Genomic DNA, 57,671 nt, shown 5'->3' with positions numbered 1-57,671 from the left:
CAGACTCTTGCCCGTGCCGCTGAGATCCTCGCTGCGCTCGATGACCCGGACCTGCCCGATGAGACGTTCCACGAACTCGATGCACAGTTCCACCTGGCGATCACCTCACTGGGCGGCAATGAGGTGACGACGACGATTCTCGGCTCACTGCGCCAGGCGACCGTCGGCTATGTGCAGGAAGGGGTGCGGCTGCTGGCCGACTGGCCGCAGGTCAGGCTGCGCCTGCAGGAGCAGCACAGGCAGATCCTCGCTGCTGTGGCTGGCAGCGACCCGCAGGCTGCCGCGGACGCGGTCACCGCGCACGTCGAGTGGTTCTACCAGAGGGCCTTCGAACACCTGGAGGGGTGATGCGCCCGGGCGCTGAAGACCGGCAATCTACTCCCGCCGTCAGCACGATTGACATCGCTTTACGATGGATGCCATGAGCGTGCTGGCAGAGGCGCAGGCGAACCGCCGCCTGATAGCAGAGGACCCCACCTGGTCTTTCCTACGCAGCGACAATGTCTGGTTCGCCGCTCCGATTCTGCGCACGCACCTGACCGGCAGCACGATACGGATGGCTGCCAGTGACCTGTTCGACCTCATCGATGCCGACCTCGATGCCCTGAGATATCAGGGTCATACCGTGATGGGCACGGCCCGCAGCTACTGCGAGCAGTGGCGGCGCGACGGAATCCTCATCCGCCGCAGCGTCGAGACCAGTCGCGAGGAGACCTTCGAGCTGTCTCCAGCTGGGCACATCGCCCTGCAGTTCGTCGACCGGCTCGATTCGGACCGCACCTCGGTAACGCAGTCCCGGCTGGCGACGATCCAGAATCGGCTCCGCCAACTCGTGCGCGACACCGACCCCGATGTCGAACGGCGCGTCGCTGCACTCGAAGCTGAGCGTGAGCGCATCGACGCTGAGATTGACGCCGTCCGATCAGGAGAGGCGCTGCCGGCTGGCGCGGCGGCTGCTTCCGAATCGGCACGCGACATCTCCCAGCTGGCTTCCGAGCTGCCGACTGACTTCGCTCGCGTGCGCTCCGAACTGGAAAGCATCAATCGTTCGCTGCGCACCCAGCTCGTGGAGGAAGCCGGCCACCGAGGAACGGTGCTGTCCGACGTGTGGCGCGGTGTCGACCATCTCGCTGAATCCGAGGCTGGTCGGTCGTTCGACGGTTTCGCTTCGATGCTTCTCGACACTGAAGCGGGCTTGGAGTTCGAAACGAACATCACTGAATTGCTGGACCGGGACTTTGTCGATCGCCTCGACCCTCCGACCGTGACGTTCCTGCGCCGGCTCGTCCCGATGCTTCAGGACCGTGCGGCAGAAGTCGATGATGTCATGACGAACCTGACGCGGTCGCTGCGCCGTTTCGTGCAATCGAGCGAATTCGCCGAAGACCGCAGCGTTGCAGCGGCCATCCGATCCGCACGGTCCTTGGCGGTGCAGGTCGCCGCCGAGGTGCCGGTGTACGAACGACTGAGCGTCGCGATTGCCCGGCCGTCTGTCGAGCTGCGCTCCGTCGGCTCCTTGCGCCTGCATGATCCGGCTCTGGCTCGCGTCGAGGATGAAGTCGAGTCACACAACACGGGAACCCTCGATGCAGCCGCACTGCGCTCCCTCGCGAGGGAAGCCGATATCGATATGAAGGAGCTTGCTGAGAACGTCAACGCCGCACTATTCGCTCACCGGGCGGGTCAGCTGCCTTCTGCCCAGGAGGATCTGCCGGGAATCGGAATCGGCGATGTGCTCGGGTTCCGTCCGGCCACGCAGGGGCTCGGCAGTGTCATCGGACTCATGGATCTTGCGCTGCGCTACGGCAGCACCGAACCCGATGAGCGTGAGACGCTACGCTGGGTGTCGGTCTCTGGTGCCGAACGCAGCGCTGAAGCGCTCTGCTACCGCTTCACTGAGCCGATCCCCGCCGTCAGACGTATCCATCGCAAACCTGAAGGAACGCATGCCCAGCCCTGATGCCAGTCGTGACGCACCTGCCGTTCCCGAGGCGCCGGTCCGGGAGCCGGAAGCGAACCCGGACCAGCTCTGGGAGTACGACTCTGGAACTCTGAGCGCCGATGCCCGGCGCGCACTCGTGAAGCTCGTGCAGGGGCCCTACGTGTCCAGCCAGTCCCACCCGGCGCTGTGGCGGGCGACCCTCAATGGTGAGAGGGTGCTGCGCTCGCGACTGGCCGATATGTTCTTGGAGCTCATCGTCGATGAGGAGAGCGGGATCGCGTTCGTACGCAATGTCAGCGCTCCGGAAGCAGAAGCACCCGCGGTGGTGCGCACTCACCAGCTGACGTTGCTGGACTCCGCTCTGGTGTTGCAGCTGCGCCATGAGCTCCTGCGCGTCGACCGCGGGATGCGGGCGATTATTGGCGAAGACGAGATGCGCGAGGCGCTCAGCGTTTTCGCCGCCAAACAGGACCTCGACGACGTCATTTTCGCCAAGCGCTTCAACGCGTCGTTCAAGAAGCTCATCCAGTACGGCATTCTGCAGGGCACGAAGACCGAAGGACGCTATGAGATCTCACCGGTGCTGCGCCTGATCTTCGGTTCCGAGCAGATCCATGCCCTGGCTGCGGAGTACCAGCGGATCCTCGACGAAAGCCCGTCAAAGCCTGACGGCACCGCGGATGAGGACGGTGATGAGGGCGGTGATGAGTCATGAGCAGTGATGCGCTCTTCGATCTGCCGGAGCAGCCACCGGTCCCGGTGCCGGCGCTGGCAGCGCCGGCACGCCGCCAATGGCGTCTCAGCCGACTGGAGGTGATCAACTGGGGCACCTTCTCCGGCCACCATTCCGTCGACGTTCCGCCCTCGGGCCTCGTCTTCACCGGCGATTCGGGCTCCGGCAAGTCCTCGCTTCTCGATGCGATCTCCACTGTGCTCACGCCTCGGGCGAAGCTCCGCTACAACGCCGCCGCGCAGGATCAGTCCGTGCGCTCCTCCGACCGCACGATTGTCAGCTATATGCGGGGCGCCTACGGCGCAGCCGAAGCTGATGAGGTCGATGAGATCCGCACAACCTACTTGCGCACCGCCGCGACCTTCTCCGGTGTCCTCCTGCGCTTCGACCGGCCGGGAGCGGAACCGGTCCTGCTCATCAAGCTCTTCAAACTCAACGCCGGTCAGATGACGGCCAGTGACGTCAAGGAGATCTGCGTCCTCACCCGCTCCGATGCTGTGCTGCCGGACTTCAGCAGCTATCTGACCGGTGCGGTGGCGGTGCGGAAGCTGAAGAAGGATTTCACGTCCGCGTTCGTCACCGACAAGCACTCCGTATTCCAGTCGCGGTACCGCACTGCGCTCGGCATCGCCTCGGACGCGGCGATGAATCTGCTCCACCGCACGGTCGCAGCGAAGAACCTCGGCAGCCTTGACGACCTGTTCCGGATGTACATGCTTGGCGAGCCCTCGACCTTCGCGACCGCCGATCGCGCCGTCGAACAGTTCACGCAGCTGTCCGACGCGCACGAAAGCGTCGTCACCGCACGCCTGCAGCTGCAGGCGCTGGTGGAGATCTGCGCTGACGCAGATGCCTACGACGAGGCGACGGCCCGCAACACTGAAATCAGCTCGCTGCTCGCCGGGCTCGACCAGGTGGCCGGCGCTCTGACGCGTGAACTCGCCACACAGGAGCGCAGGAGGGTGCGTCGGCGTCTGTCAGGCGCCGAGGCCGCCCTCGCGAAGGCACGCGCGGATGTCGAGGAGGCGACCCGCGATGCGGATCTGGCTCATGCTGCGCTGCGAGAGGCCGGCGGCGGTGAACTCGCCCGGCTCGCGGACCTGCTGACAGCGGCCAGGCACCGCCAGGACGATGTCGACCGGCGCCGCACCTCACTGACCCAGCGACTCCAGCGCGCCGGAGTCACCACCCTGCCGCAGACGGCCGAAGAGTTCGACGAACTGCTCGAACAGCGGACCGACCCAGCTGAGGAAGCTGATCGCAGCCGCATCCAGACCGCCGAGCACGAAGCCGCCGAACGGCACCGGCAGGCAACGGAGCGGTTGGCGGCGCTCACAAGCGACCTCGAGGCCGCCAGAGCAGAGAAGTCCAACCTCGACAGGCCGCTGCTGAACGCCCGGAAGCTGCTGGCTCAGCAGCTGGACCTCAGCTATCAGGCACTGCCGTTCTGCGGTGAGCTGATGGAGGTGCGCGGTGAGGATGCCGACTGGCGGGGTGCGATCGAAAGGCTGCTCGGTTCACTCTCACGCACGATGCTCGTCGACTTCCGCTACGCCGAGCAGGTTGCCCAGACGCTCGACTCCATGCACTTCGGAGTGCGGATCGTTGTGCAGGCTGTCCACAGCTCCAGTCCTGCTCCCCCAGCGATCAGCGACTCCCGGTCCCTCGTGCACAAGGTCGACGTCCTACATGATTCGCCGTTCGCTGCGTGGATGAATCACACGCTGTCCACCCGATTCGACTTCACCTGTGTCGATGAGCCTGCCGAATTGGCGCAGGTGGAGCGAGGACTCACTCGTGCCGGACAGGTCAGACGGCCGGGAGACCGGTTCGAAAAGGACGACCGCACACGGGTCGGCGACCGCAGCCGTTGGGTGATGGGCTTCAGCACCGTCGAGAAGGTCACGGAGCTGCTCGAAGCCATCAGCGCCGAGCAGAAGACAGTCGCGGAGACCAAGGACCGGCTCATCTGGGCCATCGACCAGCGCAATGCCGATGCCACCAGGCGCAGCATCCTCGATGAGCTTGCTGATACGCCGTGGTCGGAGCTCGACGCTCAGGCAGCACAGGCTGCGGTCGCTGCCGCCGAACGGCGCCTTGAGCACATGACCCGCAGCAACACCGATCTGCAGGCAGCGCGGGAGCTCGTCAGCACCGCGACCGCCGCACGTGAGACTGCCCGGGAAGCCGAAAACGCTGCGCAGACCGACGTGATCGAGCTCAGAAGCGTGCTCACGCGCCTCGATGAGGCCGTTGCCCGGGCAGAGGAGGCCGATGACGGACCCGAGCCGGATGCAGCTGTGGAGGATACCCTGCGCTCCCGGTTTCACGAGCACCGGCGCCGGCTGAGCGTCGATGACATCGCCACAGTGAAGAACACGATCGAACGGCAGCTACGCGAAGACCGTGATGAGGTCCAGAAGCAGCAGCACCGCGCAGAGGCCGACTTCGAACGCCGCACCCACTCCTTTCTCAGCCAGTGGCCGGCATTCAGCGCTGACGTCGAGCGCTCGGTCCGCGACCGGGACGAATACCGTCGGCTGCGCACGACTCTGCACAGCGACGGGCTGCCTGCACATGAGAAGCGCTTCCTGGAGATGCTGCGCACCCAGTCGACCCGCAATATCGGCACGCTGAACGCGCAGATCAGCCGCGCCTTCAACGAAGTCAAGGAGCGCACCCACCAGGTGAACCTGTCGCTGAGAGGCAGCCAGTTCGACCGCGGCAGGTACCTGAGGATCAAACCGAAGGAGCGCCGCAGCGCGGAGGTCCAGACATTCCTCGCAGAGCTGCGCGAGATCACCGCCGATGCGATGACATCCCTGACACCGGAGGCCGCAGAAGAGAAGTTCGCGCTCATCAGGAAGGTCATCGGCCGCCTCGGCTCAGCTGAACCAGCTGACCGGAGGTGGCGCACCGCCTGCCTCGACACCCGTCGGCACGTCAGCTTCATCGGCCTGGAGACTGATGCGGACGGCGAGCCGATCCGGGCCTACGAATCCTCCACCGGACTTTCCGGCGGACAGCGCCAGAAGCTCGTCGTGTTCTGCCTGGCCGCTGCCCTGCGCTATCAGCTGACCGATTCCGCGGAAGAGCTGCCGGAATTCAGCACCGTCATGCTCGACGAAGCATTCGACAAGGCCGATGAGACCTTCGCCCGGATGGCCCTAGAGACTTTCGTGGCCTTCGGTTTCCAGCTCATCCTCGCCACACCCAAAAAGCTGCTGCCGATCCTCGAAGACTATGTGGGGGCGGCCGTCAAGATCGACATCAGCGACAACCGTGACTCGCGTCTGGCTGCTCTGCAATGGGAGCAAAGCGGGGAGCCGGCGTGAGTGTGCGCCGCCGGTCCAGCGAGGCGCGCAGCATGGTCTCACCCGGCCAGGCGCGCGAGGCAGTGGCTGCGAAGTTCCGGCTGCACAAGCGCGCGTGGGCGCTCGGTATGGCGGAAGCCGACGTCTCCCTGCCGCTCAAGCCCCCGGCGGAGCCGCAGACCACCGCGAAACTCGATGCCGTGATGTCGTGGATCCGTGCGTGGGAGACAGCTGGCGCGCAGCTGCCGGAGCGTGCGCACCTCGAGTGGGCAAGCCGGCGATGGCGCACCTGGGGGCGGCAGCGGCTGCCGGTTCGCCTGCGGCTCACCTCGCCTCAGGCGGTCGCCGCCTGGACAGGTCAGCTGCGGGAATGGCGCCGGCTCACCAGTGCCGCCGGCATGCTTGTGCAGTGGGCGCAGGACACGGTGCCTCTTCCTGTGCTGCGCCGCGTCCTCGGAGCCGCTGCCGAACTCAACGCCGACGACCATGAACGCCTGCTGGCTGTGCTCACCTGGCTGCGGGAGAATCCCCGCTCGGGACTGTTCATCCGCGAGCTGCCGATCATCGGCATCGACTCGAAATGGCTGGAGACACATCGGGGCATCGTTTCCCCGATCATCACCTCGCTCACCGGTGAAAGCAGTTTGGGCTTTCGCACGGCCGAACCGCGCATACGCGTGCGGCTCCTCGGCGGTTACGACAGCCGATCGCACCTATTGGCGGGTCTGCGCGATGTCGAAGCTCCTGCGTCTGAGATCGCACAGCTGCCGGTGCGCCCGAAACTCGTCATTGTGACGGAGAACCTCGCATCGTTCCTCGCGCTGCCAGCAGACGGCCGGTGGGGAGATGCGGTGGTCGTGTTCAACCCCGGCTACTCCGCTTCAGTGGCTGCCCGGCTGCCGTGGCTGGCCGGTGCGCGTGTCCTCTACTGGGGTGACATCGACACGCACGGATTCGGGATCCTCAATCGATTCCGCACCCACTGCCAGCACACCAAATCGGTGCTCATGGACAGCCGCACGCTTAACGATTTCCGGCATCTGGCCGGAACAGAGCCGGCTCCGCTGCGGGTTGCCCCAGAACATCTGGAGACCCTCACTGCCGGCGAGCGCGAGATGGCAGCGCAGCTGCATGCCAGCGACTTCCCGCGTTTGGAGCAGGAGCGGATCGAGTGGTCCTACGTCCTCACTGCCATCGATGCGGCAGCATCACTCCCTCCCAGCTGAGCACTCACGACTCACTGGCGGGTTCCTCGCGGCCGGCCATGCGTCGGGGCGCGGCGGGTACGAACAGTCCGAACAGCGACAGCCCGGCGGTGAGCACTGCGGCGATCTGCACGAGCAACTCCCACCCGGCCGCCGGCTCCTCGGTCCACGGGCGGATGACGAACAGCGCGTAGACAGCGACTGCGCAGCCGAGCACCACCCAGGTTCGCCACCTGAGCCTGAGTGCGCGCTGGATGTCCATGTGCCGACCATAGCGAAAGGCGGTGGCCGGCACAGGTGCCAGCCACCGCCTCGGGCGCGGTGTCAGAGGGGTCAGCCGGTGTATCCGCGGCCGCCCGCCATGAGCGCGACCTGGTCGGCCGGCAACCAGTACTCGCCGACGCCGCCGAAGTTCGCCGGGTCGGCGATCTTCACTTCGCGGGTGTCGGCGTTGTAGCCGACGACGGTGAAGAAGTGGTAGATGAGGCCCTGGTCTTTGGGGTACCAGTCCGGGGAGGCGCCGGGGCCGGTCATGATGTCGACGATGATCGGGTGGCCGCGGTCAATGTCGTACTGCACGTCGTGCCAGAACAGGTCCTTCTGCTCCTGGGTGGGTTCCTCGCTGATCCCCTTGGTCTCGTAGAACGTCGTGTTCAGGCGGGCGTTCATCACCTGTTCGATGGCGCCGAAGTTCGTGCCGGCAGTCGTCGTGCCGGCCTGGGCGGCCAGGTCGTTGGCCGGGACATCGTGGCCGAAGGCCGAGAGCGCGATCCGCATGGCAAACGGCCCGCAATTGTAGTAGTTGTCCTGCGGCTCCCAGCGGTAGTCGAGGACCTTCTCACCGGCCTGGGTCTCGGCGTGGGTGGCGACCGCCGCCGAGGCGGGGGCTTCGCCAGCGGTTGGGAGGACGGCGGCTGCGGTGCCGAGCAGGCTGCCGACAGCCAGGGTGCCGGCGACGACGAGGGTGGGGATGGTGCGTGGGTGACGCATGAGGATCTCTCCTTGGATGGGGTGTTCGAGGGATGATCGGGGCGGTGGCGTTCAGCTGAGGTGGAGGGGATGGCCGAACAGCTCACATATTCATGGAAGCAAGACGGGATGTCTGCGTCAATAGATTCGGCACTGCACCTTTGGGGTAGACCTGCACGAAGGTTGCAGTGAGCCTCAGCGGCTCCATGACGGTGCTGTGCTGCTCGTGCGGCAGGTGGCCTTGGACGAAAGTCACAGCCGATGATGCGATTTTGGTGATCGACAGGCTGGTCAGGACGGTTAAGGTGGTACCAGGCGAGACATCAATGGAGAGCTCGCCGGCGAGAGGAGCTGTGCCATGCGCACCGCACGTGAAGTGCTCGCCTGGCTGAAGTTCCTGCAGCCGGGTGTGACGAAGACTCAAGCCGATCTGCTGCTCGTGTTCGCGCAGGCCTGGTGGCTGGCGTGGCACGAGGAGCCGCTGTTCGAAGACGAGACGGCGATCGGCGAATACGGACCCTATGCGGCCGCTGCCCATGACGGATTTCCGCAGGCGATGCCGAGGCGTCCCGAGCTCGACCTGCGCGAGCAGCTGGAGTTCGAGGCGATCATCGATCATTACATGCGTCTGCCGACGACCAGGCTCGTCGACCTCGGCCGGCTGGCCGTCGGCGGGCGCACGACCGGGACGCTGACGCGTGGTGAGCTGCGTGAGATCGCCATGCGTGAGGCAGATGCCTGGGCTGCGGCCGGCGCCGAGGCGGCGGCCCGGGTGCCGCAGCGGCCCACCTCGGATGATGTCGAGTCGGCCGAGCAGCGCCTCAAGGCCAAGGAGCTGCGCCGTCAGATGGCGCTGCGCGAGCCGACCTTCGGCGGCGGTGGCGCGTCTCCTGCCGCGACGGCGGCGCTCCAGCAGCCGGTGCTGCGCGACCCGCTCGTCGGCGAGCACTGAGGCGGCCGAGCGCACAGGGTCAGTGCTCGAGCAGCCGCTGAGTGCGCTGCCCGATCGACTCCTGCAGGTCAGGTGAGGCTGAGGGGTCGGGTGTCTCCGCCCCGACGGCTGTGCGGATCTCTTCGAGGGCCTCGGTGACGATCTGTTCGGCATCGCTGAGCTTCCATGATGCGACTTCGCTGACGAGGCTGCTGTGGCTGACGTCGGCCAGCCGGTAGTGCCGGTCAACGGTCAGCGCCAGCCGGCCATCGGCATCGCGATGCTGAGCCATGGGCACCATGTCGTAGGCGGGAGCCAGCAGCGTCTTCTGGTCTGGCAGATGCATGAGGCCGAGGTTCTTCGCGTGCATGTCGAGGTTGCCGATCGCGCAGCACAGCACGACCTGGCGGGCCAGCTGGATGAGCTCTGGCCTCGGGCAGCGGCGGCGGACGGTCTCAGCGATCCGTCTGAGCGTCACTGCTCCGCCGACCTCCTGGTATTTCTCATCACCGGCGGCTCCCAGTGCCTGATTGAAGTCCTCCTGGTGGAGTCGCTCACCCTGAGCGCCTCGATCGAAGCGCTCGATGACGAGCGCTGGCAGCTCTGCGAACGCGGTCAGCTCGACTCGATAGTCCGCCAGACCGAGGGCGCGGGCGAGACGCCAGCCGTATTCCTCATCACCGATGACCGTCGGGTGCGCCGAGAGGCTCGGCTTGATGATGTGCGTTGAAGGATAGCCTCCTGCGACGCGATGCCAGCGGCCGTCTCGCTGAGCCAGGACGATCTTCGGCTGCACACCGGCCAGCGAGGTCCTCCCCGACCGTCGTCGGTTCGCGAGCGGGTCGGCCATCGGGCTTTCGAGCAGTGACCGGATCTCGCGGTCGCTCACGGGACTGGCTTCGGGCGTCGGCGGTTCACTGGGATCGTCAGCATCCCAGATCTGCACGGCCCCTGCGATGTCCCGACCGTAACGGGCGAGGAACGCCGGCGTATCGCCTCTGCGGAGGCCGCTGCGCTCAAGCATCCAGGTCAGGATGTCACCTTCGGGCAGCAGCTCATTGAAGAAGTTCCGCCGCCTGCCGGCGTGGTGACGCGGCGGTCGATCGGTCAGCGGAACGGCGACTGAGAGCACATCGCTGTTGATGCCGAAGCGGCTGATGGCTTCTGTGCTCGCCGTGAAATCGAAGTCCTGCGGCCCCTGCGCATCGATATGACCGACGATCACGCCGTAGAGCTCAACTGCCAGGCGCATCGTCGGTCGTCCATTCTGCACGCAGGGTGACGCCGCACTCCTCAAGCAGGGCGAACAGCCGTTCGGCGTAGAGAGTGTGCTTGCCGGATTCCATGTCGGAGATGGCGCTCTGCGCGATCCCTGAGATCCGTGCGAGGTCCCGCTGGGACCAACCTCTGTCCATCCGCGCAGCTTGGATCGTCTCCCCCAGGTCCTCTGGGGCGATGATCTTCGACCAGCGGTCCATGGGCACCTCCGACTGTCGCACCGAATTGATCGGATAAATCAGATCATACCAGCATGATCAAGAAATCCAGATCAGATGGTGTTGATCTGGATTCTAAGATCAACCGGCATTCTCCATTTCAGTGGCGGGCGCTGAGCAGAGTGCCGTTTCGCCGACCGAGGTAAGCGCCGTTCTTCACCACCTGTTCGCCTCCGACCCACACAGCGTGAATTCCCGACGGTGAGCGCATCGGGTCATCGAAGGTCGCATGGTCGTTGAGGCCCTCGGCGTCGAAGATGACGAGGTCGGCACTGCTGCCTGCCGCGATGCGGCCGCGCTCAGGCAGGGAGAAGATGTCTGCGGCCAGCGAGGTCATCCGCCGGATCGCCTCCTCGATGCGCATCAGCTTCTCGCGGCGCACGTAGACATCGAGCATGCGTGCAAAGGTTCCGTAGCCTCGCGGATGCGGTTTGCCGCCTGTTCCCACCGGCAGGCCGTCGGAGCCGATCGCGGTGTACGGGCTGCGCAGCGCAGTCTGCACGTCTTCCTCGCCGATCCCGTGGATGATCATCGTCGCTTTGAGCTGTTCGTCGATGAGCAGCTCGGCGACGGCGTCGAGTGGATGTCTGTCCTGCTGGGCGCCGAGCGCGGCTAAGGACAGCCCTTCGTATCGGTGGCTGGCGGTGCTGGCGATGACGATGTTCTCCCAGCCCGTCGAGCGCACGTGGCTTTCGAAGCTCCCGGACGGTTCGGCGATGTCCTGCGCCATCCGGGCGCGCTCACTCGGTGAGGCGAGTCGCTGCAGCAGCGCCGGAGCTCCGCCGTCGTGGGCCCATGGTGGAAGCACAGCTGTCAGCATCGTCGAGGAGGCGGTGTAGGGGTAGACATCGTGGGTGACGCTGAGGCCTGTGGTGCGATGGCTGTCGAGGGTCTCGATGATCTCGCCCATCTGCCCCCACAGGCGCCGGCCCGCAACCTTGAGGTGGGAGACGTGACAGCGCACACCCGCGTGTGAGGCGACGTTCACCGTTTCCTCGATGCTCTCGCGGACGCGTGACGATTCGTTGCGCATATGGCTGGCATACACGGCTGTCGCCGGCATGATGGAGGCGAGCTCGGTGATCTCCTCGGTTGTGCTGAAGATTCCCGGTGGATAGATGAGCCCTGTGGTGAGCCCGGCGGCGCCGCTTTCGAGCGCGCGATAGAGCTGGTCTTTCATCACCGTCATCTCAGCTGGGGTCGGTGCGCGCTCGTCGGATCCCATGGCGGCGACACGCAGCGTGTTGTGCCCAGCGAGGAAGGCGAAGTTGGTGATGAATCCCGTTGCCGCAGCGCGCTCGTGCAGTTCGTCGAGACTCCGCCAGTCGAACTCGAGCGGCGGGAAGATGCGGAGGGCCAGGGTGGTGAAGTCGTCGACGAACGCCGGGTTGATCGGGGCGAGCCCGAAACCGCAGTTGCCGTTGACCTCGGTGGTGACCCCCTGGAGGATCTTCGAGGTGTCGTCCAGGTCGATGAGCGGAGAGCTGTCGGAATGGCTGTGCACATCGATGAATCCCGGCGCAATGCTCAGCCCTGTGACGTCGATCGTGCGAGCAGAATGCGTCATTCCCCGGAAGCGCCCGGGAGGTGAGATCGCAGCGATCCTGTCACCGGCGATGAGCAGGTCCAACGGCTGACCAGCAGATCCTGTGCCGTCGTAGACGGTGGCTCCGCTGAGCACGGTCGACTGCGCCATTCCCTGTCCATTCCTCCTCTGTCTGACGCGCCGGCGTCCACCGGCGCGTCAGATCATTTCGTCATATGGGCGTTCCAGAGCACGATGCCGGCACCGGGGACGAACTGCACTCCTTCGGCGTCGACCGAGGCGCCGACGATCGTGCGCTTGTTGCCGTATTTGATGATCGGCCGGTATTCGTAGACTCGGGTCTGGAGCCGATCATTGGCTTCAGCCGCCGCCTCGTCGTCAGCGGCGAAGGCCAGGTCATTCATGGCTTGGCTCAGCTCATCATCGTCTGTCCAGCCGGGCCACGACCCGAGCAGGAACACCTGCGTGACCGGCACGGCGTTGACCGACCACGCGGTGGTGAACAGCTCGAAGGCGTTCTCATCAGCGCGCATGCTCAGCAGGGTCGCCCAGTCGACGACCACCATCTGCGTGTTGAAGCCCGCCTTTTTGAGATTCTCCTCGACGACGACCGCGGAATTGTAGTGGTCTTCGTACTCGCGCGATGTGAGGATGCGAACCGGTTCGCCGTTGTAACCGGCCTCCTCCATCAGCCGCTTCGCCAGGTCTGGGTCCTGCTGGTTGAAGAGCTCGAGACCCGCTTCGGTGTAGAACTGCTGTCCGGGCAGGCTGATAGCTCCGTTGACGTCGTAGAACTCGTCGGCGGCGAATGCCGCGAGCTGGATGTCCTCGTGGTCGAGCGCAGCTGCCACGGCATTGCGCATGGTGTTGTCGGCCATGATGCCGGCCTTCTTGTTGAAGGCGACACCGTTGAAGCCGTTCTCTCCGACGATGGACTGCAGGGTCGTGTCCTTCTCGAGCAGTCCGGAGTTGTCGAATGGGATGCCGGCTGCCGCGTCATATTCGCCGGTCTGCAGACCGGCCAGCCGGGTGGAGGAGTCAGTCACGAGATCGATGATGAGCGTGTCGGATTTCGCCTCTCGATGCCCCGCAAGTCCGCTCGGCTCGCCTTCTGGGGACTGATAGTCCTCGAATCTGTGCAGCTGGATGTACTGGTCCGTCCGCCACGTGTCGAACACGAATGGCCCAGTTCCGACGAACTCGGTCAGACCCTCGGCCGGCGTTTCGTCGATGACCTTCTTCGGCATGATCGCGGTCATCTGGCCTGGGTCGGACAGGAAGTACAGCAGGGTGTACATCTTCTCGGGAGTGTGCACGGCGACTTCGCGGTCTCCGACGACTTCGACGTCGGCTCCTGCGAAGAACTGCTGACCGACCCCTGAGATCTCCATCCACCGGTCGAGGCTGGCTTCGACGTCCTCGGCTGTCACCGGATCGCCGTTGTGGAAGGTGAGTCCCTCACGGATGGTGAAGGTGGTCGTCCTGCCGTCGCCGGATTCCTCCCAGGATTCGGCGATGTGCGGCTGCACCTGGAAGTCGGCATCCTGCGTCAGCAGCGGCTCGAACATCAGGCGGGCCACCTCTGCGGTTGCCGTTGCAGTGCTCAGAAGCGGGTCGAGCAGCGGCGGCTGGGCATTGAGCGCGTAGTGGAACTCCGAGGTCGGGTCGCTCGGCTTGGCTCCGCAGCCGCTGACAGCCAGCACAGCCGCAGTGGCCACGACGGCCAGCACGCGCAGCAGGCGTGGTCGGTGCGTGCTCACAGCACTCCTCCTTCCCCTGCAGTGGCGCCCGAGGCGGCTGATCCCGCCGCTGTCGCACGTGGGTGGACGTGTGGAATCGAGTCGAGCAGCTTCTTCGTATATTCGTCCTTCGGGTGTGCGAAGAGCTCATCGACCGGGGCTTCTTCGACGAGCTTGCCTTTGCACATCACTCCGATCCGATCAGCGACATAGCGGACGACAGACAGGTCGTGTGAGATGAACAGATAGCTCAGACCGTGCTCGTCTTGGATGCGATTGAGCAGATTGAGGATCTGTGCCTGGATCGAGACGTCGAGAGCCGAGACGGCTTCATCGCACAAGATCACCTCCGGGTGCGTCACAAGCGCACGCGCGATGCCGATGCGCTGACGCTGACCGCCGGAGAACTCGTGGGGATAGCGCACCAGATGCTCTTCACCGAATCCGACTTCCTCAATCGCCGCGACGATGCGTTTGTTCCGCTCCCCTCGATCGCGGATCCCCTGGATGACGAGAGTCTCGTTGAGGATCGAGCCGATGCGCTTGCGCGGGTTGAGCGACGAGTTCGGATCCTGGAAGATCATCTGGACCTTCGAGCGGTACGTCTGCTGTTCGGCGCGGTTGAATTCGCTGATCGGCTGACCGTGGAACAGGATGTTCCCCGAGGTCGGTTCGATGAGGGCCTGCAGCATCCGGCCCGTCGTGGACTTGCCGCAACCTGATTCGCCGACGAGACCGTACGTCTCTCCAGGCTGAATGGAGAAGCTGACACCGTCGACGGCATGGACCTCTGACGTTCTCAAGCCGATCGCATTGCGCAGCGTGAAGGTCTTGGTCAGCTGCTGAGCCTCGAGCACAGCCGCGTTCTCGGTCATCGTTCGCCTCCTTGAGCCCCGCGGCCCCCTGACGGTTCAGCAGCATCGTGCGGCACGTCCGCCTCGGCGTCGATGAGACCATCGACTGCCTTCCAGCAGCGCACCGACCGGCCCGGGGCGATCTCCGTCAGCTGCTGGCGGTTCTGGCGGCAGGCGTCCTCCGCGAAGGGGCACCGCGCGGCGAACCGGCACCCGGCTGGCACATCATAGAGAGTCGGCACACGTCCGGGAATGGTCGGCAGCGGCTGCGTGCGGTCGGTGTCCACTCCCGGGGTGGAGGCCAGCAGCCCGCGCGTATAGGGGTGCCGGGGGTTGTCGAGGATGTCGCGCACCGGCCCGGCCTCGACAGCCTCACCGAGATACATCACCATCACCCGGTCGCAGACCTCTGCCACGACTCCGAGGTCGTGGGTGATGAGGATGGTGGCCATGTCGCGTGCCCGGCGCAGATCGTCGATGAGCCGCAGGATCTGGGCCTGGGTGGTGACGTCGAGGGCCGTTGTCGGTTCGTCGGCGATGAGCAGAGCCGGTTCGCAGATGAGAGCCATGGCGATCATGACGCGCTGGCGCATGCCACCGGAGAGCTGATGCGGGTAGTCGTCGATGCGCGCATGCGGGTCGGCGATGCCGGTCTGCTCCAGCGCATCGATGGCATGCTGCTTCGCCGCCTCCTTCGACATCGGCTGGTGGATGAGGATCGTCTCGATGAGCTGCTGACCGACGGTGAAGACCGGGTTGAGCGAGCTCATCGGATCCTGGAAGATCATCGCGATGCGGCCGCCGCGAAACTGCCGCATCCGGGCATCGCTGACTGACAGGAGATCCGTTCCGTCGAATTCGACGGTGCCGGAGTAGTCAGCGGTCTTCTCATCGAGCAACCGCATGACGGACTCCGCGGTCACGGACTTCCCGCAGCCGGACTCGCCGACGATGCCGAGCACTTCCCCGGCATCGACGTGGAAGTCGATGTCTTCGACAGCGGTGACATCGCCCTGCTCGGTCGCCAGCCGTGTCGTCAGCCCGCTGACCGTGATCACCCGGGCCGGCGCCTCGGGACCGGTGGCACCGTGGGCGCCGCTCGGCTCGGCTGTCGTCGTCATTTCCGTCCACCGCCTTTCCGCACGGCTTTGCCGGTGTGCGGATCGAAGAGGTCGCGCAGGCCGTCGCCGAAGAGGTTGATGCCGAGCACGGTGAGGATGATGACCGCACCGGGCACGATCGTCATCCACGGGTTGTTGAAGATCAGGGTCTTGCCGTCGAGCAGGATGTTGCCCCAGGACGGTGCGGGCGGCGGCACACCGGCGCCGAGGAAGGACAGTGCGGCCTCGGTGATGATCGAGTCGGCGAAGATGAAGGTCGCCTGGATGATCGCCGGGGAGACGACGTTGGGCGCCATGTTGAGCCAGATGATGCGGTTCGATGAGGCGCCCTGTGCACGCAGCGCTTCGACGAAGGTCTGCTCCTTGACCACCAGCGTCGACGAACGGACGACGCGCGCGACATAGGGCGTGAACACGACCGTCAGCGCGATGACGACGTTGGAGGTCTTGGCTCCCAGCACAGCCATGAGAGCGATGGCCAGCAGGATGGCGGGGAAGGCCATGAAGCCGTCGCAGATCCGCATGAGGATCGCGTCGGCCCACCGGAAGTAGGCCGAGTACATGCCGATGATGTAGCCGATGACGGTGGACAGGATCGCGACTGCGAAGCCGACGAACAGCGATACCCGCGCTCCGTTCAGCACTCGCGAGAGCAGGTCGCGGCCGTAGTTGTCGGTGCCGAGCAGGTAGTCGCCGCTGGGGCCCTGCAGCCGGTCCTGGATGTTGAGCTCAAGGGGCCCGCGGGAGATGACCATGGGGCCGAATGTCGTCAGAAGCACGATGATGACGACGATGATGCCGCCGGTCATGATGAGGCCGTTGCTCGTCACCCTCCGGAAGATCAGCTGCCGCATGCTCAGGCGTTCGAGACCGACGGTCGATCCGGGCTGGGCGGCGGAGGGTGCTCCCGCCGGTCCCGAGGTGCCGGTGGTCTCGCTGGTGAGGCCCGCCTCGGGTTCGGGGCGCTGTGGTGTGGCGTGGGCTGGTTTCGTCATGACAGTCGCACCCGTGGGTCGAGGAAGCCGTAGAGGATGTCTACGAGCAGGTTGATGAGCATGTAGGACACGGTGATCATGAGCACGACACCCTGGATGACCATGAAGTCGCGGCGTTCGACCGAATTGACGATGAGCTGCCCGATGCCTGGGATGTTGAAGACGGTTTCGATGACGGCCGCACCGGCGATGAGGGTGCCGATCGACTGGCCGACGACGGTGAGGATGGGGAACGAGGCGTTCTTCAGCCCGTGCTTGTACACGCGGCTGCGTTCGGACACGCCTTTTGCCAGAGCGGTCTTCATATATCCGGCACGGAACACGTCCAGCATCGACGAGCGGGTCATGCGGGCGGTCAGTGCGGCCTGCATTGCGCCGAGCGCCAGCGCCGGGAGGATGAGATAGCGCAGATGCGTGCCGAGGCCCTCCTCCAGGCCGCGGTAGCCAGCGACCGGCAGCCAGCCGAGCCAGCCGGCGAAGATCAGCATGAGGAACAGACCGAGCAGGAAGCTGGGCACGGAGATGCCGAGCAGTGAGAAGGCCATGAAGCCCTGGTCGACAGCCGAGCCGCGTCGGCGGGCGGCGATGATGCCGGCGGGAATCGCGATGATGAGCGCAACGACCTCGGCGAGGATCGCCAGTGACAGCGTCGGCCCCAGATGATCCATCAGGACCGATGCGACAGCCGCTCCCATGAAGTGGGAGTACCCGAGGTCACCGGTCAGCGCGCCGCCGAGCCACGCGAAGAACTGGACGACGAGCGGTCGGTCGAGCCCCATCTCGGAGCGCAGCGCTTCGACCTGGTCGGAGGTGGCGTTGGGTCCGAGCATCACCGAGGCCGGGTCACCGGGGGTGAGGTGGACGAGGGAGAAGACGACGATCGCAACGACGGCGAGCACGGGGATGAGCGCGAGGATGCGCTTGACGATATAGCTCAGCATGTCGCGACTCCGAGGGGATCAATCGAGTGACGTAGCTCACATACTGGCATCGGCGGATCAGGCGGGGCAACCGACACGCAGATTCGTTGTCTTCTCGTGATCACAGGACGCGTCCGCCGTGACCGCGCACGCGTCGACCATTCCGGGCGGCGAATGCGCCTCCGACGATGACGTCATCGACGCCAGTGGAGAGCTGCCATGGGTCGTCGTAGGTTGAGCGATCGGCGACGGTGTCGAGGTCGATGACCGCGATGTCGGCAGCCATTCCCTGTGCGAGGACTCCGCGGTCGTCGAGCTTCATCCGGGAGGCGGGCAGGGACGTCATCTTGCGCACCGCCTCTTCGATGCTGAGCAGACCGACGTCGCGCACATAGTGGCCGAGCACCCGCGTGAATGTGCCGAAGCTGCGCGGATGGGGTCGGCCGGGCCCCGCTGCGGCAAGCTGATGACCGTCGGAGGCGACGGCGACCAGCGGGGGGGCGAGGGCAGCCCGGACGTCGTCTTCGGACATCGAATGGTGGATGATTCCGGCAGCGCCGGCATGAGCGGCGAGCAGGCGCAGTGCGGCTTCGGCTGGATCGCAGCCGTCCCGCTCGCCGATCTCGGCCAGACTCAGCCCGACGGCCCATTCGTACCCACCGGGCCCGTCCGGGCCGACGGCGGCGATGACGACGGCCTCAGCCCCAGACCGTCCGGTGATGGTGTCTGCCAGGGCTGCGCGAATGCGGTCTCGCTGGTCCGCGTCGGCAAGCCGGTGCGGCAGGCCGTTGCGTCCATCTTCGAGTGACCAGCCCGGCAGCAGCGAGGTCAGCGTTGTGCTTGAGGCAGTGTACGGGTAGACGTCAGCGGTCACGTCGACGCCGCGGGCGTGCGCCTGCTCGATGAGGTTCAGCGCGTCGGACACGAGGCCGTAGTTGTGGCGGTCGGTCGCTTTGAGGTGGGAGATCTGCAGGCGCCCGGCGGTGCTTGCCACGGCGTCGATCGATTCGCGGACTGACGTAACCACATGGTCGGCTTCATCTCGCATATGGGTGGAGTACAGCAAGTCGCATTCGGCGGCAGCTGCGACGACCTCGGCCACTTCATCAGGCCGGGCATAGGCTCCCGGTGCGTAGATGAGGCCGGTGGAGAATCCGCGGACTCCAGCCTCGGCGGCAGCGCGGACGCCGCGGATCATGTGCTGCCTCTCCTCAGCGGTGGCGGGTCGGGAGGCATTGCCCATCGCCATGCGGCGCAGAGCTGAGAACCCGACTTGGAATGCGGCATTGATCTCGAGGGGAAGCGCAGCCGTGGCCGCAAGAAAGCCCGCCGCATCCGTGGCCTCGGTCATGAAGACCGGGCTGAGATGACCCCATGTGCGCCGCACCTCATCAAGACTGGGCGCTGGGAATGGAGACGATCCGCAGTTGCCCAGCAGCAGCGTCGTCACACCTTGGCTGATCTGCGAAGGCGCTTCGGGGCAACCGTGGATCGTGAAGTCCGCGTGATTGTGCAGGTCGATGAAGCCAGGAGTCACGATCCGACCGGAGGCATCCACCGTCTCGGCCGCACTTTCCGCGGGGATGGCGCCAGGCGCAGCCACGGCGGTGATCTTTCCATCTGTGATGCCCAGATCACCGGGTGCGGCCGGCGCTCCGGTTCCGTCGACCACCATGCCGCCTACGATCCTGATGTCGAACATCCCGCTGCTTTCCCACGACCGCATTGTCGTGCTCATCCGATTCGCGCGCCTGTCTCGCCGCTCACTGTGATGCGTATCACTGTTTGATCACCGTACGGCAGTTCCGGTAAACCCCACGAGTGTTCTCACCTGAAGAGACGGCAGCTTCTTCCGCCGCCCGTGACCGCACGTGCTCAATCGCGCCGGACCCGGTAACGGGCGAGCAATTCAAGAAATCTCGAATCCAGGTGTGCAAACTCAGAGATCCGTGTTACTGTTGTCGCAGAATCTTCTTCTGCTCTTTGACATCATTCTGATGCGACCGGCAGACAGATTCCACATCATTCGCTGTCGCTTATGACATCGCCTGAATGAATTGAAAGGAGGCGGGCACGATGATGATCTTCACCACGTTCACGGCCACGGGAGCTGCCGATCTCGGCAACCCGGCGGGCAGCCGCCGCGTCCCGCCTCGCTTCTCCGCGTAGAACTCGGCGCCAGGCACACAGCGAGCACCCCCTTCCTGACGACCTCCGGACCCGTTCCGCACGCATCGTCGAAGATCTGTCATTCATCGACTTCGTCACCATTGAGAACACAGATCAATGGATGATCGAATGCCATGAATTGCCATTCACTGCTGTCTTCCTGAAACGCGCCGACTCACTTTCTTTTCATCACTTCCGTTTCGACGGCAGGCTATTCGTCCTGCCTGAAATGGTCATCCAAGGACTTTCTCATGTCATTTGCTCATGCTTATCCGATACACCGCCGGTGGGCCATCTTCGCTGCCGTCTCGGTGCTGCGGTGGGCTCGTCGCAAGCCGAAATCCCGTCGCGCCCCCAGCCACGCCGAGCTGCACCGCGCAGCGATCCTGCGACGCAGCGCCAGCGAGCAGGTGGAACGCGAACGCCTTGCCGCACAGCTGCGGGCACTGTCGATCCTCCGCTCGATCATCTAATCCGTTCGACGCCGGATCGCGTCGATGCCCGCCCCGCTACTGCTATTGCAGGCGGGGCGGGCTGCAGTCTCGCGCAGATCAACCCCCGAACGCTGGTGGCGATTCGGTGATGCCCTCGTCGGGTTCGCGTTCGGCATCGCTAGTCGGCTCCGGTGACGGTGAGTCTTCCCGACTGGGCCCGCGGCTCGGCGAGGGGCGGCTTGAGCCCCTCGATTCGCTGCTGGGCATGTACGTCGCACTCGGCCGTGGGAATGGCTTCGGTTCTCCTTCGGCGGCAGCTGTACGCATGAAGGCTTGCCATGTTGGGCCAGAAACTGTCGCACCGAAGACCGTGCGCGGCATCCTTCCACGTCGATTATCTCGCCAGTCTCGAACTCCATTCGGGTCACCCGTCCATACGGCCGTGACAACATCACTGGTGAATCCGACCGTCCACGAAGCCCCGACTTCGAAATTCGTCGTACCGGTCTTGGCAGCCGCAGGAGCACCGATTCCCAAGCCTTGAGTGGTGCCGCCGTTGAACGTCTGTGACAGGGTGTAGGCAACCGCCTCTGCCACCTCGGGTTCGAGAGCCTGCTTACAGGTGTCGGGCAGGTCGAGCTCTTTGCCGTCGCTGTCCGTCGCTCTTGAGATGGCGGTGGCTCCGCACCGGCGCCCTTGGTTGGCAAATGCCGTGTACGAGGCTGCCATGGTCACCGGAGCTACCGACACGGTCCCGAGAATGGATGATGGATAGAGCACCTGTTGCGTGCCGTCTGCCAGGGTGACGTCAGCGAGGGCGCTTCCGTCTCCAGCGCGGACGCCGAGCGCCGACGCAGTGTCCCGGACCGCGCACATGTCGAGTTCCGACGCCATGTCGGCGTATGCCTTATTGACCGACTTCCGCGTAGCGTCGAAAACCGACATCCTGCCGCTAGCCCCGCCTGAGTCACCAGCGTTTCGCGGGTTGTAACCCGCGCTGGCATACGAACGGTCATCGCAGCTGGCGGTTGAGAAGCCTCGGTACATACTTCCCGAGCCATTCACGGTCTCCGTCAGCGTGTGCCCGCTCTGCAGCCATTCTGTGAGAACGAACGGCTTCCAGGTAGAGCCTGGTTGATAGCCAGTACCACCGCCGAACTTCTTCTCGGCGTTGTAGTTGACTGCTGTTGAGGAACCGTCTTCGGCTTCGACCGGTGAGTACTCGGTGTTCTGCGCCATCGCACGAATTCCGCCGGTTTTCACGTCAAGCGACACCAAAGCCTGCTTTGCCCCCGACGGGTCCCCGACGGGTAGCCGTTTGCGGACTTCCTTCTCTGCCTTCTTCTGCAGCACCGGGTCGAGAGTCGTCGTGATCGTCAGACCTCCCTGTTTCAACTGTCGAGACCGATCTTCGATGCTTGATCCGAATGCCGGTGACTGAAGCACCTGGTGCTGAACGTAGTCGCAGAAATATGCACGGCCGTCAGTTCCTGCACAACCATTTGGTCTGACAGTCTCGTCCAGCGCGAGATCCTGGCCGAGCGCATGGTCGTACTCCTCCCGAGAGATATAGCCGTACTTGAGCATCTGCCCCAATACGGTGTTGCGTCGCTCGAGGACGGCGGCTTCGTCTCGCTGCGGGTTGTACTTGGACGGGTTGCGCACAATACCCGCCAAAGTTGCGGCTTGGGCAATCGAGAGGTCGGCAGCCGACGTGTTCCAGTACTGGCGGGCGGCCGCTTCTACTCCGTAGACGTTCGGGCTGCCAGAGTAGCTGTTGATGTTGAGATAGCGTTCGAGAATCTCATCCTTGCTGAAGGCGTTCTCCACGGCCGCGGCTAGCTTCATCTCGCGCAGCTTTCGTGCATACCCTGCTGCTCCATCACGTGAACGGGCCTCTTCAACTCCGGCTTCGTCTCCGCGCGCGTGGCTTTCCTGAATCAGCGCGTTCTTCACATACTGCTGTGTCAGCGTCGAACCGCCTTCGCGTGAACCGCTCAGCACGTTCTTTGCAACGGCTCGTGCGATGCCCTGGAGGTCGATGGATCCATGTTCATAGAAGCGATGATCCTCGACGGCCAGCGTGGCGGCCTTCATTGGCTCAGAGATGTCTGCCAACCTGACTTCGCGGCGGTTCTGCCAGTAGAACTCGGTGATGAGGTCACCGTTTCGGTCAAGTATTTGCGACGGCTGAGCCAGCGGGCGATCATGGAACTCGCTCGGCAGGGCTTTGAAGATGTCGATCCCAGCTTGCGCTGCGGATACAGATGCGCCCAGCACCGGAAGTCCGAGCCCCGCGATGAGAACTCCCATACATACACTTGCCGCGGCAAACGCATTTAGGCTGCGGATGATCTGCGTCAATCGTTCGCTCATGACTCCAGCTCCATCAGAAAGTCATGAGCTAGTGGGACTGCGGCTTCTGCGCCGAATCCGCCGTCTTCAACGAGCACAGCGAAAGCCATATCCGGCTCTTCAGAGTTGAGTGTGGGTTGATGCGTCCAGGCCGCCAGCGATGAGCAGCATGCGGAGTCGGTAGTTCTCGAGGTTGCGGAATCCGCGAGCGATCCGACGGCCCAGCTCGATGAGCCCGTTGACCGCCTCGGTGCCACCGTTGCTGGCACCGTCGGTGTCGAAGTACGCCAGGATTGTCGTCTTCCATTTCCGCAGCGTCCTGCCCAGTCTGGCGATCTCTGGGATCGGGCACGTCGGCAAGGCCTCGATCACGCGGGTGGCCAGCCTGCGCCCTTGAGCGTGAGTGTCTTGGTGGAACATGTCACGGACGTCCTGGGCGCACTGGTAGGCGACTTCGACACTGATGTGGTCCTCGTGCGCAGCGAACGCCGCTTCGAGTCTCGTACGCTGCCGTTCGGTGAGGCGTTCTCGTCCGGCCCGCAGAAGGTTGCGGATGCCGTAGAGCGGGTCTCCTTTGCGTCCCCGGTGCCCGAGTGTCTGCTGCTGGATACGACGGCGGACGTCATCGACAGCGCTGGTGGCGAGCTTGACGATGTGAAAAGCATCGAGCACACAGGTGGTGTCGTCGAGTTGGTCATCGATCGCGTTTTTGTATCCCTGGAACGGGTCCAGCGTCGCGACCCGCACACCTTGGCGGAAGGAAGGCCCGCGTGCGGTGAGCCAGTCTTTGTACACGGTGCCTGAGCGTCCCGGGACGAGATCCAGCAGACGTGCCGTCGGGTGCCGGTGGCGGGTGAGGTCGACCATGCCGGTCAGCTCCTTGGGTCCGCGCCGGCGCGGATCGGTGTGGTGCCAGACGTGCTCATCGACGCCGAGAACTTCGACGCCGTCGAACCGTGCCGGATCGTCAGCGGCGGTGTTGAGCACTGGCCGGATCTGGGACCACAGGGTGTTCCAGGTCGTGCCCAGATGGCGGGCCAGTCCCTGGATAGAGGCGTTCTCATACCGCAGCTGACGGATCGCCCAGGACACCGCGCGGGTTGTCAGCAGGGCGCGTGGTGCGGCGACCTGCGGGTTCTGCTCGGTGAAGGTCACGACCGGGCAGGCAGACTCGCGGCAGATCCAGCGGTGCTTGCGCCATCGCAGGCGGGCAGGCCGTCCAGCGGATGGGGCGTCGACCAGGGTCACAGTGACGCGTCCGTGGCCGGTCGGGATGACGCCGCATCCGGGGCAGCCGGTCAGCGGGTCGCAGGCCTCGATGTCGAGGACGACGGCGGTGTCGGTGACCTCGGCGTGGATGAGGTGGAAGTCAGGCAATCCGAGCAGGACGTCACACCTGGCACAGCGATCCACAGCAACAGCGCAGGGACACGTAGGATGGGGCATTGTCGAGGTCCTTGAGATCAGCGGGGGTAGAAGTCCACTCATCATCAGGGACCTCGACGTCTATCTCCAACACCCTTGCCCGATCGGCGTGCCCACACTCAACTCTGAAGAGCCCCATATCCCCCTGATATCCGGAGAACCACGAGTGCGTGCGAGGTGGCACATCGGTGCCGTATTCCGCAGTTCCCGTCTTGCCATAGACCGGATCACCTGGGACATTGCTGAGTTCATGGGCCGTGCCGTGCGTGACAGTGCGTCTCATCATCTCCCGCAGTGCTGCGGTGGAGTCTGGGGCAAGTGAGGCGCGGGCAGAGGGGGTCTCGGCCGCCGCCGGCACGAGAACTGGAGTCACTGTTTCACCTGCAGCGACAGACGCTGTCATCGTTGCGACCCCGAGAGGGCTCGCGAGTATCCTGCCCTGGCCAATTGACGCTGCCGCGTGTTCGACGGCATCGTCGGTTTCTGGTGCGTCACCTATGTAGCTGTCGATTCCGATTGTCGTCTCGCGAATTCCAAGGGTGCGCGCCGCGGCACTCAGTTCTGCCGAGGTGTACTCCCCAGCCGCGTCCACGAAAGCGGTGTTGCACGACTGCGCGAAGTCCTCGAGAAGGGTGACGTCTCCATGCGCTGCGTCCTCGGCGTTTTTGAACCGCTTACCGTTGACAACCGTCGTCTTCGGGCACGGGTGCGAGGTGGTTTGGGCATCACCCTGTTCGAGCATGGCGTAGGCAGACGCGATCTTGAAGACTGAACCCGGCGGGTACTGACCCGTCAGGGCCCGATCATAGGATGGGCCTTCAGGGTCGGCGTTGGCTGCCGCGAGGATATGCCCGTCACTCGGCCGCACGACGGCGATTGCCGCCGGCTTCTCCGCGCGGCCCACGGCCCGGTCTGCGGCTGACTGAATACGTGGGTCGAGGCTCGTTTCGACATCGGTTCCCGGCGATCCTTGCACCTCTCGGAGTTCGCTTCTGCCTCCATCTGCGCCGCTCTTCTTCACAACGCGGATTCCGGGAGTTCCACGCAGCTGGCTGTCGAATGCGCGTTGTAGACCGCTGCGGCCCACCTCGTCCGCCGGGTTGATCTGCTGATCTGCTTCGATATCCTCGGCGGTGGCTTGGCCAACCCTGCCCAGCACCGCTGAAGCGAACCCTGGAGACCGACTCAGTGACTGTGTGCGCTCCATGAAGACAACACCAGGCAATGGGCGGAGAGAGCTCTCGAGATTCTTGTACTCGTCCCACCTCAGAGTGACGACTTTGACGAAGGCGTCGTCGGCTGCCGAGTTGAGGCTGGAATCGAGGTCTTCGAGCTTCAAGTCGAGAATGCCACGCAGTTTCGTCACCAGCTCCTGTCGATCGTCCACGCGATCCGGTCTGATGCCGATGTCCACGACTGCACCGTCTTCGGTGAGCACCGCTGCGTCCTGTCCGAGAATGCGACCGCGGGCGGAAGCGATCCGTTCGGCAGCCAACGCATCGCCTTCTTCCAATTCGGGATGAACAGTGGCTGGAGAATACTCGGCGCGCCATCGCATCCCGCTGCGCACGAGCTTGATCGTCGTCTCGTATGTCCAATCCTGCCCGCCCCGACCGGCAGATGACGATAAATCCGAATGGCGGTTCAGGTCCCACGTCCAGGTGAGCTTCGCCGAGCCCAGGACATGCTGGGCGCTGAGCTGGCTGTATGTGATCTCAGGCTGGTGGCCGAGAACGTGAGCAAGTGACGCGGTCGGAGCCCTGCGATCGTCAGGCAGCCCGGATGGCATCCAGACCTCGTGGTCGAGTGTGCCATCGACCAGATCCTCGACGACAGCCCCGATTGCCATGCGCTGACTCAGCATCGACGGGACGTTGAATACCAATGCGCCGCCGATGGTGACAGCAACTGCGAGAGCTCCAGCAGTGAGGACTCGATTTCTCAAACTCATGCAATCCATCGAACCGTCGTAGGAGATACAATGTCCAATACCGTCTGCACCCGTACACATAACAGTTGTGGTATTATCGTTGACGTGAATATAGTCCGGGCCCTTGAAAGCTTCATCGCCGTAGCAGACTGCGAGAGCTTCACTCGTGCTGCAGAGACTCTCGGCCTGGCGCAGCCGCATCTCTCGCGCACGATTCGTGAACTCGAACGTCACCTCGGAGCCCAGCTCTTCGACCGACATAAACGTCAGATCAGGCTGACGGCCGCTGGCACGAGGTTGCTGCCGGAGGCACGCGACCTCACTAAGCGTCTTTCAGCTCTGCCGAGCCTGGCGACTGCAGCGTTAGGGCCCTTCCGGCTCGGCGTTCCTCCCTTTACAGACGCCACTGCTGTCCCCGCGGTTGCTGCTGATCTGCACATCGGCACGCGGGCAGTCGCGCTCACCCCCAATGAATCTGCCGCTTGTGCCTCTGAAATCGAGAGGGGCGGTCTCGACGCAGCCCTCGTCCTCGACGGCTGGGGCTCTTCCGATGTGTTCGGTGGCGAAGCCACCGAGTGGATTGTTCCGCTCGTCGCTGCCAACTCGCGGTTCACCGCCACCACAGGCCTTCCGCTGCCGGTCGGCTCACTCCGGGGAATGCCGCCCTTGCTCAGCGGCCATTCCTCTGGCCCACCGGAGCGTGAGCGCATCATTCTTCTCCCTGCCGATGCCGGACTACGCGAAGATTCGGCCGCTTTGTCTCATCTGATCGCATTTGGGATCACGCTTCATCAGCTCACGCCAGTCGAGCACGAATTCGATGCGATCACGCATGTGAGCACACACGGCTCAACTCTGTTGTGCCCTGCAGCTGTCGCACGCCGCCACGGTCTGCCCTTTCGCCCTCTTCGTCCGGCATCTCTCGGCAGGAAGGTCCGGCTGATCTCGTCACCACGACTCGACCTCCGGGAGATCTTTGCTGATGAAACACCGCTGCGCACAGCGCTCCTGACCGTCATCGATGCCACCCGCGAGCCCGACAACGTCACCTGGCGCACACCTCGGGACCGGCAGTTCCCACCGACCGACGAAAGGCTCTACCCGCTATGACCGCTACTCCCGCTGCCTCTCTCATCGACACCGTCACAGCGCTGTGGGACGACCTTGGAGCAGAGGGATGCCTCTGCGTCGAGGATCTCGAATCCGGGCAGTCAGTCTCGATCAACGAAGACAAGCGCATGCCGTTGGTCTCCGTCGCCAAACTCTCAATCGCCGCAGCTCTCTTCGCAGAAGACTCGGCCGGACGAATCGATGCTCGCGACACTGTCCTCATCGATCCGGCAACTACGACCAGCGGATCCACGGGTATCTCACTGTTCTCCGACCCTGTGACCATCAGCTTGCGGGATCTGACTGTGCAGATGTTCTCGGTCAGCGACAACGCCGCCGCCGATGCCGTTTACGACCGTGTAGGACCAGCTGCGATCGCTGCACTGCACAACGAGCTGGGCATTCGTTCGCTTCGGGTGCACTCTCCGATGCGTGCGCTGTTCGGAACGCTCTCTGAGATGCGCGCAGCCGATCCATCTTCAGTCGACAGTGCACTCCTGCATTCGGCTCACGATCAGCTGTTCGCCAAGGGAAGCGTGTTGTCACTGAACGACATCAATTCAGGAACAGTGCGTGGCATCGCTTCGATGCTCAGACACATTCACCACGGCGAAGTCGTCAGTCCCGACGTCAGCGCTCATCTTCGTCAGCTGATGCGCACCCAGGTGTTCCGTCACCGCATCGCATCAGGTTTTCCCATGGATACGGCTGAGTACTATGGCAAGACCGGCACCCTGCTGACCTATCGTCATGATGCGGGCGTTGTCACCGACATCGACGGCAGAGCGTACGCAGTCGTCGTATTCACCCGGTCGAGAATACCCGCGTATTCGCAACCGGAACTCGACGCCTCGATCGGGTACAGCGCACGTCTGTGCATTGAATGGCTTCGAGACCAGCGAGACCAGTAGAAGAGGGCGATGTCCGCGCCTCGTGGCACGATGGTTACATGAACTCGAAGCTGCCCCGCATCCTCGCCCCGGATGTCGATGAGTACCTCACCGACGTCATGGCCGAGCGCGGCCGGGACTATGCCGAGGACCAGCGCGTGCGCCGCGTGAGCTGGGATGCCGAGGGGTTGACTCTCAGCGGCGAGGTCGTCGGCAGCGGTTCGAACATCTACCGGGCCCGCATCTGGCTGACCGAAGCTGCGTTAAGCGGGCCGGACTGCTTCGAACCGACCAGCAGCGACTGCAGCTGCCCGGTCGGCTACGACTGCAAGCACGTCGGCGCCATCCTGTACTCCATCGCCGACTACGGCGACAGCGACGACACCGCAAGCCCGCGCACAGGCCTTGAGAATGTGATGCCGCACCGCGCCGTCACCCCACAGCGCCCCGACGACTGGCGTACCGTGCTGACAGAGCTGCAGGTCCGCCGCCGCGCACACACAGCGCGCCCCGAGGACACACCGCTGGCAATCGGCTTCGACATCGAGCGCACCACCACCAGCCGCTGGTTCCACGGCCGCCACCGCAGCCCACTCGCCAGCGCCGATGTCGTCAACCTCTCCGATATCGACCTCGGCAGCCTCAGCGTCACCCTGCGACCGCTGCGCCGGGGTGCTCGGAACAACTGGATCAAAGGCGGGCTCGGCTGGCGCAACTTCACCCGCGGTTTGGCCGGCCCACCCGGAATCCGCCGCGACCACGCCGCAGCGCTGAGCCAGCTGCACGCTCAGAACACCACCCGCAGCTACACCTACGGCAGCGAACCCGACACCGCCGTATTCTCTGCTTTCGACTCCTCCCTCGTCTGGCTGCTGCTCGCCCGCGCTCAGGACACCGGCGTCGAGCTGACCGGCTACGGCCGCGTCTCCGAAGTGCGGATCGTCAGTTCCCATTCCCCACTCACCCTCACCACCGCCTCGGGAACGGAGAAGACGCTCGAGACCGCCGACGTCATCGTCGACGTCGTGCGCCAGCCCGGCGGCTACGCCTTCACCGCCCTCATCGACTTCGCCGGCACCGTACCGGAGAACGTGTTCCGCATCGGGGACAACGCCATTGCCTTCATCGACCGGCTGCCGGGCAACACCCTCCGCCTGACCGTGGCCGAAACATCCACCCCGGTCTCCGAACCGCTCGGCGAGATGCTCGCCTCCCGCACGACGCTCAGCGTCCCCGATCACGACGCCGAGGTGTTCTTCACCGAGTTCCTCCCCGAGCTGCGCGGCCTGGCCACACTCACCAGTCACGATGCCTCGGCAGAGCTGCCGGAGTTCCGGGACCCGCGCCTGCACGTGGAGGTCGAGTTCGAACCCGAGCAATCCCTGCTGCTGACCTGGTCGTGGGAGTACTACGGCCCCAAGCGCCGCCTTCCCGTCACCCACAGCAGCTGGCACCACCGGGAGCCGGATCTCGAACGCGCCGTACTCGAAGAAATCCGGCGGATCTGGCCGACGGCCGCCACCGTCGATGAGGAACATCTGATCGGAATCGACGCCGCGAAGTTCGCGGTCCGAGTGCTGCCGCGACTCGAGGACCATCCAGAAATCGTCGTCGAAATCAGCGGTGAGCGCATCGACTACACCGAGCTCACCGCGCCCCCGCAGGTGCGGGTCACAACCGAGCCGACCGACGACCGCGACTGGTTCGACCTCGCCTTCGAGGTCACGATCGAGGGCAAAAGGATCCCGTTCGCTCCCCTGTTCGCCGCCCTGGCCCAGCACAAGTCGCATCTGCAGCTTGTCGACAACACGTTCTTCTCCCTCGACCATCCGGCCTTCGACAGGCTGCGCGAACTGCTGCAGGAGGCCGAAGCGCTCGGTGAGTGGGAGCCGGAGCGCTCGAAGATCAGCCGCCACCAGGTGTCGATCTGGGATGATCTCGTCGAGCTGGCCGATGAGGCGGTCCCTGCGCGTGAGTGGCGGGAGTCGATCGGCCGGCTCGGTGCCCTTGAGGAGCTGCCCGCGCCCGAGGTGCCAGCAGGGGTGCGCGCCGAGCTGCGCGGCTACCAGCTCGATGGGTTCCGGTGGCTGGCGTTTCTGTGGGAGCACAGCCTTGGTGGGATCCTTGCCGACGATATGGGCCTGGGCAAGACTCTCCAGACCCTGACGCTTATCGCCCACGCTCACGCGCAGGCAGGCCGCACCGCTGCGCAGGGAACCGCGGCCGAGGCGGCGGCGCCGTTCCTCGTCGTCGCACCGTCCTCGGTGGTCCCGGTGTGGCAGGCCGAGGCGGCCCGATTCACGCCGGACCTCAAGGTCGTGGTGCTCGATACGACGACGCACAAGCGCAAGCAGCCGGTCGCCGAGGCGATCGCCGGCGCCGATGTCGTGCTGACCTCATACACGATCTTCCGCATCAACGGCGAGGAGTTCACCGCACTGCCGTGGGGTGGTTTCGTCCTCGATGAGGCGCAGTTCGTCAAGAACCAGGCCGCTAAGACCTACCGCGTCGCCCGGGACGTCCGCTCCCCGTTCACTCTCGCGATCACCGGCACGCCGATGGAGAATTCGCTCACGGATCTGTGGTCGCTGCTCTCCCTGACGGCACCGGGGCTGTTCGCCTCCCCGGTGAAGTTCAAGGAGGAGTACGTCAAGCCGATCGAGAAGGGTGCCGCGCTGTCACCGGAGTCCGGTGTCCTCACCTCTGCAGACGGTGATGCGGCGGTGCAGGAGCGTCTCAATGTCGGACGGCAGGCTCGGCTGGAGCGGTTGCGCCGGCGGGTGCGGCCGTTCATGCTCAGGCGCACGAAGGACCTCGTCGCCGCTGAGCTGCCGGCCAAGCAGGAGCACGAACTGCACGTTCCGCTCGAACCCAAACACAAGAAGCTCTATGACCTCGTTCTGCAGCGTGAGCGCAAGAAGGTCCTCGGTATGGTCGGTGATCTCGACAAGCACCGCATGACGGTGTTCCGGTCGCTCACCCTCCTGCGGATGCTCGCGCTGTCACCGCCGATCGTCAGCGACGACTATGCCGATGTGCCCTCCAGCAAGCTCGAGGCGCTCTTCTCCGGTCTCGATGAGGTGCTGAGCGAAGGTCACCGGATCATCGTCTTCTCCCAGTTCACCTCCTGCCTGCGGCTCGTCGCCGAGCGGTTCGATACCGCCGGCGTCGATTACGCCTATCTCGACGGCAGCACCAGCAACCGCGGAGAGGTCATCGACGGATTCCGCTCCGGCACCGCACCGGTGTTCCTCATCAGCCTCAAGGCCGGCGGGTTCGGGCTCACGCTGACGGAGGCCGACTACGTCTTCCTCCTCGATCCCTGGTGGAACCCGGCTGCCGAGGCGCAGGCGATCGACCGCACACACCGGATCGGGCAGACGAAGAACGTCATGGTCTACCGGCTCGTCGCCGCCGGCACCATCGAAGAGAAGGTGCTCGCCCTGCAGCAGAAGAAGGCCCGGCTCTTCGACGCTCTCATGGACGACGGACGCGCCTTCAGCACCGCACTGACTGCCGACGATGTCCGCGAACTGTTCGCCCCGGCAGACTAGACACAGCCTCTCGATAGACTGCGTGTGAGCCGGTCCACAACCCCCGATCGACTCCAGTCGATCGACTGCATCGCCGCACCTGCGCGAGACGGCTCATGGCTACGACTGCCTCCAGGGAGGATGCCCAATGACCGACGCCCCAGAAACCCAGCAGACCCAGGCCACCGACGCACCGCAGGTGCAGCAGTGGGACGAGAAGATCACCCCCGGCCGTTTCGAGAACAAGACCGTCATCGTCACCGGGGCAGGAGCCGGCATCGGCCGTGCCACAGCCCTGCGCATCGCCCGCGAAGGCGGAAACGTCATTGCCTGCGACATCTCCGCCGACCGACTCGCAGACTTGGAGAAGGAGGCGACCGAGCTGGCGATCACGACTGTCGCCGGGGATGTCAGCGATGACGGCGACGTTGCGAAGATCGTCGACGCTGCCGGCGAGCGCATCGATGGTCTGGCCAATGTCGCCGGCATCATGGACGACTTCTCCCCCGTCCATGACGTCAAGGACGACATCTGGGACGCGGTCCTGCGGGTCAACCTCACCGGCGTCATGAAGCTCACCCGTGCGGTCGTGACGGTGATGCTGCCGCAGAAGGCCGGCAACGTCGTCAATGCCGGATCCGAGGCTGGTCTTCGCGGTTCGGCCGCCGGTGCCGCCTACACCGCGTCGAAGCATGCGCTCAATGGGCTGACGAAGAACAGTGCGTTCATGTATGCCGAGGAAGGTCTGCGCTTCAATGCAGTCTGTCCCGGCGGTGTGGCCACCAGCATCGAGGTGAACTTCGGATCCGAGTTCGCTGCCGCGCGCCTGCCGAAGTACTTCAGCCTCGTTCCGGGCCTGCCCTCGACCGCACAGCAGCAGGCAGCGCTCATCGCCTACCTGCTCAGCGACGACTCCACCAACATCTCCGGAGCGATCATCGCCAGCGACGGCGGCTGGGCCGGCGTCTGATCGACCTGCCCCACACCTCGGCAGACGTCTGCATCAACGGCACGCAATCGCATCGACACAGATGAGCCATATGACATCATCGGAGGTGAGACCGCCACAAACCTCGGAGTGATGACATGGCCTCGATCTTCAAGACCTCCCCTTGGAACGTCGAACAGCTCGTTTCGGCAGTAGAGAAGGGCACGATCCAGCTGCCGGATCTGCAGCGCCCGTTCGTTTGGCCGGCGACGCGTGTTCGTGACCTGCTCGACTCCATGTACCGGGGCTACCCGGTGGGCACTCTGCTCTTCTGGGACGTAGCGCTATCCGGAGACTCACGCACTATCGGCACCGACGACGTCGGAGCAGCCCATCAGATCGTGGACGGGCAGCAACGCCTCACGAGTCTGTTCGCAGTGATGCGGGGGGCTGCCGTCCGGGACGCCAAGTACCGTCAACAGCGGATCGTCATCTCCTTCGACCCCTTCGCAGAACGGTTTGAGGTGCGGTCAGCTCCCATTGCCCGGTCAAGCCGGTGGATCAGCGACATCTCGGAGTACTTTGCCGCGCCCCGTCAGTACATGCGCAGATTCCTCCGCAACTTCCTCGAAACCAATCCAGATGCAGACGAAGAGAAGGTTCAAGACAAGCTCGATGAGATCGACCTGCGTTTGAACGATCTCAATCGTTACACGTTCAGCGTCGTACACATTCAAAGTGACGTGTCGAAGGAGCTTGTCGCCGACATCTTCGTACGGATCAACTCCGAAGGCGTTCGCCTCAAATCAGCCGATTACATCCTCACTTGGCTCAGCGTCTTCTGGCCTGAAGGACGTGAGCAGATTGAGGACTTTGCCCGCTTGTCGCGCATGACGCCCGAACGGGCATCGGAGCTTGCAGGCTCCCGGGTCACGTGGACTCCGCAGAATCCATTCATTGAGATCACGACCGGATATCTCGTCAGAGTGCTTGTCGGGATCGGGCAGCAGCGAGGCCGGTTGGAGAATGCCTATAAAGCACTCCAGGCACGGGAGAAGTCGACAGGCCGCGTTTCCAGTTCACGTCAGGAGGCAGAGCTGAACAAACTTCGGGTCGCACTTCCTGTCATTCTCAACCCTCTCAATTGGGACGAGTTCGTCGAGTGCATGGCGGCAGCAGGCTATCGCAGCCGCAGCAACATCACCTCCGACATGAACATCACGGCGACATACATCGTGTGGCTCATCGGTCGTACGCACGCGAAGGTCCCTCTCGAACAGCTGCGAAGCCTAACGGCCAGCTGGCTCGTGTTCTCGCAGCTGACCTATCGCTACACCGGCTCCAGTGAGACACAGATCGAAGCCGACGTCGGAAAGTTCTTCGCCCTCACAGCGGGTGACGCGGAGGGCTTTGTTGCCGCTGTCAGCCACGCGATCAATACGGAACTCACCGACGACTTCTGGAACGTCCGCCTGCCCGACATGCTTGTGTCCTCAAGCCCCGCCATGTCACCGACGTATCAGACGTACATTGCCGCATTGAATCTCCTTGATGCCGACTCGTTCATGTCTGATCTCAAGGTCCGCGACCTCACCGATCCTGCGCGAACGCGCGTCAAAGGACTTGAGCTCCATCATCTCTACCCTCGCGCCTACCAGCAGAAGGTCCTCGGTCATACTGACGACAAGCAGATCAATCAGACCGCCAACTACGCTCCGACCGATTGGGACTCCAACGGACGAATCTCCGACCAAGCTCCAGCGGACTATTGGCCCCATCTTCTTGAAAAGGCCCGAGCGCGCGGGGACGAGTGGCTCAAGAGGCAGATGTACTGGCATGCGATGCCCCGCGGCTGGGAGAAGATGGAGTACAGCGAGTTCCTCGATGCACGCAGGCACCTCATCGCGCACGTCATCCGCGATGCGTTTCATCGGCTCTCGGCCGGGCACGTCTCTCCGGCAGTCCATCACCAACCGTCTTCAGCGCAAACTGCAGAATTGCAGGAGCAATCTGTGCTGGGCTTTGTGGAAGCCGGGCACCTCAAGCCTGGCGATGAGCTTTCAGCCGGCGGGGAAATCGATGTCGACGCCGTTGTCGGTGAAGATGCCGACCTCGTGCTGAACGGAGACGAGCACTTCGAGACTTTCGACGAAGCAACGCGATACCTCGACGTCACGCACATCGATGGACTCGACTTCTGGTCGTTGCGCACGGACGTGGGCCCGATTCCGCTTCGGTCGTTCCTCGCGCCTGCTTCGAACTGACTCACCCCCGCCCAGCAATCCGCACGACCGCCCGCCGCAGCTCTTCGACGATGATGAAGACGACCGCGCAGCCGATGATGAGCAGCCAGTGCTCCCCGTCAAGCGGCACCGTCGAGAACGCGGTGTTGAGAATCGGCAGGTAGACGACAAGCAGCTGCAGCAGCAGGCCGGCAGCCAGCGCCAGCCACAGCCAGTGGTTGGTGAACAGGCCGGCGAACATCGTCGTGTGTGCGTGCCGAACCGACAGCGTGTTCACCAGCTGCAGGATGACGAGCACGGTGAAGGCGACCGTTCGGCCGGTGGCCACATCGTCATCGCCTGCGATGAGCCCGCCGGGCAGGCACGCATCCAAGGCCAGCAGCGACAGCACCGCCATGACGAACCCGGTGCTGAGGATCCGCGCCCATTCGCGGCCATCGAGCGCACGCTGATCGGGCCGGCGCGGCGGTTTCGTCATCACCCGCTCATCGACTGGATCGACGCCCAAGGCGAGCGCCGGCGTGGAATCAGTGACGAGGTTGACCCACAGGATCTGGGTGGCCAGCAGCGGCAGGATCACCGCGCCGTCGGCCTGGACGAGGCCGAGCACAGAGGCGAAGACCACGCCGCAGAAGACGGTGAACACCTCGCCCATGTTCGATGACAGCAGGTAGCGCAGCACTTTCTTGAGATTGGAGTAGATGCCGCGGCCCTGTTTGACCGCGGTGATGATCGAGGCGAAGTTGTCGTCGGCGAGGATCATCGTCGCCGCGTCATGCGAGACCTGCGTGCCGGTGATGCCCATCGCCACGCCGATGTCAGCGCGCTTGAGCGCCGGCGCGTCGTTGACGCCGTCGCCGGTCATCGCCACGACGTGACCGTGGTCCTGCAGGTGCCTGACGATCCGCAGCTTGTGGCTCGGGTCGACGCGGGCGAACACGGAGGTCGCCTCGACCGCCTCGGCGAACTGCGCATCATCAAGCCCGCTCAGCTGCGCGCCGGTGAGCGTCTGCGGGTCGTTGATGCCGAGGTCGGCGGCGATCCGCTCGGCGGTCAGCGGGTGGTCGCCGGTGATCATGATGACCCGGATCCCGGCCTGCTGCGCCTGGGCGATCGCGGCCTTCGCCTCCGGCCGAGGCGGGTCGATCATCGCCACCAGCCCGACGAACGTCAGCCCGTGTTCCATGTCCTCGTCCAGGCTCGCCTCGGGATTCTCCCCCGTGCCCGAGGCGGTGGGCACCTCGCGCACAGCCACGGCCAGTGTCCGGTAGGCCTCCCCGGCCAGTGCGGTGACCTCTGCATCGAGACGTTCGAGCGCCTCGGGGGTGGCTTCGACGTCCCCGTCAGCAGTGCGCACGTGGGTGCAGCGGGCGAGCACCACATCGGGTGCGCCCTTCATCACCAGCTGCCGGCCGCCACCGGTCGCGCCACCGCTCGAGCCTGCGACGAGGACGGACATGCGCTTGCGCTCAGAGGAGAACGGCAGCTCGTCGAGGCGGTGGGTCTGCGGGACGGCGAGTCCGGCATCGGAGCAGGCGATGAGGAACGCCGCCTCGGTCGGGTCGCCGATCGGGCCTTCGGCGGTCAGCCGGGCGTTCGAGGCGATCGAGCCGAGCTCCAGGGTCCCGGCGGCCTGGGCGTCGGTGATGTGGTGGCGGCCGTCTGCGGTGATGACGCGGTCGATCGTCATCTGGTTGAGCGTCAGCGTGCCGGTTTTGTCGGTGCAGACGACGCCTGCCGAGCCGAGGGATTCGACGGCGTCGAGCTGTTTGACGATCGCCTCGTGGGCGGCCATCCGGCGCACGCCCATCGCGAGGATGACCGAGACGATCGCCGTCAGGCCCTCGGGGACTGCGGCAACGGCGAGGGAGACGCCGAGCAGCAGGACGGTGACCAGCGAGGATGTCGAGTGGTCGGCGGTGGTGAAGTAGACGGTGGCCATGACGGCCAGGGCGATGGCGATGACGGCGATCGTGAGCATCTTGCCGACGGCCGCCATCTCCTTCTGCAGGGGAGTGTCGGTCGATCCGGCGGTTGAGATCATCCCGGCGATCCGGCCGATCTCGCTGTCAGCCCCGGTGCCGGTCACCACGGCGCGGGCGCTGCCCTGGGTGATGGCGGTGCCGGAGTAGACCATCGGCAGCCGGTCCGCCAACGGCGTGTCGGCAGCGACGGCGTCGGGGGTCTTGTGCACGGGCACGGATTCGCCGGTCAGCGCTGCTTCGGCGACCATCAGCCGGCTGCCCGACAGCAGCCGGGCATCAGCGGGCACTGCATCCCCTTCGCCGAGGTGGAGGATGTCACCGGGGACGAGTTCGGCGGCGTCGATGACCTGGGTGCACCCGCCGCGGGTGACCGTTGCTGTCGGGCTCGTCATGTGCTTGAGTGCGGCAACCGCATCGGCGGCCTTGAGCTCCTGGACCAGGCCGATGACGGTGTTGAGCACGACGACGGCGGCGATGACGATCGCGTCGACGGGCACGCCCTGCCGGCCCTCGGCGATCCAGGCGATGACGGAGACGACGATGGCTGCCAGCAGCAGATACGTCAGCGGCTCGTTCAGCAGCTGCAGGGCGCGCCGCCAGAGCGGGACGGGTGCTGCGTGGGCGAGTTCGTTGCGCCCGCAGCGGGTGAGCCGGTCGCTCGCCTCGGCTGGTGAGAGGCCGTCCGTCGCCGAGGTGGCGAGAGCGGTGACGACCTCGTCACCGGTGTGCGCGTGCGCGTCGGGAAGGGTGCAGTCGGTGTCGAGCAGCGGGGAGCCCATGACCCGAGCTTAGCGGCCAGCAAGAGTTCGGCACTCGACTTCGGAGCAGCGGCATCGGCGGGTTCGACGGGACTGCGCCGGCCTGCAGCGAGCCGAGGCCAGCAGGCAGGCGCGGAGGGCGCTCCCTGTCTGCGGGAGCGCCCTCCGGGTGCGCGTCGATGGCCGAGCGCTTAGGCCTCTTCGACTCTCGACGCCGTCTGTCAGTGGGCGGCACAGCGCGACGGCACCGACCTGCTGCCGCTCAGCTGAGGTCGGGCAGCGTCCACTGCAGCGGATTGGAGTGCCAGGAGTTGCCGACGGAGACCATGATCTTGCCGGCGATGTAGCGATCGGTCGACCACTCGAGGTGCCGGCCGAGCGGGTCCCGGGAGACCCGCCGGTGGATGAGCAGGGCGGTGCCCGGTGCCACCTGCAGCAGGGCGGCGACCTCCGGGCTGGCGGATTCGGCGCCGAAGCGGTGCTCGGCATGGCTGAAGCGCACCTCGTGCTCCTCGGCGAGCAGCTGAGTGACTGAGCGCGCCTCGGCGGGAATCGTCTCGACGATCTCGCCGAGCCATTCGGGATACCGGGTCTGCTCGAGCATGACGATGCTGCCATCGAGGGTGCGCACGCGGGTGACGGTGAGCACCCGGCGTCCGACCGGCACATCGAGCAGCTCCTCATCGAGGCTGCCGGCGATCTCCCAGCGTGCTGTGATGACCGCGCCACCCGGCTCATGCCCGGCGCTGAGCGCCCACTGGGCGAAGGAATGGAACTCCGAGAACGTCGCGCGCGGCTGCGGCAGCTTCACCACCTGCTTGGGCCGCCCGCGCCGGCCGTCGACGATGCCCTCAGTGACGAGCTGGCTGAGCGCCACCCGCACGGTGCCGGGCGAGACGCCGAAGCGCTCGCTGAGCACCCGCTCCGAGGGCAGCGAATCACCCACCCGGTAGGTGCCTGCGAGGATCGCCTCGCGCAGCTCCTCGGCGATCCGGTCGAAGGCAAATCCGGTCACCGCCCCTGGGGTGCGACTGCTCCCATCTGGCATCGCCTGTCTCCTTCTCCTCGGCCCGGATTCTCACATTAGCCCGGCCGGCTGCCCTGGCGAGGGTGCCGGCGGCAGGTTCTGCCGTCCATTCACCTGCAATTCATCCTCACTAGTGAACTTCGTCCCACGGTGGACAACTTCACTAGTGAGACTAGTCTCGGCGTGCGGCTGTGCATGCTGTTCACCACCTCATGCGAAGGACACCTGTCGTGAAGAAACACCCCGCAATCATTCTGGCTGCGACGCTGTCTGCCGGCGCTCTGGCGCTTTCGGCCTGCGGCGGATCGGCCCAGGCCGAGGACTCCGAATCGTGGCGCGAGGCCACCTCAGCCGCTGACGGCGGCGGCATGGACGCGCTCATCGAAGCCGCACAGGCCGAAGGCGCCTTCAACGCGATGGGCCTCTACGACGACTGGGCCAACTACGGCGGCCTGCTCGAGGCGTTCTCTGAGAAGTACGACATCGAGATCAACAACGACACCTCCACCGGCTCCTCCCAGGACCTCATCAACGCCGTCGTCAACCGCAAGGGCCAGGACGACTCCCTCGACTACCTCGACACCGGCATGACCTTCGCCCAGGACGCTGGCGCCGATGGCCTGCTGGCGGTCTACCAGCCGGAGACCATCGGCGACATCGACGAGCAGTACATCGGTGAGAACGGCACGTGGATCAACCACCTCGGCGGCACCATGGCGATCGGCTGCGATTCCGGCCGCGTCGAGACCTGCCCCACCTCGTTCCAGGATCTCCTCAAGCCCGAGTACAAGGGCAAGGTCGCCATTCCCTCGAATCCGACGACCGGTGAGACCGGCTTCATGATCGTCCACGCCGCGGCCCTGGCCAACGGCGGCAGCCTCGACGACATCACGCCCGGTGTCGACTTCTTCTCCGAGCTCAAGGACACCGGCAACTACCTGCCCGTCGAAGCCTCGGCCGGCACGATCGAGACCGGCGAGACCCCGATCGTCATCAACTGGGACTACCTGCTCAAGCCGATCGCCGATGACCTCAAGGACGCCAACGGCAATGAGCTGAAGATCATCGAACCGGCCGACGGCACCGTGTCCTCCTTCTACGCCGCCTCGATCAACGCCGACGCCCCGCACCCGGCGACCGCCCGCCTGTTCTACGAGTTCCTCTTCTCCGACGAGGGCCAGAACCTGCTCCTCGAAGGCTACGTCACCCCCGTCCGCCTCAGCTCGATGCTGGAGGACGGCACCGCTGACCAGGAGGCCGTCGACGCGCTGCCCGGTGAGAACCCGGAGATCACCGCCCCGATGCCGACTCTCGATCAGCGCACGGCCAATCAGGAGGTCATCGAAGCCGAGTGGCCCAAGGCGATGCAGTGACCCAGCAATCCACTGCGGCCCTGACGGGTCAGGTCAGCACCGCCGGCACATCTGCTGCCGGCGGTGCGGCCGCCGCACCTCCCAGCACCGGCCCCGGCAGCGGCGCACCCAGCACCACCCGCCGCCGCGTCGCCGGCCTCGGCCGGGCCCTGCTCTCTCCTGCTGCCACCGCACTCGCCCCGCTCGGGCTCATCCTCGCCGCCTTCTTCATCCTCCCGCTCGTCTCGATGGCGATCCTCGCCTTCACCGTCGAGACCAGCCGCACCGAATCCCACCTCGGCTTCGGCAACTTCACCGGCCTGTTCTCCACCCACGGCCGGGCGCTGCTGAACTCGGTGCTCGTCTCCGGCGTCGGCTCCCTCATCGCCGCGCTCGTCGGCGCCCTCACCGCCCTGTGCATCGCCCAGATCCGCTCGAAGCGCCTCGACTCGATCACCGCGGTGTTCTCTTCCGTGCTCGCCAACGACGGCGGTGCCCCGCTGGCGTTCTCCTTCATCGTCACCCTCGGCAACACCGGCATCGTCTTCACCGCCCTCGGCCTCGACCGCCTCGGCTTCTCGCTCTACACCTGGCAGGGCCTGGTGGCGATGTACCAGGCGTTCCTCATCCCCACGATGATCATGGTGACCCTGCCGACCTTCGCCGGCCTGCGCCGCGAATGGAGTGAGGCCAACACCTCGCTCGGCGGCACCGGCTGGACGTTCTGGCGCCGCGTCGGCTTCCCGGTCGCCTGGCCGTCCCTGCTCGGCGGCTGGGTGCTGCTCTTCGGCTCGGCCTACGCGACCCACGCCTCGGCCGCGGTCCTCATGGGCGCCGGCGGCTTCCAGCTCATCCCCCTCAACATCGCCGCCCAGCTCAGCTCCGGCACCGGCCCAGGCGGCGAGGCGAGCGCGATGGCACTGGGCGTCTCGATGATCGTCATCGCCGTCATCACCCTCATCGTCTTCTCCCGACTCCAGCGCAGGAGCGCGACATGGCTGTCATAACCCCCGTTCCCGAGGCGCCGGCCGGCTCGCGCACGCCCGCTCCCGAGGCGCCGGCCGGGTTCTCCGCGACCCGCGCCCTGGCCTGGGCGCGCTGGCTGCCGGTCATCGCCGTCGCCGCCTATGTCACGATCCCGCTGCTGTGCTCGATCGCCTATGCGGTGCTGCCCGGCGGGACGTTCTCACTCGATGCGTATTCGGTGCTCGGCGCCGATGCCAAGCTCACGTCCGCGATCGTGCGCACCCTGCTCATCACCGCCGTCACGATCGTCGTGCTCATCGCAGCCCTCGTTCCGGCTGTCGTCGCTGTGCACCTGTGGGCGCCGAGGCTGCGCACCGTGCTCGAGGTGCTGTGCACGCTGCCGCTCGTCGTCCCGCCGATCGCCCTGGCCGCCGGTGTCGTGGCGATGCTGCGCTGGGGTGCCCAGCAGGGCCGGGGCACCACCCCGAATGCCATCAGCCAGTTCCTGCAGAGCCCGGATCTGCCGCTCATCCTCGTCGGCACCTATGTGGTCCTGTGCCTGCCGTTCACCTTCCGGTCGATCGATGCCGGACTGCGCACGATCCCGCTCAAGGCGATCGTCGAAGGCTCCCAGATCCTCGGCGCCGGGCTGTGGGGAACTGTGTGGCGGGTGGTGCTGCCGAATATGCGCGGTTCGATGCTGTTCTCCGTCTTCTTCGCCACCGCCCTGTGCTTCGGCGAGTTCACCGTCGCTGCGACCCTGAACCAGCAGACGGTGCCGGTGTGGCTGTTCACCGTGTCGTCAACGGACTTCCGCGCCTCGATCGCGATCGCCGTGCTGCTCAACCTTATCACCTGGGCACTCATGCTCATCGCCACACTCACTGCGGCCCGGGAGGCGCGTACCCGTGAATGAGCCTGTTCCGCACGTCAACGAGCCCCTTCCGCCAACACCCGCTGCTTTCTATGCTGACCTCATCTTCAGGAGGCCCCGATGACCGCGAAGTCCAACAGCGTCGTCTACGACGGCGTTTCGAAGGCCTTCGGCACCCACACGGTGCTCGATGACCTGTCCCTCGAGCTGGCCCCCGGTGAGCTCATCACCGTGCTCGGCCCGTCTGGCTGCGGCAAGACCACCGCCCTGCGGATCCTCGCAGGCTTCGAACGCCCCACCTCCGGCCGGGTGCTCATCGCCGGCCGCGACGTCACCGCGATGGCCCCGAACCGGCGCGGCATCGGCATGGTGTTCCAGGCCTACAGCCTGTTTCCCAATCTGAGCGTCATCGACAACGTCGAATACGGTCTGCGCATCCGGCGCGTCACCCGCACCGAACGCCGCCGCCGGGCCGGTGAGCTGCTGGAGATGTGCGGGCTTTCCGCTTTCGCCGAGCGTTTCCCCCACCAGCTCTCCGGCGGCCAGCAGCAGCGCGTGGCGCTGGCCCGCGCGCTCGCCGTCGAACCCTCGGTGCTGCTGCTCGACGAGCCGCTTTCGGCCCTCGATGCGACCGTGCGCACGCAGATCCGCGATGAGATCCAGCGCCTGCAGCAGGAGCTGGGCATCACGACGATGTTCGTCACCCACGACCAGGCCGAGGCGCTCGCGATCGCCGACCGGGTCGCCGTCCTCAATGCCGGTGTCATCGAGCAGCTCGACGCCCCTGAGGTCGTCTACCAGCGGCCGGCCAGCGAGTTCGTCGCCCGATTCGTCGGCAGCGTCACCGAGCTCACGATCGACGGCAAGCGCACCTTCATCCGGCCCGAGGACCTCACCCTGCGCCCCGACGAGACCGGCGCCTACACCGTCACCGGCCAGTCCTACACCGGTGAGCGGACGATCATCCGCGCCGTCGGCACCGCAGGCGCAGCCGATGGCACCGAGCTCATCTCCTCGGTGTTCCTGTCCCAGGCCCAGGCCCTGCCGTCCGGCACCCGCGTGAGCTGGCAGCTCACCGGCCAGCCCGCTTTCGTCGCTGCGGACTCCGCCGCATGAGCGCCACCCTCACCCTTCTGACCGAGGCGGCCACCGCCTCGGGACCGGCCAGCGAGCAGGTGCAGGCGGCGATCTTCGACTGCGACGGGCTGCTGTTCGACTCCGAATCCGTGTGGCTGGCGATGCTCGCCGACTTCCACGCCCGCCACGGCATGGCAGGAGCCGATCTCGCCCCGCTCACCGGCCTGGTCTCCGATGCCGCCGCCGAGGCGTTGCTCGCCCGGCTCGTCGACGCAGGCCACCCGCGGGCGGCAGGTTCGCACAGCCGACTGCGCTGCGAGCTGCAGGCCGAGCTGGATGCCGACTACTCTGAGCGCATCGCCGCAGGTGTGCCGCAGATGCCAGGGGCAGCTGAGCTCATCGCCGCGCTGGCCGCCCGCGTGCCGGTGGCGGTGGCGAGCAACGGCCGGCGGGTCGATGTGCGTATGATGCTGGCGGCCAGCGGGCTGGCCGAACACATCACGCGGGTGTGCACCGTCGAGGACGTCGCCGTCGGCAAACCGGCCCCCGACCTCTACTTCGCAGCCGCCCGCGCGCTCGGCGTCGACCCGGCTGCCTGCATCGCGTTTGAGGACTCACCGGTCGGCTCGGAGGCCGCGACCGCGGCCGGCATGGTCGTCACCGGGGTCAATCCCGATACCGGGATCGAGCTGGCCTGCCGGCACCGGCTGACCTCCCTGCAGCAGGTGCGCGTCAGCGGTGTTCCGGCCGACTTCACCCTCCACGGCGCCGTACAGGAGACATGATGAGTATAGAGTTCTCGGTGCTGAGCTGGAACCTGTGGTTCGGCGGCACGAAGATGACCGACGGCCGAGCCAAGCAGATCGCGCTCATGCAGGACGAAGCCGCAGACATCCTGTGCCTGCAGGAGTGCTGGGGTGATGGCGGGATCGCGATCGCCCGCGGCCTCGGCTATGAGATCGCCCAGCAGGCCTCCGACACTGCCGTGGCCAGCCGCTGGCCGGTCACGCTGCTGCCGACGGACACCGCGCCCTACGCCACCGCCGCCCGCGTGGACGCCCCAGACGGGCCGCTGCTCGTATGGTCGGTGCATCTGGCACCGGAGGACTACGGGCCCTACCGGGCCGCTGAGCTGCCGGATGCCGCGCCCGAGGTGTTCGCTCAGCCCGGCGAGCGGCTGCGCGATGAGCAGGCGGCAGCTGTGCTCACCGCGACCGAGGCGCTGCTCGCCTCGCTGCCGGACGGCACACCGGTCATCATCGCCGGGGACTTCAACGCCCCCTCCCCTGCCGACTGGGACGGCCGACTGCGTCCCGATGCCGCCTGGCCTGCGACGACGCGGATGCTGGAGGCGGGGTTCACAGATGCGTTCCGCGTTCGCCATCCTGACCCGGTGGTTGCGCCGGGGCTGACCTGGTCTCACATCCACACGGTGGAGGATGAGCCGCGTGACCGCATCGACTTCGTCTTCACGCGCGGTCTCACAGTCACCGGCTGCTGGCACCTCGGGCAGGCTCCCGATCCGGACGCCGCGGTCGATGCCGGGCTGAGAGACACGGGTGGGCAAGCCGACTACATTCCCCAACACGCCGAGAACGCCTTCGCCTCGGACCATCTCGCGGTGCGGGCGCAGCTGTTCCGCTGAAGCTGAGTGCTTGGCGGTCACCACGCGACAGGAGTACAGTACTGGTGTCGCCGTTGCGCGGTGTGACCTTGGGGGCTATAGCTCAGTTGGTAGAGCGTCTCGTTCGCAATGAGAAGGTCAGGGGTTCGATTCCCCTTAGCTCCACGGAACAGGCCGCTGACCAGTACAAACGCTGATCAGCGGCCTTTCTCATGCGTCCCTGGTACGCACAAGCGGTATGCATGGTGGTCGAGTTTATGTTCGTGGCGGTGTTCTTTCTGCACTGATTGCGACAGCGCAGAAGAGGCGGGGCAGCAGCGCGGCAGCTGTCACCAGCGACCACAGAATGAGCGCAGACAGCGCAGCAGGGCTGCCGGGGCGCCCGGAAGATCCGAGCAGAGCTCAACTGTGAAGGCGTCACGGTTGCCCCTGCACCGTCGAGCGGCTGATGCGCACCGAGGGCCTGCGTGGGATCGCGCGGGAGAAGACCCGCAAGACCACGATCAGCGACGGCGCTCAGACCCAGCAGCCCGCGGACAAGGTCAAACGGAAGCCCGTCACCACAGCCCCGGACCAGCTCTTGGTCGCCGACCTGGCCTGCGGACGCACGCACGCGGGCTGGACCTCCGTGGCGTTCGTGCTGGACGTCTTCAGCCGGATGATCGTCTGCTGGCAGGTGTCCACGTCGCTGCACACTGATCTGGCGCTCGATGCCACCGGCATGGGCTGTGGGCCCGGCAGCGCGCCCGCCACGACGTCACCGGCCTGATCCACCACAGCGGCAGAACAGGCCAGTATCGAGCGATCCGCTGCACCGAGCGGCTCGCCAAGGCCACAACCGTCGCATCCCTCGGCAGCACGGGCGACTCTTACGATAACCGTGGTGGTGAGCCCACTCATGGGAGGGAGCTCGTCACGCTGTGGATTCGGGACGGCGCCGCGGCCCGGAAGAGCCTTATCGGCACCCCACCCAGGCCGATCCTCGCCGATCCGTCCGCCAAAGAATCCGGTCTGCGAGTCTGCATCGGCCGCCACGGACCTCGACAGCTCGAATGGGCCCTGCCGCGACTGCGAGACATCATCGTGAGCCAAACTCCACCGCCTGCTTTCGCTCACGCGCGATGACGTCATCTCCACCATCCACGTCGCGGCAGACGCCAGCGTTCACTGCTCGGCGTGACCGCTATTCGTCGCCGGTGCGTACCACCGCATCGGCCCCGAGCGCGGACGTGATGTCATCTAGGAATCCGTGCTGAATGGCCCAGGGGACACTCAACACGGAGGGAGTAGTGACTGCCATCAGAAGCTCCGGGTCTTCCAAGTAGTAGTAGCGGTCCTCGGCAATCGGAGCCCACCGCGACATCAGTGGATGGGCGAGAGTCTGCGCGATCTTGTCTCGGGAGTTCGACCATCCGATGAACACGTCGGTGGTGAGCGCATCCAGTCTCTCGAGGCTGACGGAGCCGTAGTAGTCGTCCCCAAATGAGCCGACTTCCTGAACGACGGACGGGTCGTCAGTCATCCCGAACTCACGAAGCAGTGTAGGGCGGGGGTCATCCGGCGAGTAGACGGCAAGGTCCGTGGAACCGTCTTCCAGCCACTCGCCGAAGATGAAGGTCCTCCCTTCGAGCTGAGGGTGCGCATCGCGCGCTGAATCGAGCGCTGCCTGCGTTCGTGAGATCAGTTCCGCAGCCTGCTCAGGGCGTCCCAGCGCGGTGCCTGCGAGCTCGACGATGTCCGACCACGAACCGTAAGTCCACGGTGTGCGCGCATAGGCGATCGTCGGGGCGATGTCACTGAGCTGCTGATAGTCGGATTCGGTGATCCCGGAGTATGGCGCGAAAATCAGATCCGGGGCGTAACTGAGGATCTCCTCTGGGTCGTAGACACCGTCCTTTCCTGGGGAGAGAACCGGCGGCAGTTCGGCACCGAGTTCGACAGTCACATGCTCTCGGAACCAATCGCTATAGCCGTCCGGCGTGCCGTATTCTTCGGGAACAGCGACGGGAACGACGCCCAGCGCGGCGACCGCGTCTTCGGCGCTGCCCCCGAGGACAACCACTCGTTCTGGGGTTGACGGGATACTCGTCTCGCCGTGCGCATGCGTTACGGATATCGGGAAGCCGCCCGGCTGCTGCCCTGAGGTCGGGCGGTCGCCTGCCGATGATCCGCACGCCGTCAAAGACAGCGCGAGAGCCAGAACGACGAACGGAGCCAGTAAGCGGCGCAGCCCGACCTGACGTGGCGCCTCCCGAATCGTATCGGAGGTCACGATGCGTCTCCTTCCCCACGCGTCTCGGTGACGACGCGGCTGATGTCGTCGGCAATGGCGTCGATGCCCCAGTCGATGCCGAGCGGGGTCGCGGTCGAGAGGGCAAGCCCGGTGGCCGCGTCCTCGATCAGTGCGACCCGGTTCTCCGACACAGGCGCCCAGCCTTGGAATGCGGCGTTCGCGGCAACGGCTTCGCGCCAAGTGTCTTCATCGGAGATGACGATGTGGACATCAGGGCTGAGCTCCAGGAGCTGTTCCATGCTGACGGTGAAGCTGCTGGGGTCGCCGGTTTCGTGCTGCAGTTCGAGTGTTCCGGGGAGAGGCTCAAGCCCGAGGTCTTCGAGAATCTGAGCGCGGGGATCGACGGAACCGAAGACGACGACCTGTCCGTCGTCGGAAGGCAGGAAGCTGTGCAGGTACGTGACTCCCGACAATTCGGGGTGCGCTTCCGCGACATCGGCGACTCGCTGTGCGGTCTCCTTCTCGATTTCGGCGGCATAGGCCGGGCGCCCGAGCGCGGCACCCATCATCTGAATGTGCTCATCGACCGTGGTCGCCCAGGGCTCCGCGGGGAAGGCGATCGTCGGTGCGATGTCGGACAGCGCCTCATACTCGGCCTCGGTGATTCCGGAGTTGATGGCGACGATGAGGTCAGGCTGCTGCATCAGGACGTACTCCAGGTCGACCTCACCACGCTCCAATGAAGGGTCAAGGGAGGGGAAGGGGGCACCGAGCTTCTCGATTGCTTCGGAGACCCACGGGTAGTAGTCGTCCTCGATTCCGGTTGCGTTGCCTTGTGCGACCGGAACCGTGCCGAACTGGATCGCAATGTCGGCGCCGCTCCATCCGATTGCGACGACGCGCTGCGGCTGGGTTGTGACCTCGGCGGACCCGTACGCGTGCTCGATCGTCACCGGATACGCACCATCCTCCGGCTCGGCGAAGACGCGCTGATCGGTCTCCGCGGGCGGAGCCGAGGACGCGCATCCGGAGAGAAGAAGAGCGCAAGCCAGCACGGCCAGCGCAATGCGTCGGGAGACAGAGAACATGGACGCTCCTCACGGGTTGTGATGATTCAGTGGAATAAGGCAAGCTTTGCTTCCGACGTTATCCGTCGCTGTTTTCGCTTGGCGGACATCTGCCGTCGTCCTCGCGACAGATCCCCGGAGGGCGCGGGCAAGCGATACCCGGGGGCGTGAACGAGCGCCGTGAGACGTCGCTGACAACCTTGGCGATTGCTGTTTCAGTCGGCAAGCGGTCGTCGGACGACGCGACGAGGGATGACCAGCGGTGTGCCGGTCTCGGGGTCGGGTTGGATGCGGCAGGGGAGGTCGTAGACGTCCTCGACGAGCTCGGCGGTGAGGACCCGGGCTGGCTCACCGGACGCGACGACCGCGCCGTCCTTCATGACGATGAGGTGGTCGGCATACCGGGCGGCCTGATTGAGGTCGTGGAGGACGACCACAATGGTGCGGCGCAGCTCGCTGCGGAGTGTCTCGAACAGTTCGAGCAGCCCGTACTGGTGGGAGATGTCGAGGAATGTGGTCGGTTCGTCGAGGAGCAGGACTGGGGTCTGCTGGGCGAGGGCCATCGCGACCCAGACGCGCTGGCGCTGCCCGCCGGAGAGTTCGTCGACGAGTCTTCCGGACAGGTCAGCGGTGCCGGTCGCTTCGAGAGCGGCGGTGACGGCGGCCTCGTCTTCGGCGGACCACCGGTCGAACATGCCCTGGTGCGGGTAGCGCCCGCGGGCAACGAGGTCAGCGACGCGTATCCTGTCCGGGGCGAGGGAGGTCTGGGGAAGCAGGCCGAGCCGGGTGGCGAGCTGTTTCGGCGGCAGACGGTGGATGTCGTCTCCGTCGAGCAGGATCGCGCCATCGAGGGCCGGGAGGACGCGGGCGATCGTGCGCAGCAGGGTTGATTTGCCACATGCGTTGGGGCCGATGATGGCGGTGTACGTGCCGCGGGCGATGGTGATGTCGACCCCGTCGACGATGATCCGCTTGTCGTACCCGGCGCGCACGGCGACTGTGCGTACTGCGTCCACGGCAGAGGTGTGGGTGGCGGGACTGGTAGTGGTCATGTTCTTCTCCGGAACTCCGAGATCAGCAGCCAGGCGAGGTATGTGCCGCCGAGCGAGACGGTGACGACTCCGACGGGCATCCCGAGGCGTTGGGCGAGGATGTCGGAGGTGAGCAGGCTGAATGCGCCCACGAGCGCCGAGGGAACGAGTAGCGGCCCCGATCCGCGCACCAGGCGACGCGCGATCTGTGGCGCGGCGAGGGCTATGAAGGAGATGGGGCCGGCGGCGGCGGTGACGAGCGCGGTGAGGGCGACGCCGAGGACGACGGCGAGGGCTCGGGTGCGGTCGGCGCGTACGCCGAGCGACTGGGCGGCATCGTCGCCCAGTTCGAGCTGGCGCAGGCCCGGGGCGAGCGTCGTCACGGCGGCGAGCAGGATGAGCAGGAGCGCTGTCATGGGCCAGAGCTGGTCGTGGCCGAGCGCGTTGAAGGATCCGGCTGCCCAGACCGCGGCGAGCATGGCGGTGTCGACGCTGGTGGACAACATGAGTGCGGAGTTGAGCGATGATAGCAGGGCGGCGACGCCGATGCCCATGATGATCAGCCGGAACGATTGCACGGATCCGCGCACCGTGGCGAGGAGATAGACGATGGCGGCGGTGATGATGCCGCCGAGGATGGCACCTGCGGCGATGTCGAGGTAGCGGGTGGATCCGACAAGGAGCATGACGAGGATCGCGCCGGTGTAGGAGCCGGAGGAGAAGCCGATGATGTCCGGGGAGCCGAGCGGGTTGCGGGTGAGGGATTGGAAGATGGCGCCGGCGATGGCGAGGGCGATGCCGCAGGCGATTGCGAACAGTGCCCGCGGCAGTCTCCACCCCACGACGAGCATGTGCGTCTGCTCGCTGGCGGTGCCGGTGAGCGCGGCGGCGACGTCGCCGAGGGGCACGGGGTAGGTGCCGAGGGTGAGGGAGATGACCGCGAGGATCAGGGTGAACAGTGCGAGGGTGGCGCAGACGGCGAGGGCACGGACGCCGACCACTCCCGAGACCCGGGGAACGCGAATGGCGATCGCGCGGTATCCGTGGTCGACGGTGTCGTGCTCGGCACTGCGGCGGGAGTTGGTGCTCACAGGCCGCTCACCGACCGTCGTCGTGCGAGGACGATGAGCACCGGGGCACCGATGACGGCTGTGACAAGGCCTACGCGCAGTTCTCCACTGGGGAGGATGACTCGGCCGAGGATGTCGGAGAGCAGCAGCAGAATCGGTGAGACGACAATCGTGTAGGCAAGGATCCATCGCTGATCGGGGCCCACGAACCAGCGCACGACGTGCGGGATCATGAGCCCGACGAACCCGATCGGTCCCGCCAGCGCGGTCGCCGTGCCGGCGAGCAGGGTGACGGCGACGATCACGACGATCCGCACCCGCCGGGCACGAACCCCGAGCGAGGCGGCGAGCTCGTCTCCGAGCGCGAGGGCGTTGAGCGCTCGGGCGGCGCCAAGGCCGAGGAGGAGCCCGAGAAGAATCAGCGGCGCGAAGGAGAGGACGATATCGAGCTGTCGTCCGCCGATGGATCCGACGCCCCAGAACCGGAGGTCGTCGAAGGTGTCACGGTTGCCGAGAACGATCGCGGTGGTGAGGCCGCCCAGCACGGCGCTGATCGCCACGCCCGCGAGGGTGAGCTTCGCCGGGGTGGCTTTGCCGCCGCCGACGGCGCCAAGCGCGTACACGAGTATCGTGACGGCGCCGGCGCCGAGCAACGCGAACCATACGTAGCCCAGCGGGGCGGCGATGCCGAGGAACCCGACCGCCATCGTCACCGCGAACGTCGCGCCGGCATTCACGCCGAGGATGCCGGGATCAGCGAGCGGGTTACGGGTGTACGCCTGGATCAGCGCCCCGCACATCCCGAGCGCCGGGCCCACGACCAAGCCGACGACTGTGCGCGGCACGCGCAGCTCGAATACCAACACGTGCTCATCGATCGTGTGGTCATACGCCCACAGCGAGTCCCAGATCGTCGGCAGTGCGATAGCTCGGGCGCCGACGCCGATGCTGAGCATGACGACGACAGCGAGCACGGCAGTCGCGACACCGAGACCGGCCAGTCGGAACGCCCCGGAGCGAGTTACACCGGACGGTGCCGCCCGCTCCTCGATCGCACGGGCGGCCGTCACTGTCGGGACGCTCATCTGCCCGAATCCGGATCGATAGGGGGAACCCTGGGGCACCGTGTCACTGGGCCCTGCGCACGACGGCGCCACCGTCGATCGCCGCGGAGATGTCCTTGATGTAGCCCTGCTCGATCGCCCACGGGATGCTGAGCACGCTGGGACCGCTGGTGGCCATGCCGAGCGTGTTGTCCTCGGCGATGAAGTAGCGGCCGTTCGCGATCGGGTCCCACCGGTTGAAGACCGGGTGCTCGAGCGTGTGCTTGGTGTCGGCGGCGGCAAACGACCACGCCAAGACGACATCCGCCTCCACCGAATCGAGCTCCTCGAGGCTGATGCCGCCGTACCAGGTGTCCGCCGGCACGTCTGCTGTCTCCGCAGCGAGCTGCGGAGTGTCGACCAGGCCGAACGCGTGCAGCAGCCGCACGCGCGGGTCCTCGCTGATATAGGCGGTGATCTCCGTTGCCCCCTCGGAGAAGGCCGTGCTGTAGAGGAACGAAGCCCCGTCGAGGTTGGGGTGCTTCGCGGCTTCCTCGTCGATGGCTGCCTCGGTCTGTTCGATCAGCTCGGTGGCTTTGTCATCTTCGCCGAGGATCTCACCGATGATCTCGGTGTGCTCCTGCCACGCGCCGGCGGTGAACGGCCGATCCATGTACGCGACAGTCGGGGCGATCTCGCTGAGCCGTTCGTACTCTGTCTCGGTGAAGCCGGAGTACACGCCGATGATGACGTCCGGCTGGAGGGCGAGGATCTGCTCGTAGTCAGGGCCATCCTCGGTCACGGTGATGACCTCCGGCATCTCCGCGTCCAGCTCGTTCTCGATCTGGTCGCGGAACCACGGAGTGAAGCCCTCCTCGTCTCCGCCCCACGTTTCGGGAACGCCGACCGGGGCGACGCCCAGCGCGGCGACGATGTCGTGGTTCATCCAACTCAGCGTCACCACGCGCTCCGGCTTCTCCGGGATCGTCGCCTCGCCCAGCGCGTGCTCGATCGTGCGAGGGAAACCCGATTCCGTCGCAGCCGCCCCGTCAGGGGCTGCAGTCGAGTCGGCCGTGGACGAGCAGCCGGCGGCCACAAGGACCAATGCGGCGAGTGTGACGAGCGCGCTGGTGCGACGCAGAACGAACATGAATCCTCCGAGGGATGTAATCGGGTGTCGCCAGGGGAAGACGACCAGCAGCCAGGTTAAGCATGCCTGGGGACAGGTTACGCAGTGCTGGTTGCCGATAGCGGACACCTCTTTGCGTTGGACGGACACAAGTTCACCGCTGTTTTGTCACAGCGCAGTGAGCGGGCTCCCGCACGAGCAGCCCTCAGGGAAGAGACACCGCCGGGCGACATTGAATGACCCCAAAGAGCACCCCGCATGGAACCGAGCGGGCCCGGAGCTCCCCAGCGGCGAGAAGCGCCGAGAGCACGCGACCAACGCCGCTGCGCCCGCTGGCGATGCGCGGTGCTCCGCAGCCTCGATTCTTGGACTGGTCTTTCGTCAGTCGTCGTTATTTGCGGGCAGGAATCGGTGCGGCGGGCGTCCCATAACACGGTGGAATGCGGCGCTGAAGGCGCTAACGGTGGCGTAGCCGACCCTGCGTGCGACTATCCCGACGGGTGTTCCGTCGCTGAGGAGACGGACCGCAGCTGACATGCGTGCGGCCGTGCGCCACTGGGTGAACGTCATCCCGGTCTCGGCACGAAACGCACGTGCGAGGGTGCGGGCACTGGTGGAGGTGGCCCATGCCCAGTCCTCGATCGAGCGGTCATCGGCAGGGCCGCTCATGATCGCCCGGGCGATCGGGGCGATGCGCGGATCCCGCGGGAGCGGCAGTTCGATCACAGGGCACGCGTCATCGGCGACCAGCTCTAGACAGACCCGCTGGGCGCGCAGCCGCTGCTGGCGGGGCATACCGGTGATCGCCAGATGACTGAGGAGCTCCCGCAGAGCGGCGTTCACGGTGACCGGGCGCACCTCCGGTGCGGCGCCCTCCCACGTCTCGGGTAGGAGGTATAGGGCCGCCAGTGTGGTGGAGGGGGCGCGGCTTGCCGCGTGCCGTGTTCCGGCGGGCACCCACAGCCCCTGCCCAAGGGTGAGGTTGTAGCGGGTGCCCTCCACCTCGACCTCGGCGGCAGCACGTTCAGGCCAGAACACGACATGTTCGGGGTGAGCGTGTTCGCCCGGCGAGCACCCATCGGCGTCATCGACGTACGCATATCGCAGGTACCGGGTGGTCAGCAGGTACCCTTCGGGCACGATCCGCTCCCGCACCGGAAAGCCCACAGCATCATCGATGCACTCGTCGGTCGGCGACGAATCGAGCAGAGTCACCAGCACTCCCTCACTGCCCCACAGCCCTACATTTATTTAGGTAAGGCTAACATATCCACAATGTCTGCTCGGCGACAACATTCGTCATCCCTGCGGTCGCCCGCACGCCTAACATCTCAAGAGTGACCACTGACAGTTCCCCTTTGACACGACAGACGCCCGGCCGGATCATGCGTTTTGCGCTGTTGCGTGGCGGACGTGGGTGGCGACTGTCGGCGGCGACTGCGGGGTTCATGCTTCACCAGGCGAGCGAGGCAGCGGTGCCGATCCTCATCGGCGTGGTCATCGACCGGGCGGTGCTCCCTCGTGATCCGGGCGCCCTGGCGCTGTGGCTGGGTGTGCTGGGGTCGGTGTTCCTCGTCCTGTCGTTCAGCTACCAATGGGCGAGCCTGGCGATGGTTCGCATCTACGGGCACGGTGAGCATGACCTGCGGCAGCTCGCGGTCGCCCGGGTGCTGCATCCGCGAGGAATAAACACGCGCCGGACCGGCGAGGTGTTGTCCGTCGTCACGAGCGACACGTATCGGGTTGCCGGCGTCGCGTGGAGCATCGCCGAACAGGCCGCCACCATCGCGGCGCTGCTCACCGCGGTGGCTGCGCTGCTGCTCATCTCGATCCCGCTCGGCCTCGGAGCGCTGGCCGGGGCGCTGCTGGTGCTGTGGGGCATGGCAGCACTGGCTCGGCCACTGGAACGTCTGGGCATGGCCGAGCAGAGCGCGGTCTCACAGGCGAGCGACGTGGCGACGGACGCCATGGAGGGGCTGCGGATCGTCCACGGCCTCGCCGCCCATCCGCAGATCGTCGCCCGCTACCGCGAAGCGAGCACAGCCTCCCGCGACGGCGCGATCCGCGCGTCTCGGTCACTCTTGACCTACCAGGCGGTGAGCACGGCAGTATCGATCCTCTACCTCGGCGCGCTGGCTGCCGTGGCCGGGTGGATGGCGATGCACGGGACGATCACACCGGGGCAGTTGATCACCGTGGTGGGGTTGGCCCAGTTCCTGCAAGCCTCCCTCGACCACATCGGCACGTTCGGGGCGAACTGGGCACACAAGCGCGCATCAGCCCGGCGCCTGCACGACCTGCTCGCCGAGCCGCACACTCTTCCCGGCGGACAGGAGACGGAACCGGATCACGGCATGCTGCGGTGGGCCACGATGGACGGTCGTGTGATCGAGTCGCAGCCGGGACGGATGATCGGCATCCGGGTGGTCGGCGCCAGGCACGCTCGGGACGTGGCAGCCCGGCTGGGGTTCCGCAGCGTGCCCGCACCGGGCGAACTCATGCTCGGCGGGGTCGACGCCCTGACCATCGGCCCGGCTGCCTACCGGAAGCACGTGCTGGCTCCGCCTCATGATGCGTTCGTGTTCACCGGCAGCATCCGGCACAACGTCACCCTCGCGACCTCCCCTTCCTCCGCGTTGAACGACGATCTGGTGAAAGCGACCGCGCTGGACGACGTGATCGAGCATGTCGGATCACCAGACGCGCCCATCGGTGAACGGGGGCGCCGCCTGTCCGGAGGACAGCGACAGCGACTGCTGCTGGCACGAGCGCTGCACACCCCGGCCGATGTTCTCGTGCTCGAGGAACCGACGACTGCGCTCGACCCCATCACGACGCATCGTGTGGGAGCCGGCCTCGCACGATGCGGCCGCACCATCCTGCTGATCACAAGCGACCCGATCCTGCTCGACAGCTGCGCGACGGTCATCGACCTCACCGCACCCCGGGTTGCACAGGCGGTGTCCCCGTGACCGAGACGCTGCCCGTCGCATCGATCCGCGACACCCTGCGCACCGTCCGTGGTCTCCTTGCGCGACGACGAGGCCCGATCACCGCGACAGTGGCGTTGCTGCTGACCGGGTCCGCCAGTGCATTGGCGATCCCTCCCGTGCTGGGCTGGATCGTCGACATCATCCTCTCCGGCGTCGACGTGTGGCGCATCCCGTTCGCAGCCGGCGTCCTCGTCGGAGCCGGGACCGTCTCGGCCACGACCGCCTGGTGGGGCGGACGGCTGCTGGTGGTCTGCGTGCAGGGGATGCTTGCCGAGCTGCGCGAGGAGGTATTCACCGCCGCGATGCGGATCGATGCCACGACCGTTGAACGGGCGGGAAGCTCGGACGTGGTGTCGCGACTGACGGGTGATGTCGAGGCGGTCACCGAGGCCGGGTCAGGAGTGCTGCCGCGCTTTGTCGGCGCCCTGTTCACGATCGTGCTCACGGCGGTCGGAATCGCCGCGCTTGATCGGCTCCTCGCACTGGCCGCGCTGATCGCCGTCCCGCTGCAGCTGGTCGCGGTGACGCGGTTCCTGCGTCGCTCGCGCCCTCTGTACGTGCGACTGCGCCGCGAGGAGTCCGACCGCGGACAAGCGATCATCGAGAGCGTCGCCGGAGCCCGCACCATTCGCGCCCATCGTCTCGCCCCTTCTCGTCTCGGACTGATCGCCGAGCGAAGCCTGACCGCGGTAGAAACCGCTCGCACGGCCGGCAGGGCGCGAAACGTGTTCAACGGCACGCTCAACCTGGCCGAGTTCGCAGGTCTCGCCGCCGTGCTCACCGTCGGATTCTGGCTCGTGGAGACGGCCGGAATGACCGTCGGGACGGTGACCGCCGCCGCACTGTTCTTCCACCGCCTGTTCGGCCCCATCGGAGCCTTGCTGTCGAGCATCGATGATCTGCAGCGCGCCCAGGCAGGACTCGAGCGTCTCGTCGGCGTGCTGCACAGTACCGCGCCGGCAGCCCCGCGACATCCGATTCGCGATGCCTCCGTCGAGCTCCATCACGTGACGTTCACCTATCCCGGGGCGGGATCGGATCGACCCGCCATCGCCGATGTCAGCATCAGAATCAACCCGGGGATGCGTGTCGTGCTCGTCGGGGCGAGCGGATCGGGGAAATCGACCACCGCACGACTCATCGCGGGACTGGCCGAACCTGGCCGGGGTGCCGTGCTCGTCGGCGGACAGCCCGCAACCCAAGCCGGGCAGGACTCAAGCAAGCCAGCGGTCATGCTCGTCACGCAGGAGACACACCTGTTCTCCGGAACACTCGCCGACAACCTGCGCCTTGCTCGCGCAGACGCCTCCGACGACGAACTGCGAACGGCTCTCCACGCAGTCGGCGCCGACTGGGTCAACGACCTCCCACACGGGCTCGACACCCCCGCCCCGCAGGATCTCGGCGAGCAACGCCTCCAGCAGGTCGCGCTTGCCCGTGTCCTGCTCGCCGACCCGCCCATCGTGCTGCTCGACGAAGCATCCGCTTATGCGGGCGCGGACACGACACTGGACCGCGCCGTCGACGCGGCCGTCCACGGGCGCACCGCAATCATCATCGCCCATCGTCTCTCCCACGCCGAGCACGCCGACTCGATCGCTGTATTCGAGGACGGCCGCATCATCGAGCAAGGAGACCTCGGCGAGCTCGTCGACCGCAGCGGCGTCTTCCGCTCACTCTGGGACGCCTGGACACGTGAACGCGACCAGACTTCCCGCCTCACCCATCGCCCGCATCTCTCGAGGAGGAATAACCCCATGCCCGTCCCCTGCTCCCCCGCCCGCGTCGAACGCGTCGCACGACTCACCCCACACATGATCCGGATCTCGTTCCAGACCATCGGCGACTGGCGCTGGCGCACCGACGGCACCGGCGACGAACGCATGGATATCGCGATCCCCCGCCCCGGCGAGACCGAAGCCGATCTGACGACGTTTAACCTGCCTGAGTATGGGCCCGGGTGGGCCGGCGAAGAACCCCCGTGGCGCCATTACACTGTCCGCAACGTCTACGACGAAGGCCGCCGCTTCGACATCGACTTCGCGATCCATGGCGGAGGAATCGCCTCGACCTGGGCCGAACGCGCTGAGCCCGGCCACATCATCGGCGCCTTCCATGGCGGCGGCTCCTACTACCGCCCGCCATCCGACGCGACGTTCCAATTCCTCATTGCCGACGCCACTGGGCTTCCCGGCCTAGGACGCATTGTCGAAGAACTCCCCGAAACTGCCCGAGCCCTCGCCATCATCGAAGTACCCGAGCCCGCCGACATCCAAACCATCAACTCCGCCGCCACCGTCGAGTACCGCTGGCTGTCCGGGACCGGAAATGGCCATGGCCCCAGCGCGCTGCCCGCCGCCGTTGCTGCGCTTACCCCGCCCGATGAGCCCTGGTACGCGTGGGCAGCGTGCGAGGCAACCGCCAGCCGCTCTATCCGCACCGAGCTCCGTAAGCGACTCTGCTCACCCCGCGACCGACACCACGTGATCGGATACTGGACCGAAGACATGGCGGGCAACCGACCAGCCGACACGTGACACTGACATACCCATAATGGCTCTTCGGACATCCGGTGGGGGTCATGGGGTGAGTCCGCCGGCGGCGAGGAGCATGCGGAGGCGGTAGTTGTGCTGGTTGCGGTAGCCGCGGGCGAGGCGGCG

At 65.7% G+C, this 57,671-nt stretch carries 44 protein-coding genes and 1 tRNA gene (1 of these 45 running past the window's edge); 22 read left to right on the top strand and 23 right to left on the bottom strand.

Annotation, left to right across the window (positions count from 1 at the left end; all coding sequences use genetic code 11):
* The 5 genes from ACFFN1_RS08555 to ACFFN1_RS08535 all read left to right on the top strand — a co-directional run.
* Positions 1 to 348, top strand: the end of a protein-coding gene (locus ACFFN1_RS08555; RefSeq protein ID WP_376840265.1) for a FadR/GntR family transcriptional regulator. 420 nt of this gene lie to the left of the window's left edge; only the last 348 of its 768 coding nucleotides appear in the window; its start codon lies beyond the left edge, outside the window; the stop codon is at positions 346 to 348.
* A gap of 73 nt (positions 349 to 421) precedes the next feature.
* Positions 422 to 1,960 carry a DUF3375 domain-containing protein gene (locus ACFFN1_RS08550; protein WP_376840264.1) on the top strand — a complete coding sequence of 513 codons (1,539 nt, stop codon included), beginning with the start codon at positions 422 to 424 and terminating at the stop codon, positions 1,958 to 1,960.
* Positions 1,947 to 2,657: a DUF4194 domain-containing protein gene (locus tag ACFFN1_RS08545; protein WP_376840263.1), complete on the top strand. Its 711-nt coding sequence runs from the start codon at positions 1,947 to 1,949 to the stop codon at positions 2,655 to 2,657. Before ACFFN1_RS08550 ends, ACFFN1_RS08545 begins: the two co-directional genes overlap by 14 nt.
* The gene (locus tag ACFFN1_RS08540; protein WP_376840262.1) at positions 2,654 to 6,010 is read left to right on the top strand and encodes an ATP-binding protein; all 3,357 of its coding nucleotides are present in this window, start codon (positions 2,654 to 2,656) and stop codon (positions 6,008 to 6,010) included. The genes ACFFN1_RS08545 and ACFFN1_RS08540 overlap by 4 nt, the downstream gene beginning before the upstream one ends.
* Entirely contained in the window at positions 6,007 to 7,215 is a 1,209-nt protein-coding gene (locus ACFFN1_RS08535; RefSeq protein ID WP_376840261.1) for a Wadjet anti-phage system protein JetD domain-containing protein, read from the top strand. Before ACFFN1_RS08540 ends, ACFFN1_RS08535 begins: the two co-directional genes overlap by 4 nt.
* Positions 7,216 to 7,219: 4 nt before the next feature.
* On the opposite strand, the gene ACFFN1_RS08530 is transcribed toward ACFFN1_RS08535, so the two are convergent.
* Positions 7,220 to 7,456: a hypothetical protein gene (locus ACFFN1_RS08530; RefSeq protein ID WP_376840260.1), complete on the bottom strand. Its 237-nt coding sequence runs from the start codon at positions 7,454 to 7,456 to the stop codon at positions 7,220 to 7,222.
* Positions 7,457 to 7,527: 71 nt separating this feature from the next.
* Positions 7,528 to 8,184, bottom strand: a complete 657-nt coding sequence (locus ACFFN1_RS08525; RefSeq protein WP_376840259.1) for a C39 family peptidase — start codon at positions 8,182 to 8,184, stop codon at positions 7,528 to 7,530.
* A gap of 337 nt (positions 8,185 to 8,521) precedes the next feature.
* Between ACFFN1_RS08525 and ACFFN1_RS08520 the strand changes: the two genes are divergently transcribed.
* On the top strand, positions 8,522 to 9,115 hold the full coding sequence (locus tag ACFFN1_RS08520) for a Panacea domain-containing protein (RefSeq protein ID WP_376840258.1): 594 nt from the start codon (positions 8,522 to 8,524) through the stop codon (positions 9,113 to 9,115).
* Between the two features lie 19 nt (positions 9,116 to 9,134).
* On the opposite strand, the gene ACFFN1_RS08515 is transcribed toward ACFFN1_RS08520, so the two are convergent.
* The 9 genes from ACFFN1_RS08515 to ACFFN1_RS08475 form a co-directional block, all read right to left on the bottom strand.
* Entirely contained in the window at positions 9,135 to 10,346 is a 1,212-nt protein-coding gene (locus ACFFN1_RS08515; RefSeq protein WP_376840257.1) for a type II toxin-antitoxin system HipA family toxin, read from the bottom strand.
* A complete protein-coding gene (locus ACFFN1_RS08510; RefSeq protein ID WP_376840256.1) occupies positions 10,330 to 10,572 on the bottom strand; it encodes a helix-turn-helix domain-containing protein in 243 nt (80 codons plus the stop codon). The genes ACFFN1_RS08515 and ACFFN1_RS08510 overlap by 17 nt, the downstream gene beginning before the upstream one ends.
* A 118-nt stretch (positions 10,573 to 10,690) precedes the next feature.
* Entirely contained in the window at positions 10,691 to 12,286 is a 1,596-nt protein-coding gene (locus tag ACFFN1_RS08505) for an N-acyl-D-amino-acid deacylase family protein (protein WP_376840255.1), read from the bottom strand.
* Positions 12,287 to 12,339: 53 nt separating this feature from the next.
* On the bottom strand, positions 12,340 to 13,896 hold the full coding sequence (locus ACFFN1_RS08500) for an ABC transporter substrate-binding protein (protein ID WP_376840254.1): 1,557 nt from the start codon (positions 13,894 to 13,896) through the stop codon (positions 12,340 to 12,342).
* Positions 13,893 to 14,750 carry an ABC transporter ATP-binding protein gene (locus tag ACFFN1_RS08495; protein ID WP_376840253.1) on the bottom strand — a complete coding sequence of 286 codons (858 nt, stop codon included), beginning with the start codon at positions 14,748 to 14,750 and terminating at the stop codon, positions 13,893 to 13,895. The genes ACFFN1_RS08500 and ACFFN1_RS08495 overlap by 4 nt, the downstream gene beginning before the upstream one ends.
* On the bottom strand, positions 14,747 to 15,850 hold the full coding sequence (locus ACFFN1_RS08490; RefSeq protein ID WP_376840252.1) for an ABC transporter ATP-binding protein: 1,104 nt from the start codon (positions 15,848 to 15,850) through the stop codon (positions 14,747 to 14,749). The genes ACFFN1_RS08495 and ACFFN1_RS08490 overlap by 4 nt, the downstream gene beginning before the upstream one ends.
* Complete coding sequence (locus tag ACFFN1_RS08485; RefSeq protein WP_376840251.1) at positions 15,847 to 16,845, bottom strand: ABC transporter permease; 999 nt, start codon at positions 16,843 to 16,845, stop codon at positions 15,847 to 15,849. Before ACFFN1_RS08485 ends, ACFFN1_RS08490 begins: the two co-directional genes overlap by 4 nt.
* Positions 16,842 to 17,786: an ABC transporter permease gene (locus tag ACFFN1_RS08480; protein ID WP_376840250.1), complete on the bottom strand. Its 945-nt coding sequence runs from the start codon at positions 17,784 to 17,786 to the stop codon at positions 16,842 to 16,844. Before ACFFN1_RS08480 ends, ACFFN1_RS08485 begins: the two co-directional genes overlap by 4 nt.
* A gap of 100 nt (positions 17,787 to 17,886) precedes the next feature.
* The gene (locus ACFFN1_RS08475; protein ID WP_376840249.1) at positions 17,887 to 19,467 is read right to left on the bottom strand and encodes an N-acyl-D-amino-acid deacylase family protein; all 1,581 of its coding nucleotides are present in this window, start codon (positions 19,465 to 19,467) and stop codon (positions 17,887 to 17,889) included.
* A 718-nt stretch (positions 19,468 to 20,185) separates the two neighbouring features.
* On the opposite strand from ACFFN1_RS08475, the gene ACFFN1_RS08470 reads away from it, so the two are divergent.
* Entirely contained in the window at positions 20,186 to 20,407 is a 222-nt protein-coding gene (locus ACFFN1_RS08470; RefSeq protein ID WP_376840248.1) for a hypothetical protein, read from the top strand.
* Positions 20,408 to 20,485: 78 nt separating this feature from the next.
* Here the strand turns inward: ACFFN1_RS08470 and ACFFN1_RS08465 are convergent, their stop codons facing one another.
* The 3 genes from ACFFN1_RS08465 to ACFFN1_RS08455 all read right to left on the bottom strand — a co-directional run bounded on the left by ACFFN1_RS08465 (position 20,486) and on the right by ACFFN1_RS08455 (position 26,099).
* A complete protein-coding gene (locus tag ACFFN1_RS08465) occupies positions 20,486 to 22,744 on the bottom strand; it encodes a transglycosylase domain-containing protein (RefSeq protein WP_376840247.1) in 2,259 nt (752 codons plus the stop codon).
* 99 nt (positions 22,745 to 22,843) lie between these two features.
* Positions 22,844 to 24,169, bottom strand: a complete 1,326-nt coding sequence (locus ACFFN1_RS08460; protein WP_376840246.1) for an ISL3 family transposase — start codon at positions 24,167 to 24,169, stop codon at positions 22,844 to 22,846.
* Positions 24,114 to 26,099, bottom strand: coding sequence for a penicillin-binding transpeptidase domain-containing protein (locus tag ACFFN1_RS08455; RefSeq protein WP_376840245.1), 1,986 nt, complete (start codon positions 26,097 to 26,099; stop codon positions 24,114 to 24,116). Before ACFFN1_RS08455 ends, ACFFN1_RS08460 begins: the two co-directional genes overlap by 56 nt.
* A 30-nt stretch (positions 26,100 to 26,129) precedes the next feature.
* On the opposite strand from ACFFN1_RS08455, the gene ACFFN1_RS08450 reads away from it, so the two are divergent.
* The 5 genes from ACFFN1_RS08450 (at position 26,130) to ACFFN1_RS08430 (ending at position 34,803) form a co-directional block, all read left to right on the top strand.
* The gene (locus ACFFN1_RS08450) at positions 26,130 to 27,188 is read left to right on the top strand and encodes a LysR family transcriptional regulator (RefSeq protein WP_376840244.1); all 1,059 of its coding nucleotides are present in this window, start codon (positions 26,130 to 26,132) and stop codon (positions 27,186 to 27,188) included.
* Positions 27,185 to 28,099, top strand: a complete 915-nt coding sequence (locus ACFFN1_RS08445) for a serine hydrolase (protein ID WP_376840243.1) — start codon at positions 27,185 to 27,187, stop codon at positions 28,097 to 28,099. The genes ACFFN1_RS08450 and ACFFN1_RS08445 overlap by 4 nt, the downstream gene beginning before the upstream one ends.
* Before the next feature lie 38 nt (positions 28,100 to 28,137).
* Positions 28,138 to 31,632 (top strand): DEAD/DEAH box helicase, encoded by a 3,495-nt coding sequence (locus tag ACFFN1_RS08440; protein ID WP_376840242.1) that lies wholly within the window; start codon positions 28,138 to 28,140, stop codon positions 31,630 to 31,632.
* A 127-nt stretch (positions 31,633 to 31,759) separates the two neighbouring features.
* The gene (locus ACFFN1_RS08435; protein ID WP_376840241.1) at positions 31,760 to 32,581 is read left to right on the top strand and encodes an SDR family NAD(P)-dependent oxidoreductase; all 822 of its coding nucleotides are present in this window, start codon (positions 31,760 to 31,762) and stop codon (positions 32,579 to 32,581) included.
* 116 nt (positions 32,582 to 32,697) lie between these two features.
* Positions 32,698 to 34,803: a GmrSD restriction endonuclease domain-containing protein gene (locus ACFFN1_RS08430; RefSeq protein WP_376840240.1), complete on the top strand. Its 2,106-nt coding sequence runs from the start codon at positions 32,698 to 32,700 to the stop codon at positions 34,801 to 34,803.
* 1 nt (position 34,804) lies between these two features.
* On the opposite strand, the gene ACFFN1_RS08425 is transcribed toward ACFFN1_RS08430, so the two are convergent.
* The gene (locus tag ACFFN1_RS08425; protein WP_376840239.1) at positions 34,805 to 37,546 is read right to left on the bottom strand and encodes a cation-translocating P-type ATPase; all 2,742 of its coding nucleotides are present in this window, start codon (positions 37,544 to 37,546) and stop codon (positions 34,805 to 34,807) included.
* A gap of 241 nt (positions 37,547 to 37,787) precedes the next feature.
* A complete protein-coding gene (locus tag ACFFN1_RS08420; RefSeq protein ID WP_376840238.1) occupies positions 37,788 to 38,573 on the bottom strand; it encodes a GntR family transcriptional regulator in 786 nt (261 codons plus the stop codon).
* Positions 38,574 to 38,782: 209 nt separating this feature from the next.
* Between ACFFN1_RS08420 and ACFFN1_RS08415 the strand changes: the two genes are divergently transcribed.
* The 8 genes from ACFFN1_RS08415 (at position 38,783) to ACFFN1_RS08380 (ending at position 45,214) form a co-directional block, all read left to right on the top strand.
* Complete coding sequence (locus ACFFN1_RS08415; protein WP_376840237.1) at positions 38,783 to 39,925, top strand: ABC transporter substrate-binding protein; 1,143 nt, start codon at positions 38,783 to 38,785, stop codon at positions 39,923 to 39,925.
* Entirely contained in the window at positions 39,922 to 40,911 is a 990-nt protein-coding gene (locus ACFFN1_RS08410) for an ABC transporter permease (protein ID WP_376840236.1), read from the top strand. The genes ACFFN1_RS08415 and ACFFN1_RS08410 overlap by 4 nt, the downstream gene beginning before the upstream one ends.
* On the top strand, positions 40,899 to 41,786 hold the full coding sequence (locus tag ACFFN1_RS08405; RefSeq protein ID WP_376840235.1) for an ABC transporter permease: 888 nt from the start codon (positions 40,899 to 40,901) through the stop codon (positions 41,784 to 41,786). Before ACFFN1_RS08410 ends, ACFFN1_RS08405 begins: the two co-directional genes overlap by 13 nt.
* A gap of 78 nt (positions 41,787 to 41,864) precedes the next feature.
* The gene (locus ACFFN1_RS08400) at positions 41,865 to 42,860 is read left to right on the top strand and encodes an ABC transporter ATP-binding protein (RefSeq protein WP_376840234.1); all 996 of its coding nucleotides are present in this window, start codon (positions 41,865 to 41,867) and stop codon (positions 42,858 to 42,860) included.
* A complete protein-coding gene (locus ACFFN1_RS08395) occupies positions 42,857 to 43,606 on the top strand; it encodes an HAD family hydrolase (RefSeq protein ID WP_376840233.1) in 750 nt (249 codons plus the stop codon). Before ACFFN1_RS08400 ends, ACFFN1_RS08395 begins: the two co-directional genes overlap by 4 nt.
* The gene (locus ACFFN1_RS08390; RefSeq protein WP_376840232.1) at positions 43,606 to 44,466 is read left to right on the top strand and encodes an endonuclease/exonuclease/phosphatase family protein; all 861 of its coding nucleotides are present in this window, start codon (positions 43,606 to 43,608) and stop codon (positions 44,464 to 44,466) included. Before ACFFN1_RS08395 ends, ACFFN1_RS08390 begins: the two co-directional genes overlap by 1 nt.
* 71 nt (positions 44,467 to 44,537) lie before the next feature.
* A tRNA-Ala gene (locus tag ACFFN1_RS08385) sits at positions 44,538 to 44,610 on the top strand.
* Between the two features lie 283 nt (positions 44,611 to 44,893).
* Positions 44,894 to 45,214, top strand: coding sequence for a hypothetical protein (locus tag ACFFN1_RS08380; RefSeq protein WP_376840231.1), 321 nt, complete (start codon positions 44,894 to 44,896; stop codon positions 45,212 to 45,214).
* A gap of 414 nt (positions 45,215 to 45,628) precedes the next feature.
* Here ACFFN1_RS08380 and ACFFN1_RS08375 read toward each other — a convergent pair whose 3' ends face one another.
* From ACFFN1_RS08375 to ACFFN1_RS08345, 7 genes are all read right to left on the bottom strand, one after another.
* Positions 45,629 to 46,717, bottom strand: a complete 1,089-nt coding sequence (locus ACFFN1_RS08375) for an ABC transporter substrate-binding protein (protein WP_376840230.1) — start codon at positions 46,715 to 46,717, stop codon at positions 45,629 to 45,631.
* Positions 46,714 to 47,766 carry an ABC transporter substrate-binding protein gene (locus tag ACFFN1_RS08370; protein ID WP_376840229.1) on the bottom strand — a complete coding sequence of 351 codons (1,053 nt, stop codon included), beginning with the start codon at positions 47,764 to 47,766 and terminating at the stop codon, positions 46,714 to 46,716. Before ACFFN1_RS08370 ends, ACFFN1_RS08375 begins: the two co-directional genes overlap by 4 nt.
* Before the next feature lie 194 nt (positions 47,767 to 47,960).
* Positions 47,961 to 48,797, bottom strand: a complete 837-nt coding sequence (locus tag ACFFN1_RS08365; RefSeq protein ID WP_376840228.1) for an ABC transporter ATP-binding protein — start codon at positions 48,795 to 48,797, stop codon at positions 47,961 to 47,963.
* Complete coding sequence (locus ACFFN1_RS08360) at positions 48,794 to 49,867, bottom strand: FecCD family ABC transporter permease (RefSeq protein WP_376840227.1); 1,074 nt, start codon at positions 49,865 to 49,867, stop codon at positions 48,794 to 48,796. The genes ACFFN1_RS08365 and ACFFN1_RS08360 overlap by 4 nt, the downstream gene beginning before the upstream one ends.
* Complete coding sequence (locus ACFFN1_RS08355) at positions 49,864 to 50,931, bottom strand: FecCD family ABC transporter permease (RefSeq protein WP_376840226.1); 1,068 nt, start codon at positions 50,929 to 50,931, stop codon at positions 49,864 to 49,866. Before ACFFN1_RS08355 ends, ACFFN1_RS08360 begins: the two co-directional genes overlap by 4 nt.
* Positions 50,932 to 50,974: 43 nt before the next feature.
* Positions 50,975 to 52,039 (bottom strand): iron-siderophore ABC transporter substrate-binding protein, encoded by a 1,065-nt coding sequence (locus ACFFN1_RS08350; RefSeq protein ID WP_376840225.1) that lies wholly within the window; start codon positions 52,037 to 52,039, stop codon positions 50,975 to 50,977.
* Between the two features lie 360 nt (positions 52,040 to 52,399).
* Entirely contained in the window at positions 52,400 to 53,233 is an 834-nt protein-coding gene (locus ACFFN1_RS08345; RefSeq protein WP_376840224.1) for a helix-turn-helix transcriptional regulator, read from the bottom strand.
* A 170-nt stretch (positions 53,234 to 53,403) separates the two neighbouring features.
* Between ACFFN1_RS08345 and ACFFN1_RS08340 the strand changes: the two genes are divergently transcribed.
* Both ACFFN1_RS08340 and ACFFN1_RS08335 read left to right on the top strand, forming a co-directional pair.
* Positions 53,404 to 54,990, top strand: a complete 1,587-nt coding sequence (locus tag ACFFN1_RS08340) for an ABC transporter transmembrane domain-containing protein (RefSeq protein ID WP_376840286.1) — start codon at positions 53,404 to 53,406, stop codon at positions 54,988 to 54,990.
* Complete coding sequence (locus ACFFN1_RS08335) at positions 54,987 to 57,548, top strand: SIP domain-containing protein (RefSeq protein WP_376840223.1); 2,562 nt, start codon at positions 54,987 to 54,989, stop codon at positions 57,546 to 57,548. The genes ACFFN1_RS08340 and ACFFN1_RS08335 overlap by 4 nt, the downstream gene beginning before the upstream one ends.
* Positions 57,549 to 57,671: the final 123 nt, after the last annotated feature.

The organism is Brevibacterium otitidis (genome assembly GCF_042429315.1).
Classification (GTDB): domain Bacteria; phylum Actinomycetota; class Actinomycetes; order Actinomycetales; family Brevibacteriaceae; genus Brevibacterium; species Brevibacterium otitidis.
This window is presented reverse-complemented; position numbering and strand designations above follow the sequence as displayed.

Bases quoted from the DNA above. Each gene is read 5' to 3' on its own strand.
- ACFFN1_RS08505 (WP_376840255.1), bottom strand. From the start codon at position 12,286: ATGGCGCAGTCGACCGTGCTCAGCGGAGCCACCGTCTACGACGGCACA.
- ACFFN1_RS08465 (WP_376840247.1), bottom strand. From the start codon at position 22,744: ATGAGCGAACGATTGACGCAGATCATCCGCAGCCTAAATGCGTTTGCC.
- ACFFN1_RS08395 (WP_376840233.1), top strand. From the start codon at position 42,857: ATGAGCGCCACCCTCACCCTTCTGACCGAGGCGGCCACCGCCTCGGGA.
- ACFFN1_RS08480 (WP_376840250.1), bottom strand. From the start codon at position 17,786: ATGCTGAGCTATATCGTCAAGCGCATCCTCGCGCTCATCCCCGTGCTC.
- ACFFN1_RS08430 (WP_376840240.1), top strand. From the start codon at position 32,698: ATGGCCTCGATCTTCAAGACCTCCCCTTGGAACGTCGAACAGCTCGTT.
- ACFFN1_RS08365 (WP_376840228.1), bottom strand. From the start codon at position 48,797: ATGACCACTACCAGTCCCGCCACCCACACCTCTGCCGTGGACGCAGTA.
- ACFFN1_RS08475 (WP_376840249.1), bottom strand. From the start codon at position 19,467: ATGTTCGACATCAGGATCGTAGGCGGCATGGTGGTCGACGGAACCGGA.
- ACFFN1_RS08425 (WP_376840239.1), bottom strand. From the start codon at position 37,546: ATGGGCTCCCCGCTGCTCGACACCGACTGCACCCTTCCCGACGCGCAC.
- ACFFN1_RS08490 (WP_376840252.1), bottom strand. From the start codon at position 15,850: ATGACGACGACAGCCGAGCCGAGCGGCGCCCACGGTGCCACCGGTCCC.
- ACFFN1_RS08530 (WP_376840260.1), bottom strand. From the start codon at position 7,456: ATGGACATCCAGCGCGCACTCAGGCTCAGGTGGCGAACCTGGGTGGTG.
- ACFFN1_RS08370 (WP_376840229.1), bottom strand. From the start codon at position 47,766: ATGTTCTCTGTCTCCCGACGCATTGCGCTGGCCGTGCTGGCTTGCGCT.
- ACFFN1_RS08545 (WP_376840263.1), top strand. From the start codon at position 1,947: ATGCCCAGCCCTGATGCCAGTCGTGACGCACCTGCCGTTCCCGAGGCG.
- ACFFN1_RS08540 (WP_376840262.1), top strand. From the start codon at position 2,654: ATGAGCAGTGATGCGCTCTTCGATCTGCCGGAGCAGCCACCGGTCCCG.
- ACFFN1_RS08400 (WP_376840234.1), top strand. From the start codon at position 41,865: ATGACCGCGAAGTCCAACAGCGTCGTCTACGACGGCGTTTCGAAGGCC.
- ACFFN1_RS08515 (WP_376840257.1), bottom strand. From the start codon at position 10,346: ATGCGCCTGGCAGTTGAGCTCTACGGCGTGATCGTCGGTCATATCGAT.
- ACFFN1_RS08380 (WP_376840231.1), top strand. From the start codon at position 44,894: ATGCGCACCGAGGGCCTGCGTGGGATCGCGCGGGAGAAGACCCGCAAG.
- ACFFN1_RS08470 (WP_376840248.1), top strand. From the start codon at position 20,186: ATGTCATTTGCTCATGCTTATCCGATACACCGCCGGTGGGCCATCTTC.
- ACFFN1_RS08420 (WP_376840238.1), bottom strand. From the start codon at position 38,573: ATGCCAGATGGGAGCAGTCGCACCCCAGGGGCGGTGACCGGATTTGCC.
- ACFFN1_RS08440 (WP_376840242.1), top strand. From the start codon at position 28,138: ATGAACTCGAAGCTGCCCCGCATCCTCGCCCCGGATGTCGATGAGTAC.
- ACFFN1_RS08525 (WP_376840259.1), bottom strand. From the start codon at position 8,184: ATGCGTCACCCACGCACCATCCCCACCCTCGTCGTCGCCGGCACCCTG.
- ACFFN1_RS08340 (WP_376840286.1), top strand. From the start codon at position 53,404: ATGCGTTTTGCGCTGTTGCGTGGCGGACGTGGGTGGCGACTGTCGGCG.
- ACFFN1_RS08450 (WP_376840244.1), top strand. From the start codon at position 26,130: ATGTCCAATACCGTCTGCACCCGTACACATAACAGTTGTGGTATTATC.
- ACFFN1_RS08510 (WP_376840256.1), bottom strand. From the start codon at position 10,572: ATGGACCGCTGGTCGAAGATCATCGCCCCAGAGGACCTGGGGGAGACG.
- ACFFN1_RS08445 (WP_376840243.1), top strand. From the start codon at position 27,185: ATGACCGCTACTCCCGCTGCCTCTCTCATCGACACCGTCACAGCGCTG.
- ACFFN1_RS08520 (WP_376840258.1), top strand. From the start codon at position 8,522: ATGCGCACCGCACGTGAAGTGCTCGCCTGGCTGAAGTTCCTGCAGCCG.
- ACFFN1_RS08550 (WP_376840264.1), top strand. From the start codon at position 422: ATGAGCGTGCTGGCAGAGGCGCAGGCGAACCGCCGCCTGATAGCAGAG.
- ACFFN1_RS08435 (WP_376840241.1), top strand. From the start codon at position 31,760: ATGACCGACGCCCCAGAAACCCAGCAGACCCAGGCCACCGACGCACCG.
- ACFFN1_RS08485 (WP_376840251.1), bottom strand. From the start codon at position 16,845: ATGACGAAACCAGCCCACGCCACACCACAGCGCCCCGAACCCGAGGCG.
- ACFFN1_RS08390 (WP_376840232.1), top strand. From the start codon at position 43,606: ATGAGTATAGAGTTCTCGGTGCTGAGCTGGAACCTGTGGTTCGGCGGC.
- ACFFN1_RS08455 (WP_376840245.1), bottom strand. From the start codon at position 26,099: ATGAGTTTGAGAAATCGAGTCCTCACTGCTGGAGCTCTCGCAGTTGCT.
- ACFFN1_RS08405 (WP_376840235.1), top strand. From the start codon at position 40,899: ATGGCTGTCATAACCCCCGTTCCCGAGGCGCCGGCCGGCTCGCGCACG.
- ACFFN1_RS08495 (WP_376840253.1), bottom strand. From the start codon at position 14,750: ATGACCGAGAACGCGGCTGTGCTCGAGGCTCAGCAGCTGACCAAGACC.
- ACFFN1_RS08355 (WP_376840226.1), bottom strand. From the start codon at position 50,931: ATGAGCGTCCCGACAGTGACGGCCGCCCGTGCGATCGAGGAGCGGGCG.
- ACFFN1_RS08460 (WP_376840246.1), bottom strand. From the start codon at position 24,169: ATGCCCCATCCTACGTGTCCCTGCGCTGTTGCTGTGGATCGCTGTGCC.
- ACFFN1_RS08350 (WP_376840225.1), bottom strand. From the start codon at position 52,039: ATGTTCGTTCTGCGTCGCACCAGCGCGCTCGTCACACTCGCCGCATTG.